At 63.7% G+C, this 55,016-nt stretch carries 55 protein-coding genes (2 of these 55 cut by a window edge); 25 read left to right on the top strand and 30 right to left on the bottom strand.

Annotation, left to right across the window (positions count from 1 at the left end):
• Nucleotides 1-616 carry the 5' portion of a LysR substrate-binding domain-containing protein gene (locus FJ964_RS05025; RefSeq protein ID WP_140549332.1) on the bottom strand. The gene continues 302 nt to the left of window position 1, outside the view, so 616 of the gene's 918 nt are visible here — the first part of the coding sequence; its start codon is at nucleotides 614-616; its stop codon lies beyond the left edge, outside the window.
• Nucleotides 617-732: 116 nt separating this feature from the next.
• Here FJ964_RS05025 and FJ964_RS05020 point away from each other — a divergent pair, with 116 nt between their 5' ends.
• Nucleotides 733-1,623 (top strand): fatty acid desaturase family protein, encoded by an 891-nt coding sequence (locus FJ964_RS05020; protein WP_140549331.1) that lies wholly within the window; start codon nucleotides 733-735, stop codon nucleotides 1,621-1,623.
• 9 nt (nucleotides 1,624-1,632) lie between these two features.
• Here FJ964_RS05020 and FJ964_RS05015 read toward each other — a convergent pair whose 3' ends face one another.
• The 3 genes from FJ964_RS05015 to FJ964_RS05005 form a co-directional block, all read right to left on the bottom strand.
• The gene (locus tag FJ964_RS05015) at nucleotides 1,633-3,774 is read right to left on the bottom strand and encodes an EAL domain-containing protein (protein ID WP_140549330.1); all 2,142 of its coding nucleotides are present in this window, start codon (nucleotides 3,772-3,774) and stop codon (nucleotides 1,633-1,635) included.
• A gap of 65 nt (nucleotides 3,775-3,839) precedes the next feature.
• Entirely contained in the window at nucleotides 3,840-4,472 is a 633-nt protein-coding gene (locus FJ964_RS05010; RefSeq protein ID WP_140549329.1) for an HD family hydrolase, read from the bottom strand.
• Entirely contained in the window at nucleotides 4,472-5,332 is an 861-nt protein-coding gene (locus FJ964_RS05005; protein WP_140549328.1) for a folate-binding protein YgfZ, read from the bottom strand. The genes FJ964_RS05010 and FJ964_RS05005 overlap by 1 nt, the downstream gene beginning before the upstream one ends.
• An 82-nt stretch (nucleotides 5,333-5,414) precedes the next feature.
• On the opposite strand from FJ964_RS05005, the gene FJ964_RS05000 reads away from it, so the two are divergent.
• Complete coding sequence (locus FJ964_RS05000) at nucleotides 5,415-6,746, top strand: dihydroorotase (RefSeq protein ID WP_140549327.1); 1,332 nt, start codon at nucleotides 5,415-5,417, stop codon at nucleotides 6,744-6,746.
• Nucleotides 6,747-6,781: 35 nt separating this feature from the next.
• On the opposite strand, the gene FJ964_RS04995 is transcribed toward FJ964_RS05000, so the two are convergent.
• The 4 genes from FJ964_RS04995 to FJ964_RS04980 all read right to left on the bottom strand — a co-directional run bounded on the left by FJ964_RS04995 (nucleotide 6,782) and on the right by FJ964_RS04980 (nucleotide 9,150).
• Entirely contained in the window at nucleotides 6,782-7,567 is a 786-nt protein-coding gene (locus FJ964_RS04995) for a hypothetical protein (RefSeq protein ID WP_181172360.1), read from the bottom strand.
• Nucleotides 7,568-7,634: 67 nt separating this feature from the next.
• Entirely contained in the window at nucleotides 7,635-7,892 is a 258-nt protein-coding gene (locus tag FJ964_RS04990) for a hypothetical protein (RefSeq protein WP_008874920.1), read from the bottom strand.
• A gap of 386 nt (nucleotides 7,893-8,278) precedes the next feature.
• Entirely contained in the window at nucleotides 8,279-8,653 is a 375-nt protein-coding gene (locus tag FJ964_RS04985; RefSeq protein WP_140549326.1) for a TIGR02301 family protein, read from the bottom strand.
• A 62-nt stretch (nucleotides 8,654-8,715) separates the two neighbouring features.
• On the bottom strand, nucleotides 8,716-9,150 hold the full coding sequence (locus tag FJ964_RS04980) for an NUDIX domain-containing protein (RefSeq protein ID WP_140549325.1): 435 nt from the start codon (nucleotides 9,148-9,150) through the stop codon (nucleotides 8,716-8,718).
• Nucleotides 9,151-9,272: 122 nt separating this feature from the next.
• Here FJ964_RS04980 and FJ964_RS04975 point away from each other — a divergent pair, with 122 nt between their 5' ends.
• The gene (locus FJ964_RS04975) at nucleotides 9,273-10,049 is read left to right on the top strand and encodes an SOS response-associated peptidase (RefSeq protein WP_140549324.1); all 777 of its coding nucleotides are present in this window, start codon (nucleotides 9,273-9,275) and stop codon (nucleotides 10,047-10,049) included.
• 65 nt (nucleotides 10,050-10,114) lie between these two features.
• Here FJ964_RS04975 and FJ964_RS04970 read toward each other — a convergent pair whose 3' ends face one another.
• Nucleotides 10,115-10,270 (bottom strand): hypothetical protein, encoded by a 156-nt coding sequence (locus FJ964_RS04970; protein ID WP_140549323.1) that lies wholly within the window; start codon nucleotides 10,268-10,270, stop codon nucleotides 10,115-10,117.
• A gap of 416 nt (nucleotides 10,271-10,686) precedes the next feature.
• On the opposite strand from FJ964_RS04970, the gene cysS reads away from it, so the two are divergent.
• The 8 genes from cysS (at nucleotide 10,687) to rarD (ending at nucleotide 17,872) form a co-directional block, all read left to right on the top strand.
• Nucleotides 10,687-12,135, top strand: a complete 1,449-nt coding sequence (cysS, locus tag FJ964_RS04965) for a cysteine--tRNA ligase (RefSeq protein WP_140549322.1) — start codon at nucleotides 10,687-10,689, stop codon at nucleotides 12,133-12,135.
• Between the two features lie 256 nt (nucleotides 12,136-12,391).
• Entirely contained in the window at nucleotides 12,392-12,748 is a 357-nt protein-coding gene (locus FJ964_RS04955; protein WP_140549400.1) for an endonuclease domain-containing protein, read from the top strand.
• On the top strand, nucleotides 12,745-13,131 hold the full coding sequence (locus tag FJ964_RS04950) for a VOC family protein (RefSeq protein WP_140549321.1): 387 nt from the start codon (nucleotides 12,745-12,747) through the stop codon (nucleotides 13,129-13,131). Before FJ964_RS04955 ends, FJ964_RS04950 begins: the two co-directional genes overlap by 4 nt.
• Before the next feature lie 6 nt (nucleotides 13,132-13,137).
• The gene (locus FJ964_RS04945; protein WP_140549320.1) at nucleotides 13,138-13,629 is read left to right on the top strand and encodes a GFA family protein; all 492 of its coding nucleotides are present in this window, start codon (nucleotides 13,138-13,140) and stop codon (nucleotides 13,627-13,629) included.
• The gene (locus FJ964_RS04940; protein WP_140549319.1) at nucleotides 13,626-14,102 is read left to right on the top strand and encodes a GFA family protein; all 477 of its coding nucleotides are present in this window, start codon (nucleotides 13,626-13,628) and stop codon (nucleotides 14,100-14,102) included. The genes FJ964_RS04945 and FJ964_RS04940 overlap by 4 nt, the downstream gene beginning before the upstream one ends.
• Nucleotides 14,099-15,058: a prolyl aminopeptidase gene (gene pip, locus FJ964_RS04935; protein WP_140549318.1), complete on the top strand. Its 960-nt coding sequence runs from the start codon at nucleotides 14,099-14,101 to the stop codon at nucleotides 15,056-15,058. Before FJ964_RS04940 ends, pip begins: the two co-directional genes overlap by 4 nt.
• A 187-nt stretch (nucleotides 15,059-15,245) precedes the next feature.
• Nucleotides 15,246-16,862: a citramalate synthase gene (gene cimA / locus FJ964_RS04925; RefSeq protein WP_140549316.1), complete on the top strand. Its 1,617-nt coding sequence runs from the start codon at nucleotides 15,246-15,248 to the stop codon at nucleotides 16,860-16,862.
• An 83-nt stretch (nucleotides 16,863-16,945) separates the two neighbouring features.
• Entirely contained in the window at nucleotides 16,946-17,872 is a 927-nt protein-coding gene (gene rarD / locus FJ964_RS04920) for an EamA family transporter RarD (RefSeq protein WP_140549315.1), read from the top strand.
• Here the strand turns inward: rarD and FJ964_RS04915 are convergent.
• Both FJ964_RS04915 and FJ964_RS04910 read right to left on the bottom strand, forming a co-directional pair.
• A complete protein-coding gene (locus FJ964_RS04915; protein WP_140549314.1) occupies nucleotides 17,850-18,848 on the bottom strand; it encodes a transporter in 999 nt (332 codons plus the stop codon). The genes rarD and FJ964_RS04915 overlap by 23 nt on opposite strands.
• Nucleotides 18,849-19,146: 298 nt before the next feature.
• A complete protein-coding gene (locus FJ964_RS04910) occupies nucleotides 19,147-19,758 on the bottom strand; it encodes a TIGR00730 family Rossman fold protein (protein WP_140549313.1) in 612 nt (203 codons plus the stop codon).
• Nucleotides 19,759-19,886: 128 nt separating this feature from the next.
• Here FJ964_RS04910 and FJ964_RS04905 point away from each other — a divergent pair, with 128 nt between their 5' ends.
• From FJ964_RS04905 to FJ964_RS04885, 5 genes are all read left to right on the top strand, one after another.
• Entirely contained in the window at nucleotides 19,887-21,266 is a 1,380-nt protein-coding gene (locus FJ964_RS04905; protein WP_140549312.1) for a LysM peptidoglycan-binding domain-containing protein, read from the top strand.
• Nucleotides 21,267-21,376: 110 nt separating this feature from the next.
• Nucleotides 21,377-21,724 carry a metalloregulator ArsR/SmtB family transcription factor gene (locus FJ964_RS04900; protein WP_140549311.1) on the top strand — a complete coding sequence of 116 codons (348 nt, stop codon included), beginning with the start codon at nucleotides 21,377-21,379 and terminating at the stop codon, nucleotides 21,722-21,724.
• A gap of 25 nt (nucleotides 21,725-21,749) precedes the next feature.
• Nucleotides 21,750-23,633 carry an ABC transporter ATP-binding protein/permease gene (locus tag FJ964_RS04895; RefSeq protein ID WP_140549310.1) on the top strand — a complete coding sequence of 628 codons (1,884 nt, stop codon included), beginning with the start codon at nucleotides 21,750-21,752 and terminating at the stop codon, nucleotides 23,631-23,633.
• Between the two features lie 175 nt (nucleotides 23,634-23,808).
• The gene (locus FJ964_RS04890; protein ID WP_140549309.1) at nucleotides 23,809-24,507 is read left to right on the top strand and encodes a phosphatidylserine decarboxylase; all 699 of its coding nucleotides are present in this window, start codon (nucleotides 23,809-23,811) and stop codon (nucleotides 24,505-24,507) included.
• Between the two features lie 3 nt (nucleotides 24,508-24,510).
• Nucleotides 24,511-25,329, top strand: a complete 819-nt coding sequence (locus FJ964_RS04885) for a phosphatidylcholine/phosphatidylserine synthase (RefSeq protein WP_140549308.1) — start codon at nucleotides 24,511-24,513, stop codon at nucleotides 25,327-25,329.
• Nucleotides 25,330-25,456: 127 nt separating this feature from the next.
• Here the strand turns inward: FJ964_RS04885 and FJ964_RS04880 are convergent, their stop codons facing one another.
• Complete coding sequence (locus FJ964_RS04880; RefSeq protein WP_140549307.1) at nucleotides 25,457-27,679, bottom strand: AMP-binding protein; 2,223 nt, start codon at nucleotides 27,677-27,679, stop codon at nucleotides 25,457-25,459.
• Nucleotides 27,680-27,814: 135 nt separating this feature from the next.
• Nucleotides 27,815-28,222 (bottom strand): 4-oxalocrotonate tautomerase family protein, encoded by a 408-nt coding sequence (locus tag FJ964_RS04875; protein ID WP_140549306.1) that lies wholly within the window; start codon nucleotides 28,220-28,222, stop codon nucleotides 27,815-27,817.
• A 113-nt stretch (nucleotides 28,223-28,335) separates the two neighbouring features.
• On the opposite strand from FJ964_RS04875, the gene FJ964_RS04870 reads away from it, so the two are divergent.
• Nucleotides 28,336-29,199: a LysR substrate-binding domain-containing protein gene (locus FJ964_RS04870; protein WP_140549305.1), complete on the top strand. Its 864-nt coding sequence runs from the start codon at nucleotides 28,336-28,338 to the stop codon at nucleotides 29,197-29,199.
• Between the two features lie 169 nt (nucleotides 29,200-29,368).
• Here FJ964_RS04870 and FJ964_RS04865 read toward each other — a convergent pair whose 3' ends face one another.
• Both FJ964_RS04865 and FJ964_RS04860 read right to left on the bottom strand, forming a co-directional pair.
• Nucleotides 29,369-30,271 carry a DMT family transporter gene (locus FJ964_RS04865; RefSeq protein WP_140549304.1) on the bottom strand — a complete coding sequence of 301 codons (903 nt, stop codon included), beginning with the start codon at nucleotides 30,269-30,271 and terminating at the stop codon, nucleotides 29,369-29,371.
• 54 nt (nucleotides 30,272-30,325) lie between these two features.
• Nucleotides 30,326-31,213, bottom strand: a complete 888-nt coding sequence (locus tag FJ964_RS04860; protein WP_140549303.1) for a DMT family transporter — start codon at nucleotides 31,211-31,213, stop codon at nucleotides 30,326-30,328.
• A gap of 323 nt (nucleotides 31,214-31,536) precedes the next feature.
• Between FJ964_RS04860 and FJ964_RS04855 the strand changes: the two genes are divergently transcribed.
• Together FJ964_RS04855 and FJ964_RS04850 are read left to right on the top strand one after the other, a co-directional pair.
• On the top strand, nucleotides 31,537-32,118 hold the full coding sequence (locus FJ964_RS04855) for a VOC family protein (protein ID WP_140549302.1): 582 nt from the start codon (nucleotides 31,537-31,539) through the stop codon (nucleotides 32,116-32,118).
• Between the two features lie 26 nt (nucleotides 32,119-32,144).
• Nucleotides 32,145-33,032 (top strand): glutathione S-transferase family protein, encoded by an 888-nt coding sequence (locus tag FJ964_RS04850; protein ID WP_140549301.1) that lies wholly within the window; start codon nucleotides 32,145-32,147, stop codon nucleotides 33,030-33,032.
• A 166-nt stretch (nucleotides 33,033-33,198) separates the two neighbouring features.
• Here FJ964_RS04850 and FJ964_RS04845 read toward each other — a convergent pair whose 3' ends face one another.
• Nucleotides 33,199-34,710 (bottom strand): peptidase S10, encoded by a 1,512-nt coding sequence (locus FJ964_RS04845; protein WP_140549300.1) that lies wholly within the window; start codon nucleotides 34,708-34,710, stop codon nucleotides 33,199-33,201.
• Nucleotides 34,711-35,224: 514 nt separating this feature from the next.
• On the opposite strand from FJ964_RS04845, the gene FJ964_RS04840 reads away from it, so the two are divergent.
• A complete protein-coding gene (locus FJ964_RS04840; RefSeq protein ID WP_140549299.1) occupies nucleotides 35,225-35,731 on the top strand; it encodes an OsmC family protein in 507 nt (168 codons plus the stop codon).
• Between the two features lie 14 nt (nucleotides 35,732-35,745).
• Here the strand turns inward: FJ964_RS04840 and FJ964_RS04835 are convergent, their stop codons facing one another.
• From FJ964_RS04835 to rpsF, 13 genes are all read right to left on the bottom strand, one after another.
• A complete protein-coding gene (locus FJ964_RS04835; RefSeq protein ID WP_140549298.1) occupies nucleotides 35,746-35,964 on the bottom strand; it encodes a hypothetical protein in 219 nt (72 codons plus the stop codon).
• 147 nt (nucleotides 35,965-36,111) lie between these two features.
• Nucleotides 36,112-36,747, bottom strand: coding sequence for a hypothetical protein (locus FJ964_RS04830; protein ID WP_140549297.1), 636 nt, complete (start codon nucleotides 36,745-36,747; stop codon nucleotides 36,112-36,114).
• A gap of 83 nt (nucleotides 36,748-36,830) precedes the next feature.
• On the bottom strand, nucleotides 36,831-37,586 hold the full coding sequence (locus tag FJ964_RS04825) for an SDR family NAD(P)-dependent oxidoreductase (RefSeq protein ID WP_140549296.1): 756 nt from the start codon (nucleotides 37,584-37,586) through the stop codon (nucleotides 36,831-36,833).
• Nucleotides 37,587-37,634: 48 nt separating this feature from the next.
• Nucleotides 37,635-39,104, bottom strand: a complete 1,470-nt coding sequence (purF, locus tag FJ964_RS04820; protein ID WP_140520658.1) for an amidophosphoribosyltransferase — start codon at nucleotides 39,102-39,104, stop codon at nucleotides 37,635-37,637.
• Between the two features lie 121 nt (nucleotides 39,105-39,225).
• Complete coding sequence (locus FJ964_RS04815) at nucleotides 39,226-39,897, bottom strand: CvpA family protein (protein ID WP_140494478.1); 672 nt, start codon at nucleotides 39,895-39,897, stop codon at nucleotides 39,226-39,228.
• A 43-nt stretch (nucleotides 39,898-39,940) separates the two neighbouring features.
• Entirely contained in the window at nucleotides 39,941-41,344 is a 1,404-nt protein-coding gene (gene radA, locus FJ964_RS04810; RefSeq protein WP_140549295.1) for a DNA repair protein RadA, read from the bottom strand.
• A 98-nt stretch (nucleotides 41,345-41,442) separates the two neighbouring features.
• Entirely contained in the window at nucleotides 41,443-42,933 is a 1,491-nt protein-coding gene (locus tag FJ964_RS04805; RefSeq protein ID WP_140549294.1) for a replicative DNA helicase, read from the bottom strand.
• Nucleotides 42,934-43,143: 210 nt separating this feature from the next.
• The gene (locus FJ964_RS04800; RefSeq protein WP_140549293.1) at nucleotides 43,144-44,130 is read right to left on the bottom strand and encodes a small ribosomal subunit Rsm22 family protein; all 987 of its coding nucleotides are present in this window, start codon (nucleotides 44,128-44,130) and stop codon (nucleotides 43,144-43,146) included.
• A gap of 3 nt (nucleotides 44,131-44,133) precedes the next feature.
• Entirely contained in the window at nucleotides 44,134-44,457 is a 324-nt protein-coding gene (locus FJ964_RS04795; RefSeq protein ID WP_140549292.1) for a YnfA family protein, read from the bottom strand.
• 84 nt (nucleotides 44,458-44,541) lie between these two features.
• Nucleotides 44,542-45,834 carry a cyclopropane-fatty-acyl-phospholipid synthase family protein gene (locus FJ964_RS04790; RefSeq protein ID WP_140549291.1) on the bottom strand — a complete coding sequence of 431 codons (1,293 nt, stop codon included), beginning with the start codon at nucleotides 45,832-45,834 and terminating at the stop codon, nucleotides 44,542-44,544.
• A 200-nt stretch (nucleotides 45,835-46,034) separates the two neighbouring features.
• Nucleotides 46,035-46,619, bottom strand: coding sequence for a 50S ribosomal protein L9 (gene rplI, locus FJ964_RS04785; protein WP_140549290.1), 585 nt, complete (start codon nucleotides 46,617-46,619; stop codon nucleotides 46,035-46,037).
• Between the two features lie 212 nt (nucleotides 46,620-46,831).
• On the bottom strand, nucleotides 46,832-47,080 hold the full coding sequence (gene rpsR, locus FJ964_RS04780; RefSeq protein ID WP_006203718.1) for a 30S ribosomal protein S18: 249 nt from the start codon (nucleotides 47,078-47,080) through the stop codon (nucleotides 46,832-46,834).
• Nucleotides 47,080-47,574, bottom strand: coding sequence for a 30S ribosomal protein S6 (gene rpsF, locus FJ964_RS04775; RefSeq protein ID WP_140494463.1), 495 nt, complete (start codon nucleotides 47,572-47,574; stop codon nucleotides 47,080-47,082). The genes rpsR and rpsF overlap by 1 nt, the downstream gene beginning before the upstream one ends.
• Nucleotides 47,575-48,023: 449 nt before the next feature.
• On the opposite strand from rpsF, the gene FJ964_RS04770 reads away from it, so the two are divergent.
• Nucleotides 48,024-49,733, top strand: a complete 1,710-nt coding sequence (locus tag FJ964_RS04770) for a pilus assembly protein (RefSeq protein WP_140549289.1) — start codon at nucleotides 48,024-48,026, stop codon at nucleotides 49,731-49,733.
• Between the two features lie 43 nt (nucleotides 49,734-49,776).
• Here the strand turns inward: FJ964_RS04770 and FJ964_RS04765 are convergent, their stop codons facing one another.
• Complete coding sequence (locus FJ964_RS04765) at nucleotides 49,777-51,705, bottom strand: LTA synthase family protein (RefSeq protein WP_224713241.1); 1,929 nt, start codon at nucleotides 51,703-51,705, stop codon at nucleotides 49,777-49,779.
• 276 nt (nucleotides 51,706-51,981) lie between these two features.
• Here FJ964_RS04765 and fabD point away from each other — a divergent pair, with 276 nt between their 5' ends.
• The 4 genes from fabD to fabF form a co-directional block, all read left to right on the top strand.
• Entirely contained in the window at nucleotides 51,982-52,923 is a 942-nt protein-coding gene (gene fabD / locus FJ964_RS04760) for an ACP S-malonyltransferase (RefSeq protein ID WP_140549288.1), read from the top strand.
• Nucleotides 52,924-53,054: 131 nt separating this feature from the next.
• Nucleotides 53,055-53,792 carry a 3-oxoacyl-[acyl-carrier-protein] reductase gene (gene fabG / locus FJ964_RS04755; protein WP_140549287.1) on the top strand — a complete coding sequence of 246 codons (738 nt, stop codon included), beginning with the start codon at nucleotides 53,055-53,057 and terminating at the stop codon, nucleotides 53,790-53,792.
• A gap of 269 nt (nucleotides 53,793-54,061) precedes the next feature.
• Nucleotides 54,062-54,298 (top strand): acyl carrier protein, encoded by a 237-nt coding sequence (locus FJ964_RS04750; protein WP_006203723.1) that lies wholly within the window; start codon nucleotides 54,062-54,064, stop codon nucleotides 54,296-54,298.
• Nucleotides 54,299-54,332: 34 nt separating this feature from the next.
• Nucleotides 54,333-55,016: the 5' portion of a beta-ketoacyl-ACP synthase II gene (gene fabF, locus FJ964_RS04745; RefSeq protein WP_140494455.1), read on the top strand. 579 nt of this gene lie beyond the right edge of the window; 684 of the gene's 1,263 nt are visible here — the first part of the coding sequence; its start codon is at nucleotides 54,333-54,335; its stop codon lies beyond the right edge, outside the window.

Below are 55,016 nucleotides of genomic sequence, written 5' to 3'. Positions count from 1 at the left end.
ACCAGCTGCGCCATGAGGGAAAGGAAGCGCCGGTCGGTCCCCAGTCGGTGTGGATCAGGGGCAGCCCGGCGAGCGGACCGCCATCCGGCTCCAGCACGCTGGCAAGCTTTGGTGCGCAGACGGGATAAACCGCGTCCTGGACAATGTCCTCGGTCGGGTGCTCACGATAGTGCGGACCGTAGGAGAGCCTGACGTCGATCAGGTCGCGGTCGAACGACACCGGGTCGTCATCGCCCCTGAGAGATATGTCGACGGCACCGTGGATGGCGATGAAACCGGCAAGGCGCTCGGAAAGCCAGCCCATGGCCATGGACGGAGGGACCGAGACGACGAGCCGTGGGCGGAACGCATCGCCTGCAAGCTGGCGCGAGACGCTGCCGATTTCCTGGAAGGCCATGGTCAATCGGGGCAGCATCTCGACGCCAGCCTCGGTCAGGACGACACGCCGGTTGGCGCGGTGGAACAGCTTGCGGCCAATTTGCTCCTCGACGATGCGGATGAGCTGGCTGACTGCGGCGGCGGAGACCGAAAGCTCTTCCGCCGCAGCGGCGAAGCTGCCGGTGCGCGCCGCCGCCTCGAAGGCCTGAAGACCTCGCAACGATGGAAGTGCGACCATGGCGGTGACCCAAAAGGATAAGTTCAGCTTATCTATATTGCAGAAATCCTCGTTGTTAGAAAAGTTTCTTGCTGGGGTATGCTGATCGAATGAATTCAATCGGCCGGAATGCCCCTATGGATCATCGCGACGTGATCGCCTCGCTGACGAATGAGGAGCGCAGCCGGCTAACCGGCAAGTCGGATGGGCCCGGCCTCGTTCAGCTCGCTTTCCACCTTGGCGCGATCTTTCTCCTCGGATCGCTGATCGCCGCCAAGGTGCCGTTCTGGCCGCTGTTGATGCTGCCGCAAGGCATGCTGATCGTGTTCCTGTTCACGCTGCTGCATGAGACGGTGCATCGCACGGCTTTCGAAAGGCAATGGCTGAACGACGCAGTCGCGCGTGTCTGCAGCCTGGCGATCGCGCTGCCGGCCGACTGGTTCCGCTATTTCCATTTCGCCCATCACCGTTTCACACAGGATCCCGAACGCGATCCGGAGCTGGCTTTCCCGAAGCCGGAAACCTGGCGGCAGTACCTGGTCCACGTTTCCGGGCTTCCAGTGTGGTTGGGGCATCTGAAGACGCTCTACGCCAATGCAATGGGACGTTGCCAGGACAACTACGTTCCCCCGAAGGGGCGTCCGAAGGTACGCGCCGAGGCGCGCGCCATGATTGCCTTCTATGCCGTCGTGCTGATGCTCGCGCTGTGGTTCAAGGCAACGGTGCTGCTCCATGTCTGGATATTTCCCGCGCTGCTCGGCCAGCCGTTCTTGCGGCTCTACCTGTTGGCCGAGCATGGCCGCTGCCCCTTCGTCGCCAACATGCTGGAGAATACCAGGACGACGCTGACCAACTGGGCTGTGCGCAAGCTTGCCTGGAACATGCCCTTCCATGCCGAGCATCACGCCTATCCGGGCGTGCCCTTCCACCGGTTGCCGGAGTTTCACGCGCTGATCGAGCGGCATCTGAAGGTAGTCGAGCCGGGTTATGTCAGCTTCCACGAAAAATACATCGAGACGCTGCGCTGATCTATGCCGTCAGCCGGTCTGGCTGCGCACCGCGCTCGATTTCAACAGGTGCCGAATCTCCGCAGCGTTTGACGGCACGCCAATCAGATAGCCTTGCGCCTCGACGCAGCCGTTTCGGCGCAGCATGTCGAGCTGTGCTTCGGTTTCTACGCCTTCGGCGGTGACCGTGATCCCCAGTTCGGTGCCCAGCCCGATGATCGTGCGCACGATTGCCGCGGTGTCGCGATTGCCGATATCGGAAATGAAGGAACGGTCGATCTTGATCTTGTCGACGGGAAAGCGCCTGAGATAGCCGAGTGAGGAATAGCCGGTGCCAAAGTCGTCGAGCGCGATGCGGATGCCGAGTTCGCGCAGTTGTCGCAGTCTCCTCAGGACGTCTTTGCTCTCGTCCATCAGGACGGTTTCGGTGATCTCCAGTTCCAGTCGTCCAGCCGGCACGCCTGAGAAGGCCAGGGCAGAGATGACGCTGCGAGCAAAGCCGCCGCTTTTGAGCTGCACGGCGGAGACATTGACCGCAACGCGCAGGCCAGGCGGCCAGGCTGCCGCTGTCGCACAGGCCTTCCTCAGCGCCCATTCGCCAAGCGGCACGATCAGCCCGGTTTCCTCGGCGACCGGAATGAACTCATCCGGCGCCACCGTGCCGCGCGAGGGCGAGTGCCAGCGCATCAGGGCCTCGGCGCCGACGATCTCGCCCGAAGCTATGGCCATGATCGGTTGGAAATCGAGATCGAATTCGCGGCTCGGCAGCGCCGTCTCGAGATCGGCCTCAAGCGCCCGGCGCGCGCGCACCGTGGCATCCATGCCGGGCTCGAAGAAACGGTACAAATTGCGCCCTTCGCTTTTTGCCCGGTAGAGCGCCATGTCGGCGTTTGTCAGCAATGTATCGGCGTCCCTGCCATCGCCGGGAGAAAGCGCGATGCCAAGGCTGACGCCGACATGCATGTCCCGGCTCTTGTCATGAAACGGTTTGGCGATGGCCTCGACAATGCGTTTTGCCAGTTTTTCCGCGCTGGCCAGTCCCTCGACGTTGAACTGGACGATGACGAATTCGTCACCGCCAAAACGGGCAACGATATCCGCGTCGTTGTCCACGCAGCGCAGCAGTCTTGCGGCCACGCCTTTCAGCAGCCGGTCGCCGGCCGGGTGTCCCCACGTGTCGTTGACGGCCTTGAAGCGGTCGAGGTCGAGGGAGAAGATTGCCAGCGGTCCCGCCGCCGCATCCTCCAGTGCCCGGTCGAGCCGGTCGCGAAACATCGAGCGATTGGGCAGCCCAGTCAGCACGTCGTGATGCGCAAGATGGGTCATGCGCTCCTCGGCAAGCCTGCTCTCGGTCACGTCGTCGAAAGTGGCGACCCAGCCGCCGCCGCTCATCGGCCGGCGGGCGATCATCAGCGTTCGTCCGTCGGCGAGCCGGCGGGGCGTCGACCGCGTCTGGCCGGCCAGCAGGCGAGCCTCGGTCCTCGAAACTTCGTCCTCGACATCTATGGGCGCATAGACGCCAAGGCGCACCAGCCGTTCGAGGAGCTCGCGGTGAGTCATGCCGAGCGGCAGATCCGCCTCGGTCACACGATAAAGCTCCAGGATGCGCTGGTTGCGCACGATCAGCCTGCCGCCGGCGTCATACATCAGCAGGCCCTGCGACATGTTCGCGAGCGCCGCGTCGAAGCGGCGATGCTGTTCCTTGAGATCCTGTTCGGCGCGCCGTTGCTCGGTGATGTCTTCGTAGATCGAAACCCAGCCGCCCGATGCCAATGGCCGGTGCGAGATGCTGATGATGCGTCCATCAGAGAGCGCCTCCTCGTAGGACGAGGGTTTCGCTCCATCGATATAGGGCTTGCGGATGGCGTAAAGTTCTTCGGCGCTTTGCGAGGCGATGCCGACATCGACGCTGTGCCGCAGGATGTCGATGAAATGGATGCCCGGCCGCGCTACGTTGGCGTCGAGGCAGAAGATGTTGATATAGTTGCCGTTGCAGATGATCATGCGCTCGTCGGCGTCGAACATGCAAAGGCCATGCGACATGTTCTCGATGGCCGCCGAAAAGCGTTCGTTTTGTTTGCGCAGTTCGTCTTCCATTTGACGGGGACGATCCACGCCTTCGGCCCCCTGTTCAGGGACGGCCGAACCATCCTTGGCGTCAGCGACGGGCATAAGGCTTGCCTGCGGCTCGTGATCGAACACCGCAGTGTCAGCCGTTCCGGTTAATTTAGCGTTTTCTACCCTACCGCTGCTGTAATCTTGCGCCGCGACTTCTCGATAGCGGAAAAACGCTTCAGGAAGGCATTCTGTGCCCAGGTTACCGAGCGCGGCGTGAAATCGAAGCGCTCGGCACTGAAGCCGCGCGGCCGGCCGAAGAACTGGGTCGCCTCCGCGGTCGAAAAACCGGCGAGCAGCGTTGCCTCGAAATAGGCGGCGATCTGGTCCGCGCGCTTGATCTCCTTGCGCAGGCCGGCGCCTGGTTCCGGCGGCAGCGAGAAGCGCAGATGGATGGCGCGTTGCAAGCGCAGTTCACAGTCCTTGTAGCTGCCGCCCATCACCGATTTGAACGGCGAGATCATGTCGCCGATGACATATTCGGGCGCATCGTGCAGCAATGCCATAAGCCGGGCGTCCGCCGGCGCCTCGGGCATCAGGTCGCAAAACAGCGCCTCCACCAGCAGCGAATGCTGCGCGACCGAGAAGGCGTGCTCGCCGCGGGTCTGGCCGTTCCAGCGCGCGACGCGGGCGAGCCCATGGGCGATGTCCGATATCTCGATGTCGAGGGGCGAGGGGTCGAGCAAGTCCAGCCGGCGGCCGGACAGCATGCGCTGCCAGGCACGTGGCGGCGCACCGATGCGGTCGGCCGCCATCAGGCCTCCTCCGTGCCGACGGCTTCCTGGGGAAAGCTGAATTTGGCGAAAGGTGGAATGGCCACCGTAACCGGCACGTCTCCCGCCAGGATCGGCTGACCCGCGTCGAGCGCTGCCTTGATCCTGTCGATACGGGCGATGCCGAGGCCGATCGTGCCGGCGTTCGAGCCGAGCGTCCCCACCGATCGCCCGTCGACGGTCAATTCGACGCCGGCATCAGGCAAGGCCCGTTCGGCCCTGACGATCAGCACCCGCCGCCTTGCGGTGCCACGATGCTGCATGCGCGAGACGACCTCCTGGCCGACATAGCAGCCCTTCCTGAAACCGACGCCACCGGTCTCGTCGAGCAGCACGTCATGCGGGAAGGCGTCGCCGAGCTGGTAGTCGGTGCCGCTCTCGGCAATGCCATGCGCGATGCGCAAGGTCTGCCATGCGGCGCCGTCGTCAGTCTCTTGAGCGCTGCCATAGGAGCGGGTGACGCTTTCATCGCGAAAGCGCCGGTCGGCCAGCACGGTTGAATCCTTTTGTGAGGGAGCTGACTCATTTCCCCAGGCAATTGAGACAAGCGTCTGTTCGGATTTGGCAATCTCGACCTTGGCGCGCAACCTGTACAGCATCAGGCGGCGTACGAAATCGTCAGCGATGTCGGCGCGGCATTCGAGGCGGAACGCGTTTTCACCAGCCCGTGAGATCAGGAAGTCAAACAGGATCTTGCCTTGCGGCGTCAAAAGCGCGCCGGGTTTAGCCTCGCCGGCGCCGAGCGCGTCGAGATCGGTGGTCAGGATGTTCTGCAGGAAGTGTTCGGCATCAGGGCCGGAGATGGAGATGAGCGCGCGGTCTTTCAGCAGGGCAAAGGGCATGGGGCGGATAAAAGCCTGATCTTGCAAAACGGTTGGCCATTACGTAAGCCGCTGACACTCCCCCCGCAAGAGATCGATCAGCATGGCCAACACCTACGACCTCATCCTGACAGGCGGCATGGTGGTCAACCATGCCGGCGAGGGGCAACGCGATGTCGGCGTGAAAAATGGGCGCATCGCCGCCATAGGCGATCTGCACCAGGCCTCCGCCAGCGAGACGATCGACTGCCGGGGCCTGCATATCCTTCCGGGCGTCGTCGACAGCCAGGTGCATTTCCGCGAACCGGGGCTGGAACACAAGGAGGACCTGGAGACCGGATCGCGGGCGGCGGTGCTCGGTGGCGTCACAGCCGTGTTCGAAATGCCCAACACCAATCCGTTGACCACCAGCGAAGAAACGCTTGCCGACAAGGTCCGGCGCGGCACCGGCCGTATGCACTGCGACTTCGCCTTCTGGGTCGGCGGCACGCGCGAGAACGCCAGGGATGTCGCCGAACTCGAGCGCCTGCCGGGCGCTGCCGGGATCAAGGTTTTCATGGGCTCGTCCACCGGCGACCTGCTGGTCGAGGACGATGAAGGCGTCGCCTCGATCCTCAGGAACACCCGCCGCCGCGCCGCCTTTCATTCGGAAGACGAGTTCCGGCTGCGCGAACGCCTTGGCGAGCGCATCGAGGGCGATCCTTCATCGCATCCGGTCTGGCGCGACGAGATCGCCGCCTTGCGCTGCACCGAGCGGCTGGTGCGCGTCGCGCGCGCCGTCCGTGCCCGCATCCACGTCCTGCACATCTCCACGGCCGAGGAGATACTGTTCCTCGAGCAGCACAAGGATGTCGCCACCTGCGAGGCGACACCGCACCATCTGACACTGTCGGCGGACGACTACAAACGGCTCGGCACGCTCATCCAGATGAACCCGCCCGTCCGTGCCCCGCGCCATCGCGACGGCGTCTGGCACGGCATCGCCCAAGGCATTGTCGACGTACTCGGTTCCGACCATGCCCCGCACACATTGGCCGAAAAAGCAAAACCATATCCGGCATCGCCCTCGGGCATGACCGGGGTGCAGACGCTGGTGCCGATCATGCTCGACCACGTCAACGCCGGCAGGCTGACCTTGCAGCGCTTCGTCGATCTTTCAAGCCACGGCCCGCAGCGCATCTTCGGCATGGCCAGGAAAGGCCGTATCGCCGCCGGCTATGATGCCGATTTCACAATTGTCGACATGAAGCGGCGCGAGACCATCACCAATGCACAAGCCGGCTCGAAGGCCGGCTGGACGCCTTATGACGGCAAGGAAGTCACTGGCTGGCCGGTCGGCACTGTCATTCGAGGCCAGCGCATCATGTGGGAGGGCGAGATCGTGACGCCGGGCCAGGGCAGGGCAGTGGAGTTCTCCGAGGCGTTGCCCGCATAGCCATTTCAGATCGTTGGATTCGCCAGCCCGACGTTTCAATCCCCGGCGACGAAAAACGTCCATTGACCGGCGGGCGTGATGCCGACGCGGTAGAAGATGTAGGCGCCGAACTGCTTCATGTCGTCGAAGTCGCTCGCGGTGACGATCTTGAACAGCTCGACCCGTTGCCTGGCGTCGAGCTTGTCCAGGGGAAGGGCAAAGAAATACGGCCAGACATAGAGCTCTTGTGGCGTCCCGGCATCGACATGGACATAGCCGGCATTGAGCACCTCCTCCAGTATGGCGAGAATCTCCTGGCCATCCTGGTCGCCGGAGAGCCCCTTGAGGAAGGTAATGGCGTCGCCATCTATGTCGGTCAGCGATATCTGGGTCATGCCGTCGCCCTTGCCGATCAAAGGCCTCAGTCTTTCGATGTCGCCGCTCTCGCAGGCTTCGATGATCAGGTCATGCATGCGCCGCACCGGTTCAGGCAGCTTGCCGAGGTCGTAGACGACCTCCGGCGTGGGCGCGTCGGGATCGACGCGCGGCCTGTTGGTGGCGCCGTCGCCGTTCGGCGGGGTGACCGGTTCGGCCTTGTCCGGGGCGGTTGGCTGGCTGGTCGAAGATGGCGTTCCGACCGGATCGGGTATCGGCACGGTGCTTCCCGGCGACGACGCGTCATCGTCTTGGACCGGCGAGGGGAGTTCTTCGCGCTTGATCTCGCTCAGCGCATAAGCGGGACTGCTTGTCAGGCACGCAACCAAGGGAATCGCGGCACTGCACGCGGCGAAACAGATGCAAAGGACCAAGCCGTGCGGCTTGCCTGACATAGAAAAGTTCACTGCCCGTCTCCCTGCTTCCGGGCATGATGCCCGAGCGGCATTTGCCGTCAAAGAACCGGACGTCGGTTCAGTGCCGCAGCCGTTCGGGTTCGAAGGCGCCAGCAATCACCTTTTCACGCATGCGGTCGAGCAGGGCAAGGGCCGATGTCTCGCCGTTGGCGCGCAGCATTTCGCCGAACGCGGTTTCAAGCGCTGCTTCGGCGATGATCTCGGGTTCTATGCCTGCCGAAAGACCTTCGGCCCAGGCCTCGCTGTGGCTCTCCACCGCGGTCAGGCGCTTTTCTTCCCTGACCAGCGCGTCGATGTCGTTGACACCATGTTCCATAAGCGATGTCCACCCTTGCAAGCAGCGATCCGTCGATGGATCAGGCTTGATCTGTTCCGTTTACACGCAGCCGCAAATAAGTCTTTGTAAATACGACATTTTTTTGATCGTTCTTTACAGGGGGCCGGTTGCGCTTGCGAAGCTGCATTCAATCCTGCTCAAACTTAGCCGATTAGGCGTGCCTGCGGGGTGAAAACCTTCAGTTTGAGTTAATTCCACATCCGCGCGCTAACGTTTCATTAACGCTGTTGCATAAGCGCAACAAAAGGATTGCACCAGGACAGTTCTCGACACAAGCTGGATATGCCCCTAGCCGCCGGCAATGGACCGGATATCTGTTGATGAAGGCCGGATGCGCTCTTGTGAGGGCACTTTGGCGACATGCGCTAGTTGCCGTAACGCGAGGCGATGTCGCGCGACAGGGTCTCGCCTTCCTTCATGTAGCGTCCGATGGCTTCGGTCGCCGACGCGGTGCATTGCGTGTAGGTGCCGCCGAATGAGCGGTAGCCGCGATTGAAGCTGGCGATGAAGCGGGCGCGCCGTTCCGGATCCGGGTTTTCCGATTCGAGCAGCCTCTGCATCTCGCCGCGCCACTGGTCACCCTTTTCGCCGCACAGATTGCGCAGGAAATGCAGCGATCCCAAGACCTCCGCCAGCCGCATCAGCCCCGGTTCGAAGGGTGCCTCGGCGCTGAACGCCGGCCGTGCCGCCACGGTGCTGACGGCGAGGCATGTCGCGAGAAGGAGAAGAAGGCAACGCATAAGTCAATCTGGCCAAACAATTTGCCGCCTGCAAGGCGATTGTGCCGGGCGAATTCCGGATTTCAGGGTCGCCCAGGGTTTTGCGACGCCCGTCCGAGCAGTTCCTCGGCGACCGCGAGCACCGAACCGGCAAGCGGCAGATCGGCCATTTCGGCCAGCGTGTAGAAGGCGGCGGTCTCGGCGTCGTCGCTGGCCACGGCCTCGCCGCCGGCATGGGCCGCACCGAACACCGTCAGCTGGTAATCGACCGCATGGCCGTCGAGCGTGCCGTCGATGAGAATTTCGCGCAGCCGCCGGTAGCTTTCGGCCTGCAATTGCGTCTCCTCCAGCAGTTCGCGCCGTGCCGCCTGTTCCAGCGTCTCACCGGCTTCGACCTTGCCGCCCGGGAATGCATAGAGCCCTTGCGAGGGTTGTCGCGCCCGCTTGACCAGAAGTACGGCGTCGCCGCGCACAACGGCGACCGAGACCGCGGGAATGACTTTTCGCACTTCGTCCATGGATTTCCGATGACCCTGATTGCGGCAGCCTGTTGTGGACCGGCCGACGCCAGACAGCTTTAACGGTTGCAGTGCTGCTGTTCCATCGCCACTTTCGAAACCGGACATCAGGACCAATAGACATGTGCGGACGTTTTGCCTTGACCGCGACACCGGACCAGACAGCCGCTTTCCTCGGCCTGGCGGAGGTGGAGCAGTTTCCTGCGCGCTACAATATAGCGCCGACGCAGCCGGTGCTGATGGCGATCTCAGGCCCGCCGCGGGCGCCGGGTTCCAACCTGCCTGACCGCCGGCCGATGCTGGTGCGCTGGGGCCTGATCCCCGCCTGGGTAAAGGATGTCAGCGAATTTCCGCTGCTGTTCAACGCACGCTCCGAAGGCGTAATCGAAAAGGCCTCGTTCAAAGCTGCCATGCGCCATCGCCGGGCGCTGGTGCCGGCATCCGGCTTTTACGAATGGCGTCAGGCGCGGCCCGGAGAGGCGGGCGGCAGGAAGGGGCAGCCTTACTGGATCAGGCCGCGGCATGGCGGGTTGGTCGCCTTTGCCGGGCTGGTTGAAACCTATGCCGAACCGGGCGGCTCGGAAATGGACACCGGCGCCATTCTGACGGTCGAGGCCAATTCCGACATCGCGCATATCCATGACCGCATGCCCGTGGTGATCGCACCTGAAGACTTCGCCCGCTGGCTCGATTGCCGCGGGCTTGAGCCGCGCGATGTTGCCGACCTGTTGCGGCCGGCGCAGCGCGACTTCTTCGAAGCGATTCCGGTCTCCGACCTCGTCAACAAGGTCGCCAACACCGGGCCGGAGATTCAGGAGAAGGGGGAGATCGGGCCCGAGCCCGAGAAGGTCAAGCGCCGGAAACCCGACGCGGACGACAGTCAGATGACGCTGTTTTAGCAGAAACTCTGTTCGAGGTGCGGTTTGGCGCCTCGTTCGGACCCTTGGGCCGATCGCGCACTGCTTCAGGCGGCGCGGGGCGATACGATTTTCTGCACCGGCTTTTTCTTCTTCGCGGTGTGGAGAAGGGCGGCGACGATCGCGGCCGGGCCGATTGCGCGATAATGGCTTGCCAGCGCCGGTTGCTTGGCGCGGTTGGCTTCCTGCTTGCTTCGAGGCATGTGTCTCTTCCCAGATAACGTTTCCGTGTCTGCGTTTGGCGGCCGAATCCGACCAAATCGTGACGCAGGTTGATCTAGCCGGCGTATGTTTCATGACTGTGCCGACATGTTTAATAAAATGTTTCAGTGGCTGATTCCGTGTGATCGGGCGACGCATTTGCCAGTTCTGGCGTCGTTTTTCTCGGGATGAGCGACTTGACGGCAACACTGGCCAAGGCGATAAAGCCGCCTATGAAAACGTCTTTCGCCATTTGTGGCATTTGCATTATTGGCTAGCTTCGCGCTGGTCCGGACGTTTTCGCCTCATCTTCCCCTAGATTGGACAAACGCCCCGGCCAGCAGGCTGGAGTCCGTTTTGCGCCTCGGCGCGGAGCTGGCTTCATCCAGGCAAAAGTTCTGAACCGGAAAGGCATGGAATGTCTGACGCATCGAAGGGCCTGCGCCTCTACAACACGCTGACGCGCGCGAAGCAGGATTTCGTCCCGATCGACGCGCTGAACGTGCGCATGTATGTCTGCGGTCCGACCGTCTACGACTTCGCCCATATCGGCAATGCCAGGCCGGTGATCGTCTTCGACGTGCTGTTCCGGCTGCTACGCCATCTCTATGGCGAGACGCATGTCACCTATGTGCGCAACATCACGGATGTCGACGACAAGATCAACGCACGCGCACTGCGCGATTTCGGCAGCGAGATATCAGCCGGCAGACTGTCGCTTAACGAGGCGATAAGGCGGGTGACGGAGAAGACCGCGGGCCAATTCCACAAGGACGTCGCGACGCTCGGCTGCCTGGAGCCGACAGTCGAGCCGCGCGCTACCGAGTTCGTCGAGCCCCGCGCCGACGGCAAGGCAGACATGATCACCTTGATTCAAAACCTGATCAAACGCGGCCATGCCTATGTTGCCGCAGGCGAAGTGCTGTTCGACACCGCTTCGATGCCCGACTACGGCCAGTTGTCGAAGCGAAATCTCGACGAGCAGCAGGCCGGTGCTCGCGTTGCAGTCGACGCGCACAAGAGGAATCCTGGCGACTTCGTGCTGTGGAAGTTGTCGTCCCCGGAGGAGCCGGGCTGGCAGAGCCCATGGGGCAGGGGCCGGCCGGGCTGGCACATCGAATGCTCGGCCATGTCCGCCGCCTATCTTGGCGAGGTCTTCGATATCCATGGCGGCGGTCTCGACCTGATCTTCCCGCACCACGAGAACGAGATCGCCCAGTCACGCTGCGCGCACGGCACCGATGTGATGGCCAATATCTGGATGCACAACGGCTTCCTGCAGGTCGAAGGGCAGAAGATGTCGAAGAGCCTCGGCAATTTCTACTCGATCAACGAGTTGCTGGAGACCGAAACGTTCGGCGGCCGCAAATGGCCCGGCGAGGTGCTGCGGCTGGCGATGCTGATGACGCATTATCGCGAACCGATCGACTTTTCCGTGCGCAAGCTCGAGGAAGCGGAGAACACGCTGCGCAAGTGGAAACGCGCGGCCGATCTGGCGCCGGCGGTCGGGCAATTGCCGGCCGAGGTCGTGCAGGCGTTGTCGGATGATCTCGCCACCTACGCCGCCTTCCAGGTTTTGACCCAGTTGGCCGGCGAGGCGGTCGACTTCGGCGGCGATGGCGAAAACGCCGCAGCGGCCTCGCTGAAGGGTGCGCTTGCCTTCCTGGGTTTCGATGTCGGGGCGGCCAAGGTCGATGAAGCCACGGTCGCCAAGGCGATCGCCGAACGCCTGACGCTTATCGCGGCGAAAAACTGGAAAGAAGCCGACCGCGTGCGCGATGAACTTCTGGCGCAAGGCGTGCAACTGAAGGATGGCAAGGACCCGATCACCGGCGAGCGCATCACCACGTGGGAGGTGAAGCGGTGAGGGTGGCTGCTCACACGGTAGGAATTGAGAGGGTAGCGCGAGGCGCCCCCCTCTGTCCTGCCGGACATCTCCCCCTCAAGGGGGGAGATCGGCCGTCACCTCGGCTTTCGCCAATCGCCGACGTTGAAGGCTGGGTGCAGTCGGCGAAGCTGCTGATCTCCCCCCTTGAGGGGGAGATGTCCGGCAGGACAGAGGGGGGCGCCTCGCCGTGACCCATCATCCTGTATCTCCCCTCAATCGTGGCAACGCGCGCAAGATGCGAAAAGCTATGACCGATGCGGAACTGAAGCTTTGGAATGAGATACGCGCACACCGCCTCATGGGGCTGGCGTTTCGACGCCAAATGCCCATTGCAGGCTATATCGTCGACTTTGCTTGTCCCAACAAAAAGCTGATTGTTGAGCTGGATGGCTCCCAGCACGCTTCGCATGAGGTTTCGGCATCTGACGCAGCAAGAACGGCCAAGCTGGAAGCACTCGGCTGGACCATCCTGCGCTTCTGGAACGATGACGTCATCCGCGATATCGACAATGTCTGCCAGCACATCGTGATTTCGGCCGGCCTGGCCATCGCAGATGTGCCGGAGGAAGCACGGGAGGAGTTCGTTCCATGATCGACCATCTCGGCATCGACGTTGCCGATTTCGACGCTTCGAAGGCTTTCTATGACAAGGCGATGGCGCCGCTTGGCGCCTCGCTGCTCTATATGGTGCCGCTGGAATACACAGGCGGCGCCAAGGTCGGTGGCTACGGCCGCGATCGGCCGGTGTTCTGGCACCAGGAAGGCAAGGAGGGGCAAAAGGCCCGCCAGCACGTCGCCTTCACCGCGCGCAGCCGCGCCGAGGTTGATGCTTTCCATGCCGCCGCTCTTGCCGCCGGCGGCAAGGACAATGGCGGGCCGGGCCTGCGCCCGCACTATCATGCGAACTACTATGGCGCCTTCGTCTTCGATCCCGACGGCAACAATGTCGAGGCCGTCTGCCATGATGCGGAGTGACCTGCCATGAGCCTAGACAACCGGCCGATCTACACCGGCGGCTGCCAGTGCGGCGCCGTACGCTTTCGCGTCGAGGGCGCACTCGGCGATGCCTCGGTCTGCCATTGCCGCATGTGCCAGAAGGCGAGCGGCAATTTCTACCTTCCGCTGGTCTCGGTGCGCGGCGCCAAGGTGGATTGGACGCGCGGCGAGCCCAAGCGCTTCCGCTCGTCGAACGCTGCCTGGCGCGGCTTCTGCGCCGAATGCGGAACGCCGCTGACCTTCGAGGCGCCGGACGGCATGGCGCTGGCGATTGCCGCCTTCGACGATCCGGCTGATATCGCGCCGACCATCCAGTGGGGCACGGAGGCAAAGCTGCCTTACGTCGATTCCATTCCAGAATTGCCGGGCGAGGATACGATGGCGGACATGGGTTCGGCTCCCTATCTGGCCGAGCTTGTCTCCTACCAGCATCCCGACCATGACACCGAGCAATGGCCGCCGGAGAAAACACCATGAGCGAAACCGTTCGAACCGGCGGCTGCCAGTGCGGCGCCGTGCGCTTCCGCATCAAGGGCAAGCTTGGACGCCCGTCCATCTGCCACTGCCGCATGTGCCAGAAACAGTTCGGTTCCTTTTTCGGCGCCCTGGTGACGGCGCCGAAGGACGGCGTCGAATGGACCCGTGAGGAGCCGAGCTATTTCCAGTCCTCGGTCAACATCGATCGCGGTTTCTGCGCCCGCTGCGGCACGCCGCTGACCTACCGCCAGCCTGGCGGCCTGGAGATCGCCATCGGCGCTTTCGACGATCGCTCCGACCTGGCGCCGCAGATCCAGGTCAATTATGCCGCGCGGCTGCCTTGGGTGGAGACGATCTTCGATCAGCCCGTCCACCAGGATCCAGACTATTACGCAAGGCAGGAGCAGATCGTCTCCTTCCAGCATCCCGACCATGAAACAACGGACTGGCCGTCCAAAGGTTTGCAACTATGAACTCTGAACTGCGCACGCTTTATCCCGAGATCGAAGCCTTCGAGAGCGGTATGCTCGACGTCGGCGACGGCCACCAGGTCTATTGGGAACGCTCCGGCACCAAAGGCGCCAAGCCGGCAGTGTTCCTGCATGGCGGGCCGGGCGGCACCATCTCGCCAAAGCATCGGCGGCTGTTCGATCCCGATCTCTACGACGTCATCCTGTTCGACCAGCGCGGTTGCGGCAAGTCGACGCCGAATGCCTCGCTGGAGGCCAACACCACGTGGCACCTGGTCGCGGACATCGAGCGCCTGCGCGAAATGGCCGGCTTCGACAAATGGCTGGTCTTCGGCGGTTCCTGGGGTTCGACGCTGGCGCTCGCCTATGCCGAGACGCACCCGCAACGCGTCAGTGAGCTCGTTGTGCGCGGCATCTACACGCTGACCCGTCCCGAGCTCGAATGGTACTATCAGTTCGGCGTCTCCGAGATGTTTCCCGACAAGTGGGAGCGCTTCCTGGCGCCGATCCCCGAGGCCGAGCGCGGCGACATGATGGCGGCCTATCGCAAGCGGCTGGTGGGCTCTGATCGAAACGCGCAGATCGAGGCGGCCCGCGCCTGGAGCCTGTGGGAGGGCGAGACGATCACGCTTTTGCCCGAGCCGGAGACCAGCGGACCGTTTGGTGAGGACGACTACGCCATCGCCTTCGCCCGCATCGAGAACCACTACTTCGTCCATGCCGGCTGGCTGGACGAGGGGCAGTTACTGCGCGATGCCTGGAAGTTGAAAGACATCCCCGGCACCATCGTCCACGGCCGCTACGACATGCCGTGCCCGGCACGCTACGCCTGGGCGCTGCACAAGGCCTGGCCAAAGGCGGACTTTCACCTGATCGAGGGCGCCGGCCATGCCTATTCCGAGCCGGGCATATTGGACCGGCTGATCCGGGCTACGGATGGGTTTGTGGGGAAAAACTGATGTCGGCGCTCACCCCCCTCTGGTCTGCCGGCCATATCCCCCTGAAGGGGGGAGATCGGCTGTCACCCGGGGTTTCGCAAATTTTCGGCGCCGCAGGTGGTGGCGGGGCATTCGAACTGCCGATCTCCCCCCTTGAGGGGGAGATGGCCGGCTGGCCAGAGGGGGGCGTTCAAGCGCCCACAGGACGATGAAAAAACAACGCCTCTACCTCTTCGACACCACGCTTCGCGATGGCCAGCAGACGCCCGGCATCGACTTCTCGGTCGAGGACAAGATTGCGATTGCAAACCTGCTCGACGAGTTCGGCCTCGACTATGTTGAAGGCGGTTACCCCGGCGCCAATCCGACCGACACGGCCTTCTTCAGGGAAAAGCGTACCGCGCAGGCAAAGTTCGTCGCCTTCGGCATGACCAAGCGGGCGGGTGTGTCGGCCTCCAACGATCCCGGGCTTGCCGCACTCGTCCAGTCGCGGTCGGACGCCATCTGCTTCGTCGCCAAGAGCTGGGACTATCATGTCCGTGTGGCGCTCGGCTGCACCAACGAGGAGAATCTGGAGTCCATCAAGGCTTCGGTGGAAGCCACCATTGCCGCGGGGAAAGAGGCGATGGTCGATTGCGAGCATTTCTTCGACGGGTTCAAGGCCAATCCGGACTATGCGCTGGCGTGCGCCAAGACCGCCTATGATGCCGGCGCGCGCTGGGTGGTGCTTTGCGACACCAATGGCGGCACGCAGCCCTCGGAAGTACGCACTGTCGTGGAAAGCGTCGTCGCCGCGGGCATTCCCGGCGACCGTCTCGGCATCCATGCCCATGACGACACCGGCCAGGCGGTGGCGAATTCGCTGGCCGCGGTCGAGGCAGGCGTGCGCCAGATCCAGGGCACGCTGAACGGCATTGGCGAGCGCTGCGGCAACGCCAATCTGATCTCCATCGTGCCGACGCTGGCGCTGAAGCCGGCCTTCGCCGACCGTTTCGAGACGGGGATTTCCGCCGAGGCGCTGACTGGCATTTCGCGCCTGTCGCGCGCCTTCGACGAACTCTTGAACCGCGCTCCGGAGGCGCAGGCGCCCTATGTCGGCGCTTCCGCCTTCGCCACCAAGGCAGGCATCCACGCTTCGGCGCTCGCTAAGGAACCTGCGACCTACGAGCATGTGCCGCCGGAAGCGGTTGGCAACCGCCGCCGCGTCATGGTCTCCGACCAGGGCGGCAAGGCCAATTTCCTGGCCGAGCTGAAGCGGCGCGGCATCGATGTGCCGAAGGACGACCACCGGCTCGACGCATTGATAGCGGTGGTCAAGGAGCGCGAGGCCTCCGGCTACGCCTATGAGGGCGCCGACGCCTCCTTCGAGCTCCTGGCGCGCAAGATGCTGCACGGCTTGCCCGAGTTCTTCCACGTCACCTCGTTCCGTTGCATGATCGAACGCCGCTTCGATGCCAATGGCCAGTTGAAGACGGTTTCGGAAGCGGTGGTCAAGGTGCTGGTCGAGGGCCAGGAGAAGATGTCGGTGGCCGAGGGGCACGGCCCCGTCAATGCGCTCGACATCGCGCTGCGCAAGGATCTTGGCAAATACCAGGGGGAAATCGCCGATCTGGAACTCGCCGACTTCAAGGTGCGTATCCTCAATGGCGGCACCGAGGCGATCACTCGCGTCCTGATCGAATCGCATGATACGACCGGTGCCCGCTGGTGGACGGTTGGTGTTTCCGAAAACATCATCGACGCCTCGTTCCAGGCGCTGATGGATTCCATCATCTACAAGCTGATGAAGAACCGGGACATGGCGGGCTTGGTGGCGGCGGAGTAAGTTTGAACCATCAGCGAAAGTCCATTGATCCATCAGAACTTTGCGATGGTCTTGCCAAGGTTACTGGGCCATAGCGTTGGGCCATGGCCGCTGAAGCAACTACCCAGGACACAGTTTCAAAAGCCCGCCGCGGCTTCCTGCTGGCGCTGGGTGCCTATTTCTTGTGGGGGCTGCTGCCTTTCTACATGAAAGCGGTTGCGCACCTGCCGCTTGCCGAGGTGATCGCCCACCGCATCGTCTGGTCGGTGCCGATCGCCGCCGCGGTTCTGGTCTGGGCCGGCCGCACGGCGGATTTCAAGGCGGCAATCCGTTCGCCCCGCACCATCGCCATGGCGGCGCTCACGGCGGCGCTGATCTCGGTCAATTGGGGGGTCTACGTCTGGGCGATCGCCGTCGACCGTACCGTCGAGACCGCCCTTGGCTATTACATCAATCCCCTGGTCAGCGTCGTGGTCGGCGCCCTGCTGCTCGGCGAGCGGCTCGACCGGCTGCAGATCGCGGCCGTGGTGCTTGCGGCGATCGCGGTTGCCGTGCTGACGATCGAGGCTGGCAAGTTGCCATGGGTATCGCTGGCGCTGGCCTTTTCCTTCGCCGCCTACGGCTTTTTCCGCAAGACGCTGCCGATCGGCCCCAGCCAGGGTTTTCTGCTCGAAGTGCTTCTGTTGTCGGTGCCGGCCTTGGGTTATATCGCTTGGCTGATCGCCACCGGACAGGACCATTTCGTTTCCGGCAACGGCGTCGATACGGCGTTGCTGGCCGGTTGCGGACCGGTGACTGCGGTGCCGCTGCTGCTGTTCGCATTCGGCGCCAGGCTTTTGCGCCTCTCCACCATCGGCATCATGCAGTATATTGCACCGACCATTGTGTTCCTGATTGCCGTGCTGATCTTCAAAGAGCCGTTCGACACCACCCAGGCTGTCGCCTTTGCCCTGATCTGGGCGGCGCTGGCCATGTATTCCTGGTCGATGCTGGCGGCGGCGCGCAGGGCTACATCTGCCCGAGCCGCCTGACGAAGAGATAGGTCGCTCCAGCGATCAACATCGAAACCGCGGTCACCACCCAGAAGCCTATGGGCGTGTTGACCAGCGGCAAGCCGCCGACATTCATGCCGAACAGGCCCGAGATGATCGTCATTGGCAACAGAACCGCGGTCATCACCGACAGCACGTAGAGCAGCCGGTTCGACTGCGTCGTCAGCTTGGCCATCAGCTCGTCCTGCAACAGCCTGGCGCGCGCCTGCAACTGCTCGCCATCATAGTGCAGCGTCTGCGCGCGGTGTGAAAGTCGTGCTGCCATGTCGTTGATCGAATCGGGCAGGTCGTTGCGGTGCGAATGGTCGAGATGGCGAAACAGATTGGTCAGCGTCGCCATCTGTCGGTGGATCACCACCAGGTGCCGGCGTGCATCGACGAGTGCCTGCCGCTCATTGTGCCATGCGTCGCAGACGATGCGGTCCTCGATGCCGTCGAGACTGTCGGCAAGTGCAGCGAGTTCCACCGCCATGCCGTCGAACGACTGGCCCACGACCGCCTCGATCAGCTCGGCCGGCGAGCGAAACTTGCGCGAGCCGTTCTCGATCGCCTTGCGGATATTGTCGACCGACTGCAAGGGCTGCTTGCGGGCGCCGATCAGCATGGTGTCGTTGAGGGCGAAACGAAAATGGCCGAGCCCGCCGGCTTCCACCGAATAGTCGTGGCGCAGATCCGGCAGGTCGCCGTAGAGCCAGTCATCCTCGAGGTCGATGTGACAGCCATGGCTGGCGGACAGGAAGGCTTCGCGCACAGGCGCCGGCAAGGCCTGTTCTGCGGCGATCTCGTGGCGTGCCCGCATGTCGGAAAGCTGGTAGCTGCGCCACGTCCATTGCGCGCCGGCGGCATCCTTGGTGCGCAGGCCGTCGGCGGTGAAATGATAGATGAAGAACAGCCCATGCTCGTCTGGCAGGTAGGGCGACAGGTCGGTGCCTTCCGGGGCGAGAGCAGTATCCATGGGTGCAGTGCCGGATGCATATTTCGAGCATGGCACCGCGTGACAGCGCCTGATCCCTACACTTAGCACGGGCGGAGCGGTTTCGTGTGACGGTTCCTTGACAGCCGATCACAGCCTCTCGAGCGGCCGCATCAATGCGTCCGCGCCTTTCGCCGCCACCGCATTGATTGCGGGACTTAGCGCTTCGAGCGCAAGACCTCGATGATCTCGCCTGGAGTAGGGGAGTAGGGGAGTAGGGGAGTAGGGGAGTAGGGGCCTGTCTTCCCTTACTGCCTTATTGCCTTACTGCTCTATTCCTTTACATCTTGTCTATCACCGACTGCACGCCCTCCGTCGGGGCATCGACCGAGGAGCCTGCCACCATGATGGCGGCGACGATTGCCTCGGGGTCAGTGACGACCAGCGGCTTGACGCGCTGTGCGGTGTGAATGAAGCCTTCGGTTGTCATATGGTCGATGAGCGCCAGCATCGGATCCCAGAATCCCCTGACGTTGGCGAAGACGATCGGCTTGCGGTGGTGGCCGAGCTGCGCCCAGGTCATGATCTCCACGATCTCCTCGACTGTGCCGATGCCGCCCGGCAGCGCCACAAAGGCGTCGGATTTCTCGAACATCTTATGTTTGCGCTCGTGCATGTTTTCGGTGATCACGAGCTCGTCGAGCCGGTCTAGCGCGGTTTCGGTTGCTTCCCTGTTGATCAGGAAGCGGGGAATGATACCGGTGACCTTACCGCCGGCCTTGAGCGCGCCTTCAGCGACGGCGCCCATGATGCCCTTGGTGCCGCCGCCATAGATTAGCCTGAGGCCGGAGCGCGCAAGCGATCGCCCGAGCAGGTGACCAGCCTTGGCATAGGTTTCATCGCGGCCCGGAGACGAGCCGCAATAGACGCAGACGGATCGAATCGTATTCATGCCGATGATTGGTGATTGGGTCTGAAAGCGCGGTCAAGCCCTAAGGGCCGAGAAGTCCGGGCTTTTTCTTGTCGGTGATGGTAAAACAGGCTAGACCGGCGTTAGGTGGCTAAGGGGCAGGGAAGTAGATGGCGATCAATCCGTTGAAGGCGTTTCTGTTCGCGGCGGGTGGGACCGTCGCGGTCGCGGGAACCGCCTATGTGTCGGGCGCGCTCGACCCGTATTTCAATCGCACGCCGCCGGCGGGCGTCGCGGCGCAGGCTCCGCCTGTGGCGCCGAAGCCTGCCAATCCGGCCACGGAAGCGCGGCTGCCGCAGGCCGCGGTACCGGCCGCTCCCACCTCGGAGGCAACCGCGCCTGCCGTCGCGGGTCCGATCGCCCCGACCTTCGACGTGGTGCGCGTCGAAGGCGATGGTTCGATCGTCGTCGCCGGCAGTGCCGCGCCCAATTCAAAGGTCGAGATCCTCAACGGTTCGACCGTGATCGGCTCGACGGTCGCCGGTCCGGATGGCGCCTTCGTCATCGTGCTCGATGATCCGCTGAAGCCCGGTGACTATACGATTGCCTTGCGCTCCACCGCCGGCGATGTCGTGACCGCTTCGGCCCAGACGGCCGTCGTCTCCATTCCCGCCAATGCGAGCGGCCAGGTGCTGGCCATGGTCGAGGAACCGGGCAAGCCGGCCGAACTGCTGACCGTGCCCCAGCCGCAGACAACACCGGAAGCGCCTGCAGCCGCGGCTCCGGCGCCAGGCGCGTCCGCCGCCGTCGAAGCAACGCCTGCTCCTGCGGCGCCGACAACGCCGCCCGCGGCATCCGTGGCCGAACCCAAGATCGTCGTCGAAGCGGTCGAGATTGACGGCAGCAAGATCTTTGTCGCCGGCCTCGCCGACCCGGGCCGCAAGGTGCGCGCCTATGCCAACGACATCCTGCTTGGCGAGGCGCAGACATCGCCGGATGGCCATTTCCTGGTTGAGGCGAGGCGCGACGTACCGGTCGGCAGTTACACCATCCGTGTCGATGGCCTCGATGCCGACGGGGTGAAGGTAGTGGCCCGCGCCGCCGTGCCGTTCGAGCGCGAACCGGGCGAGGCGGTCGCCGCCGTGGCGCCTGCTGGATCCAAGGCGGCCGATGCAAAGCCTGCTGAACCGTTGGCTGCCGCTGAAGCGCCCGCCGCTGTCGCGCCCAACCCGGCGGAACCGGCTCCGGCCGATGCAGCGGCCACGCCGCCTTCCGATGTGGCCGAGACCGTTTCACCTAAGCTCGAACATGCCGATGGCGCCGTGATCATCCGCCGTCACGACACGCTGTGGCGGATTTCGCGGCGCGTTTACGGTTACGGCATGCGCTACTCGACGATCTATCTCGCCAACCAGGACCAGATCCGCAATCCCGACCGCATCTGGCCGGGACAGGTGTTCAAGGTCCCGCCACGGTCGAAGGAAGGTGAGGCCGCCGACCTCAAGGCGATGGGTGACCAGATGACGACGAATTCGGCGAAGACGGAGTAGGCAAGCGTCAACGGGACGGCTGCAAGCCGATCCTTCGCAGCCCTTCGCCTGCAATCTCCCCATCCGGCCAGCTTGCCTCGTCACTGTTCATCGTCTATCGCCGATGAACGATGACCGAATCCCTGCCTGACCCGGACCGCGCGACGAGCGCGCCAACCTCTTGCACCACCGACAGCCACTCCATCGCTGCCCGCCTCGCCGCGCTCTCGCACCCCGCGCGCATCGAGATCCTGAAACGCCTGTCTGCCAGCGGTTTCTGCTGCTGTCGCGACGTCGTCGATCATCTCGATCTCGCCCAGTCGACCGTCTCGCAGCATCTGAAGATCCTGGTCGAGGCGGGGCTGGTGCGCTTCGCGCCTGACCGCCAGCGCTCGCGTTACGAGGTGGACCAAGCCGCGCTTGCCGGCGTGTCGGCTTCGCTGAGCGCGCTCGTCGTTTCCTGTTCGACCAGCCGCTGACCCTCTCACCCAAAAGGCAAGAAAAGTGGCCGAAAAAACCGTCTCCGCCGATTCCCCGACCTTCAAGACGCTGCTTAACCTCTGGCCCTATATGTGGCCGGCGGATCGTGCCGATCTGCGGGCGCGGGTCACCTGGGCGACAATTCTGCTGGTGGTTGCCAAGCTGACATTGGTCGCGGGACCCTATTTCTTCAAATGGGCGACCGACGCCTTGGCCGGCGGCGGCAAATCGACGCCGCCGCTGCCCGCCTTCCTGCTCGCCCCGGTCATGTTGGTTGTCGCATACAATGTCGTTCGGCTCGTGCAACTCGGCTTCAACCAGTTGCGCGACGCGCTGTTTGCCCGCGTCGGCCAGTACGCGGTGCGCCAGCTTGCCTTCCGCACCTTCGTCCACATGCACCAGTTGTCCCTGCGCTTCCATCTCGAGCGGCGCACCGGCGGCCTGTCGCGCATCATCGAGCGCGGCACCAAGGGCATCGAGACGATCGTGCGCTTCATCATGCTCAACACGGCGCCGACCATCCTCGAATTCGCGCTGACCACGGGCATCTTCGCCTACACCTATGGCTGGAAATACGTAGCCGTGGTGGCGGTCACCGTCTGGCTCTATGTCTGGTTCACGGTTCGCGCCAGCGACTGGCGCATTTCGATCCGCCGCGACATGAACGACAGCGACACCGACGCCAACACCAAGGCGATCGACTCTCTGCTCAATTTCGAGACGGTTAAATATTTCAACAACGAGGCCATGGAGGCCGAGCGCTTCGATCGCTCCATGGCGCGCTACGAGATGTCGGCGACGAGGATCTGGACGTCGCTCGGCTGGCTGAATTTCGGCCAGGGCGTCATCTACGGGCTGGGCACGGTCATCGTCATGTGCATGTCCGCGCTCGAGGTGCAGGGCGGCACGCAGACCGTCGGTGATTTCGTCTTCATCAACGCCATGCTGATGCAGCTCTCGGTGCCGCTCAATTTCATCGGTTTCATCTACCGCGAGATTCGCCAGGGCCTCACGGATATCGAGCAGATGTTCGACCTGCTCGACGTGCCGCAGGAGATCGTCGACAAGCCCGGTGCCAGGCCGCTCGCGATCGAGGCCGGCAAGGTCGAATTCCGCGACGTGCATTTCTCCTACGACCCGAACCGCAAGATCCTGAAAGGCGTCAGCTTCGAGGTGCCGGCCGGCAAGACGGTCGCCATCGTCGGCCCTTCGGGCGCGGGCAAGTCGACCATCTCGCGGCTGCTGTTCCGCTTCTACGACATCCAGTCGGGCCAGGTGCTGATCGACGGCCAGGATGTCAGGGAGGTGACGCAGGAGAGCCTGCGCGCGGCGATCGGCATGGTGCCGCAGGACACAGTCCTGTTCAACGACACCATCGCCTACAACATCCGCTACGGCCGTATCGGCGCCAGCGAGGAGGAGGTGCGCAAGGCGGCGGAACTCGCCCAGATCGGCCCCTTCATCGAGCGGCTGCCCGAAGGCTACCGCTCGATGGTCGGCGAGCGCGGTCTGAAGCTTTCCGGCGGCGAGAAGCAGCGCGTGGCGATTGCCCGCACCATCCTCAAGGCGCCGCCGATCCTGATGCTCGACGAGGCGACCTCGGCGCTGGACAGCCATACCGAACAGGAGATCCAGGCTGCCCTCGACCTGGTCAGCCGGGGCCGCACCACCATCGTCATCGCCCACCGGCTGTCGACGGTGATCACGGCGGACGAAATCATCGTCCTCAAGGACGGCCAGATCGCCGAACGCGGCACCCATGCCGACCTGATGCGCAAGCACGGGCTTTACGCCTCGATGTGGGACCGCCAGCGCGAGGCGACCGAAGCCGAGGAGCGTCTGCGCATTGCCCGCGAAAGCGACGAACTGGGCATAGTGGTGCGCAGGCGCACATCGGAGCTGTCTTAGCGGCCGCTTTCCTTCTCCCTCGTGGAAGAAGGTGGATCGGCGCATGGCGCCGAGACGGCTGAAGGGTACTGGCGCCGTATTTGCCAAGCTGGAACACCCCTCCCCATTGTCGCGTTGCGGGCGGAGGGTGTTTCGGTTATTGAGGCCGGACCTGAAACAGGGACTGCCCCATCCCATGAGCCTTGTCGATACGGTCAAGAACGCGTTCGTACCGATCCATCGCGAGGGCTATCCGTTCATCGCCGCCTTCGGCGCGGGCACGCTTTTCCTCGGCTATTTCTCCTCGATCCTGTTCTGGATCGGGCTCATCCTCACCGCCTGGTGCGCTTATTTCTTCCGCGATCCCGAGCGGGTGACGCCGGTCGACGACCGTCTGGTGGTGAGCCCCGCCGACGGCGTCATTTCGGCGGTCGGCCCGGCCGTGCCGCCGCGCGAGCTTGGCCTCGGCAGTGGCGAAATGACCCGCATATCGGTGTTCATGAACGTCTTTTCCTGCCACGTGAACCGCGCTCCGGTGCGCGGCAAGATTTCCCGTATCGAGCATCGGCCCGGAAAATTCCTCAACGCCGAACTCGACAAGGCGAGTACCGAGAACGAGCGCAACGGGCTGGTCATCGACAGCCCCAACGGCACCGTCGCGGCGGTGCAGATCGCCGGTCTCGTGGCGCGGCGCATCGTCTGCTGGGCCGAGACCGGCGGCTCGATCGCCATAGGCGAACGCTTCGGCCTGATCCGCTTCGGCTCGCGCGTCGACGTCTTCCTGCCGGAAGCGGCGACGCCGCGCGTGGCCGTCGGCCAGACGGCGGTCGCCGGCGAAACGGTGCTGGCGGAATTCGGCGGTGTCGCCGCCACGCCTCTCGTGCGGATCTCCTGACCGGTGGGCGCGCCGTTCAAGAAATTCGAGGCGCATGCCAGCGGCGGCCCGCGCATCCGCGAAATCCCGATGCGCATGGTGCTGCCCAATCTGGTTACGGTGCTCGCCATCTGCGCCGGCCTGTCCGGCATCCGCTTCGCCTTCGAGAACCGCTTCGAGCCCGCGGTCGTCATGGTGCTGCTTGCCGCTTTCCTCGACGGCATAGACGGCCGTCTGGCGCGAATGCTGAAGGCGACATCGAAATTCGGCGCGCAGATGGATTCGCTGGCCGACATCGTGAATTTCGGCGTGGCGCCCGCGCTGGTGCTTTACGCTTTCCTGCTCGACCGCGCCGGATCGCCGGGCTGGATTGCCGCCCTTTTGTTCACCATCGCCTGCGGTATGCGGCTCGCCCGCTTCAATGTTCTTGACGAGGAAAAGGCCGAGCGGCCGGCGTGGCAGACCGAATATTTCGTTGGCGTGCCGGCGCCGGCGGGCGCCGTGCTGGTGATGCTGCCGCTCTATCTGTATTTCCTGCGGCTCGGGCTGGAGCCCAGCCGCCCGGCCGCCTTCATCGCCACCGGCTTCACCATACTGGTCGCCTTCCTGCTGGTCAGCCGTTTGCCGGTCTATTCGGGAAAGAGCGTCAAGGTGCCGGGTGACAAGGTGTTGCCGGTCATCCTGGGTGTCGTGTTCTACATTCTGCTCTTGATGACCTATCCCTGGTACACGCTGACGGCCTCCGTCGCCGGTTATCTCCTCTTCCTGCCCTTCAGCGTGCGTGCCTATTCGAAGCGCGCCCGGCTGGAAGGCGAGCAGGTGCCGCCTTCGGATATCGGATAGCGCTGTTTTCTCTCCTTTGCGGCCGCGATGTCGCCGAAGCCGACAGAGGAGTCGCGGCGCATTGAGCGCCAACGCTTTCCGCCCAAGCGTGCGATTTATGCGAGACGACCCCTTCAGGTCGTTTCGCTTACGCCGCCGCACTCAGCCCCAGACGATCGATGGCCAGTTTGCGGGTCGACACATAGTCGGTCTTGCCCGAGCCCAGCGCCGGGATCTCTTCCACCTTGACGATGTCGTTGGGCACCATCAGTTCGGCGGCCCCGGCTTTCTTGCCGAATTGGCGCAGTTCTTCGGCACTTGCATCGTCGGCGGTGGTGACCAGCACGATGCGCTCGCCGCGTCTTTTGTCGGGCACCGACACGGCGGCATGGCGCTCTTCCGGCCACAGCGACTGCACAAGCATCTCGACCGCACCCAGCGACACCATCTCGCCGGCGATCTTGGCGAAACGCTTGGCCCGGCCGCGAATGGTGACGAAGCCCTCGCGGTCGACCGAGACGATGTCGCCGGTGTCGTGCCAGCCGTCGAGTCGCTGCAATTCGCCCGGCCGGTCGGCGGTCATGTAGCCCATCATCATATTCGGACCGTCGAGCCACAGACGGCCGGCGCCCTCGATCCCTTCGACGGGTTCGAGCTTCATGCGGATGGCCGGCAGCAGCCGCCCGACGGTGCCGTCGCGGCTATGGATTGCGGTGTTGACGGCGACCACGGGCGCGGCCTCGGTCAGCCCAAAGCCTTCGATGATCTCGGCCTGGAAACGCTCGCGATAGGTGCGGCGGGTTTCCGGCTTCACCGCTTCGGCGCCGGCGACGACGAAGCGCAGGCTGGAAAAATCGCCGTCCTTGGCGGTGCGTGCGTAATTGGCGAGGAAAGTGTCGGTGCCGAACATGACCGTCGGCTTCACCTTACGGGCGATCTCGGGAATGATCTTGTAGTGGAGAGGCGAGGGGTAGAGGAAGAGTTTCACCCCTGTAAGCAGCGGCAGGATGGTGCCGCCCGTCAGCCCGAAGGAGTGGAACACCGGCAACACGTTGAGGAGGATATCGGCCGGCGAGATGGTGATGCGAGCTTCCGCCTGCATGGCATTGGCGTAGAGGTTCTTGTGCGACAGCACCACCGCCTTCGGCGTGCCTTCCGAACCGGAGGTGAACAGGATCACCGCGGGTTTGGCCGCGTCCTGGCGCTGCAGCGGCCAGCGCCACAGCAAGGCGGCGGCAAGCTTCTCCAGCGCCGTCAGGCCGGCGCGTGTATCCTCCAGCCAGAGAAACTTCGCGCCGCCCTTTTCGACCGCCGCGACGATATCGCCGAGCTCGGCCTTCTCGATGAAGGCGCGGGACGAGACGACCGTGCGGATCACCGCCGTGCGGATGGCGGCGGTGACGCTGGCCGGACCCGCGGTGTAGTTGATCATCGCGGCCACCCGACCGGCCGAGAGCAGCCCGACGAAGGACAGCACCACGCCATTGGCGTTGGGCAGGAGCAGGCCGACCGCTTCGCCGGGCGCCGTCACCGCCTCGAAACGCCTGCCCAGCACACGCGCGCCGATAAACAGTTTTCGATAGCTGAGCGCCCCCGAGACGACGTCCTCGATGATCGGATGCGATGCGCCGACCCTGGTTGCGGCGTCACGCATGGCCAGGAACAGGCCGCGATCGAGATCGGCGGCTGCGAAGCGGGCCTCTGCGAAGCGGTCGAACAGCGCGTTGGTGTTCGAGGCCTGGTCGGGAATGCGCGCCACCAGCTCGGCGATGGTCATTGGTTCCAATGCGCTGATCGACAGGCGCGGGAACCAGCGCCGTGGCGCGATGCTGGCCGGCGTCAACGAGACCGGAAGGTCGCGGGCGCCGCCGACGAAGATCGGCACGATGCGGGCGTCGGCCTGCATGGCGATGCGCGTGACAGCGCGAAACAGCCGGAACGACTTGACGTCGGGCTCGACCGCGTCCGGCAGGTAGACGGCAAGCCGGCCCTTGCCCTTCAGCACGCGCACCAGCCTGCGGCTGACGAAGACGTGCTCGGCGTTGAAGGCAATGGTGCGGCCAAGCTCGCGCCACGGCTCCAGCCATGGCGCCTTGGCCGAGGCTCCATCGAGTATGTGCAGCGTGTCGTCAGGCAGCAGCGACAGCATCAGCGCCGGTTCGAAGTGCGACTGATGTGAAATGACATAGATGACTGGCGCCGCCGCGTCGCGCGCGATCGCGATGCGGCTGTCGCTGATCCGGTAGGCGAGCTTGAACGGCACGTAGAGCAGCGCCTGGGCAAAGCGCAGGCCGAGGCGGAACTTTTCCACCACGCCGATCAGCAGCCAGGCCACGACCAGACCCGCAAGCAGCGCCAGTGTCAGGATCATGCCGCGTCTCTCCCAACGTTCCTTGCACCTCGGCTCTGCGGCCGCTTCGGCAAGAACCTAGACGATGTGCGGGCAAGGTCAATGAGGAAGGCCTCTTGCCGCCTCTCGCGAAGGGACGGGCAAAAGCGGCATCCTTTACGCCGTCTTCAGTCTCCCGCTGATGAAGCGGAATTCCTGCGTTTTGCCGCCATAACCGTAGGCGGCGGCCGGCACTTCATGGACGAAGGCGTAGCTTTCTTCGTGCACGGACCCGAGCAGGCGCCCGAAGGCGGCGAAGATCGCCTTGAGATAGGCTTCCAGCTCGAGCTTGGTGTTGGTGCCGTCGACCACCTTGATGTCGAGCCAGAACGTATTGGTCCCATGCTCGGCCAGCGATGTGCCGCCGGCGAACCAGTGCTGCGGATCGAGATAGGAGACGGCAACCGCCGTTATGGTCGGATCCTTGCGAAGGTGTGTTGCGGTGAGTTCGGTCGCCTCCTTGGCGATCCTGGCGGACAGCGCGGCGTCGGGCTTCCCGGTGACGCTGATGTTGATGATGGGCATTGTCCTTCTCCTTGGTTCGGGCGGCCTCTGCCAGCCGATGACGCAACCATGCCACCAGCCATGAGTCATGAAAATCGAATTGTTTTTAAATAATAGTTCGATAATATCGAATTATGAAATCGCTCGATCCCGACCTCCTGAGGACATTCCTCGCCTTCGCCGACGGCGGCTCGCTGGCGCAGGCGGCTTCTGTTGTCGGCCGTTCACCGTCGGCGGTGACGGCGCAGATGCAGCGGTTGGAAGAGGCCGTCGGCGAACCGCTCCTGGCGCCGCAGGGCAGGGGTCGCGGCCTGACGCCGACCGGTGAGGAGCTTGTCGGCTACGCCCGGCGTATCCTTGCAGCGCATCGTGAAGCCTGGCTCGGCCTGAAGGGCGCGAAGGCCGACGGACGCATCGCGATCGGCACGACGCAGGATTTCGCCGACAGTGGCTTGCCCGATCTGCTGCGTGCCTTCGCCGAAAGCCATCCACGCGTCAGGATCGAGCTGCGCGTCGGCCGCTCCGCCGAACTGGCGCAAGCCCTTCAGGGCGGTAGCCTGGATCTGGCGATCGTCATGCGGCAGGCGGCGACGCCGGACGAAATCGGCGTGCTGCGCGAGCCGATGGTGTGGCTGTGTTCGCAAAAAGGGCTGGCCGCGCGACAGGACGAATTGCCGCTTGCGCTGCTCGATCCGCATTGTGGCTTCCGCGAAGCGGCAATCTCGGCGCTCGATGCGGCCGGCCGGCGCTATCGCATCGCGGCCGGCAGCGCGAGCCTGGCCGGCCTGCGCACGGCGGTCAATGCCGGCATTGCGCTGACGCTGCGCACCGCGCGCTTTGCCCATTCCGGGATTGTCGAAGCACCCCACATATTTGACCTGCCGCCCGTGCCCGTTGCCGAATTCGCCATCCGGCTGCGCGCCGATGCCGAGAACCCGGCGCGGGATCTGGCCGCACTGCTCGGCGCCGGCCTGGCACTGCCAGGACTTTTTGGCTGACAGCGGTCTGTTTTCCGGCGCGGGGCCAAAGAAAAAGCCGACCTTACGGTCGGCTTGGAGTAGGACGGACCGAGGGGTTTGGGGGGACTCGGGGGGTGGTCCGTCGGCTCAACAATGCCTGAACCGGATGATGGTTCCGTGACTGCGCAAATTTTTTTGGGCTCGGCTTTCACAACGGACCTGGCGCTTGTTGCTGCTTTGCCGACAGCCAGTCGCGGCCGGCATGGGCGAACACCGCGCAAAGCACGATCGCGCCGCCGATCATGCTGGCCACGGGCGGTATCTCGGCCAGGAACAGAAAGGCAAACAGGATGGCGAACGGCACTTCGGCAGAGCCGAGCAGGCCGGATTCAGCCGCCGGGATGAGCCTCGCGCCTTCCGTCCACAGGATCGAGGAGAGTGCGAAGCTCGAGCCGAACGCGACGAGCAGCACGGCGTCTCTTGCCGAGACGGCAAGCGGGTCGGTGACGAACCAGCCAAGTATGAACAACAGCAGGGCCGAGACCGCACCTGCCCAGACCGCCGGCGTGTCGCGGAAGGCGCGCACCATGATCATGTAGAGCGCGCTGCCGATCGTCATCAGCAGCGCCAGCCCGTCTCCGAACAGATTGCCGGTGCCGAAGCTCGACCAGACCATGACCGCGACGCCGCCAAGCGAGACCGCGGCGGCTAACATCGTCTGCAGGCGGAAGGGCTCGCGCACCAGCAGGAAGGCGAGCAGCGCGGCAATGAAAGGCGACGTCGCGTAGATGACCGTGACATTGGCGACGAAGGTGAATTTAAAGGCGGAGATGAAGGCGATGCTGGCCAGCGCGCCTTCCACCGCCAGCAGCCAGCCGCGCCAGCCGAGCCGCAGCGTTTCGCGGTTGCCGGAGCGGTGGCGGCGCCACAGCACATAGAGGCTGATCAGGATGAAGCCGACGAAGCCGCGCCAGCAGGTGATGGTCAGCGGATCGGCATGGATCGATTTGGTCAGCACACCGGTCAGCCCGAACACCGCCGCCGACGACGACACCAGGATGATGCCAAGTGTCCGTTCTGCGGTGTCGGTGGCGGCTGCTACGTCGGTCATGAAAGCCAATCTACGTGGTTCTGTCCTGACATCGTAGTGTCAGCAGTCTGGCCATCACAGCCGTTTGCGGAAATGCTCGGCGCCCACGATCAGCAGCCCTGCGGCAATGATGAGAGCCGCGCCGAAGAACACTTCGCGGCGCGGCACGTCGCCCCAGATGGCGAAGCCGAGCGCGAAGGCCCACAACAGCGAGGTGTATTCCAGCGGCGCGATGATCGAGGCCGGCGTCCGTTTCATGCCTTCGAAGAGAAGATATTGCGCCAAGCCGCCGAGCGCGCCGACGCTGGCAAGCAGAAGCAGTTCGCTCCAGTCGGGCGTCTGCCACCAGAGCAGCGCCGGCACCGCCGAGAATATCAGGAAATAGAAATTGTTGAGCAGGAGCTGGATCATCGAGCGCTCGGCAAGTGCTGTCTTGCGCAACAGCACGATGGCGATGCCCCACAGGAAAGCGGCGGCCAGAACCAGCAGCACCGGCACGGACAGGCCGAGATGGGCAGGATCGCAGGCGACGAAGACGCCGGCGAAGCCGATCGCCACCGCCAGCCAGCGCAGCATGGGCACTTTTTCGCCAAGCATCACCACGGAAAGCACGGTGACGATGATCGGGGCCGCATAATAGACGGTAGTCAGTTCGGCGAGCTGCAGGCTGCGCGCCGCATTGTAGTAGCAGAGCCAGGCCGCCAGGGTGAAGACGCTGCGCAACAGCATCGGCCACACGATCGGCGACCGCGCCGTCTCCGCATAGAGATGCCGCCCGCCGATCGCCGCGCAGGCGGTCAGGATGGTGATGCTGCGGAAAAACAGGATCTGCCAGACGCTCATGCCGGCGACCAGCAGCTTGATCGAAGCGTCCTGCGTCGAAAAAAGCAAATAGGCGGCGCCGGTCAGGAGGATACCTGCGAGAACCCTTTCGCGTGTTTCGAGAATGGCGACGTCGGCCATGCGGCAAGCGGCCTTGTGTGAAAACGGCTCCGGCCCCTGTCGGCTCCGCTCTCGCCAGCTATAGGGGCGAAACCTTGCAAGGCGCTGCTCCAGCGCCATGCTTGCGTTGGGGCAGGGTGACTCCTGATGCCACTTCTGGCGCGTCGCGGCTGATTGGTTTAGCATCGTCTCACAAAGCCGGCGCGCAAGGCTCGGCGGGCCAGGGAAACGGTGCGGATCAGGAAGCCAGCGCTCGCATAAGAGACGCCATTCGCATCATGGCAGCGGGCCCTGACAGCCGGCAGTTACGGACATCGAGACGCCGAGATCGGGGGAAGAACGCAATGCAGAAACTGCAATCGCAAGGCGTACATCACATCACGCTGGTCGGCGCCGGTCGCCAGACATCGATCGATTTCTGGGAAGGCGTGCTGGGCATGCCTTTCATTTTCGAGCAGCCCAACCTCGACAAGGCAACTGAAAGCCATCTCTATTTCGATCCCGGCGACGGGCGGCTGATCACCATCTTTACCGACGAGACCCGTACGCCGGTAAAGCGACGCACCCCGACCGACACCGGCTGCGTCCACCACATCGCCTTTGCCGTGTCGCGCGTCACCTTCCTGCAGGCGGTCGCCCGGCTTGACGAGCGCGCCATCAAGCACAGCGGCGTCAAGGACCGCGGTTTCATGGATTCGATCTATTTCGAGGATCCGCTCGGCCTGCTGATCGAACTTGCTTCCTACCGTTTCGAGCCGCCGGCCGGCTTTGGCCATGCCGACGTGCTGATGGAAGCGCACAAGCTCCGCGTCGCGCGTGGCGACTACAACATCGCCGAGGCGCATCTGGCCGACGCCATCCAGGCGCTGGTCGAGCGCTCGCGCGCGACATTGTCGGCCGACAGGACGCCGCGCAATCCATATTGATTTTTGAACAAGCAAGGGAGGAACACATGGCAAAGACAGCGACGAAGGGTGCGAGGAAGCCGGCGGCCAAGGCCACACCAAAAGCCAGGGCGAAACCAGCAGCAAAAGCTTCAACCAAGCCGGCGCCAAAAATATCGGCAAAGCCTTCGGCCAAGCCGGCGTCAAAAGCAGCAACCGCCGGCAAGACCGCGTCCAGGACCAAGGGGAAATCGGCGAAGAAACCCGCCCTGATGATCAGCATGCTGAAGCCGAGCGTCAACAACATGACGGTTCGGGTGTTTGCCCGCGCCGCCGGGCTGGACCATGCCGAGGCCGACGCCTGGGGCAGCACGCGTTCGCCCGAATTCATGGCGCGTAACCCGGCCCATCTAACCCCGATGATCGAGGACAAAGGCCTGCCGCGGGGGGTGCTTTGGGAGAGCTGCGCCATCATGCAGTATCTCGCCAACAAGCACGGGCTGGAGAAATTCTACCCCAAGGCGCCTGCCAAGCGGGCGATGATCGACAGCGCCATGTTCTACCTGATCGGCACGCTCTATCCCTATGTGGCGCGCGCCACCTATCCGGCGCTCGGTTTCCCGCAATATGCCGGCGAGGTCGGCCACAGCGACGCTCATCCCGACATGAAGTCGGAGGCGCAGAAGGCGGCGATCGCCGCCATCTCCGAACCGCTGGAGGTGTTCCACTCCTTCTTCAGGGACGGCAAGCCCTTCATTGGAGGCAAGAACCCGTCTATCGCCGACATCCGCCTGGCGGCGACACTCGAATTTCTCGCCGTCATCGACTATGCCCTGCCCGAATGGGCCAGCGACTACATGGCCGCGATGGAGAAGAAGCTCGGCGAGGCCTATGCAGGCCCGGCCAGCGACGTGCGCGGCTATATTGCCCATGTGAAGTCACAGCCCCGGGTGTGAGATCGCTTCGGCGCCGCAGGCCGGTTGAAGTCAGCCGGCAGCTAGGATGAGCTCCGCTCCGCGGAGTTCCTTCCCGCCTCCTTTGTCTGGCAGGAAAGAGGAGGGTCTGTCCGCCAGCGTATCGCGGATGCTCGTCGCACCGCGCTTCCGGCGTATCCCGTGGCGCTTACTGCGTCGCTTGGTAAAGCTCCGCCGCCGCTGCCTTGAGCGCCCGCCTTCCGTCCGGCCTGAAATACATCATGTGTCCTCCGTCCAGCACATCGACGCGGATGGGCTTTGCACCGGCGAGCGTCGGTATCTGGTTCACCAGATAGCGAGATGCCAGATAGGGCGTGACGAGATCGGTGTAGCCGTTGACGATGACGACGCCGAGCGCGGGATTGAGCGAGCGCGCCCGCTGCAGATCGTTCATCACGCCGGCATAGCCCTGCCGCGATGTGCCGTAGTCCCAATTGCGGCTGATCTCGCCATTGAGCAGCCGGTAGCTGACATCGGTGTGGTAGTTCAATTCGTCGCGGGCATAGCCGACAAAAGCCGAGGTCAATGCCGGAACGCTGCGGTCGAGCACGGGATCGGGTCCGGCGGTGCGAGCGCTTTCAGGAGCGATGTCGGCCGTGCCGATCATGGCATCATAGGGGCTGAGCACCTTGCCTTTCGCGCGGGCAAACTCCCTCGCGAAAAGGCTGGTCGGGATACGCGCGAAGTTCCGCTGCACGAGATCGAGCGGCAGGCCGGTGATCTCGGCCACCCGCTGGCTCGCCAGCCGCCCGCCTTGCTCCAGCCCGCTGGTCAGCGCCGTGAGGTAGTCGCCAAGCGCATAGCGCTCGACCGCGGCCAACTGCGCCCGCAGCGCCTCGCCCGTAACGCCGTCGGCACTGAGCCGCGCCGACGCCAGCGAGGGGAGTTCGAGGGCCCAGTGCAGCGGCTCGAATTCGTCAGGTTGCACCAGCATGAATTCCAGCGCCGGCGAGATCAGCACGATGCCGCTCGGGCTAAGGCCGATATCCTCCTGCAGCGTTCTGGCCAGCAGTGCCGCGCGAAACCCGCCATAGCTTTCCCCGGCAAGGAAAAGCGGCGAGCCGCTGCGGCCGTTCTGCGCCAGATAGAGCCGGATGAAGGCGCCGATCGAGCTGGCGTCCTGGTTGACGCCCCAGAAATCGTGGGTGTTCTGCCCAGGAGCCTCGCGGCTGTAGCCGGTGCCGACCGGATCGACAAAGACGAGGTCGGTCATGTCGAGCCAACTGTCCGGATTGTCGATGATCTTTTGCGGCGGCGGCAGGAATTCGCCGTCGGCTCCGGTCGTGATGATGCGCGGACCGAGTGCACCGAGATGCAGATAGGCGGAGGCCGCCCCGGGGCCGCCATTGAAGACGAAGGTAATGGGGCGTGGTGCCGTTTTTGCCGCGTCGGCCGGTGGCCGCAGCGTGTAGGCGACATAAAAGATCTCCGCCGTGACGTCGGCCTTGCCCGAAAGCAGCGACAGCGTGCCGGCCTTGGCCTGATAGTCCAGCTTGCGTCCGGCAACCGTGATGGAATGGCTGGTGACCTGCGGCGTCGGCAGCAGCGACAGCACACCGCCGGTCGGCGCCGGCCTCTCCGGCGTTTCAGCCAGGACAGGCTGTGCGAAGGCAGCGAGCATCAGCAGGATGAGAGAGATCAGTTTCAACTTGAACGGCATGACGCCTCCGCGAGAACGCTTGTCGCATAGCTATGGCCGATGCGATCGAAGTCAAAGGAAAGGCTTGTCCGGCTGAGACGGATCGCCTGCCATCAGGACAACGAATCCGGGTCAGCGGGTTCCGTGCAAGCCTTCTCGGTGCGCTATTGAGAGAGCATTGAATGAATAAACCCGCCTGTGCGGCGGGTCCCTGGCGCAACTCAGCACCATAACGAGATATGTACCATAGCTGCCTTCACCCCGTCAAGAAAAAATTCCTATCAGGAGAAACCGCCGGCACAACCCGACTGCCCATCGCCAGCCCTCGTTGACCCGAGACGGTCATCGGAAAACGATGGCACTCGCCAGGGATCAAACGGTTTTGAGGCCTCGTCCCTCAATCTCCATTTGGGATAGTGGTTGCGCGCCTGTGTCCCAACGCGATGATAATGTTTGCTTTCCGGTGTGATCGGGTCAAATCTCGGTCGGTTGGCGCATGCCAGCGCCAGAAACAATCGTCGAAAGGGGCAGCGAAATGGACGCCACCGCACTGAAGGCCATGCAGGCGCCGCTGAAAGAGACCTATCGCGACGATGCTTCGCGCGCGCTCATCACGCTCAGGGCCAGAGGCAGTCTCGATGACCAGTCGATCGCCTGCAAGGTCGAGACGGGCAGGGCTATCGCGATTGCCGGCTTGCATCCGGCAACCGGCGGCTCGGGGCTCGAGCTTTGCTCGGGCGACATGCTGCTGGAGGCACTGGTGGCCTGCGCCGGCGTGACGCTCAAGGCGGTGGCGACGGCGCTCGAATTCAAACTCGGCGCCGCCACGGTCGAGGCCGAAGGCGACCTTGATTTTCGCGGCACGCTTGGCGTCGCCAAGGACGCGCCGGTCGGTTTTCGGGCAATCAGGCTGAACTTCAGTCTCGACACCGATGAGCCGCAGGAGCGCATCGATTCCTTGCTGAAACTGACCGAACGCTACTGCGTGGTGTTCCAGACCATCAACCAGAAGCCGGAGCTGACGGTCAGCGCAAGGCGCTGACGCAGCAGCGCGCCCTACTGCGCTGACGGTTCCTCCGCGTCGCCCTCGTCGGTGAAGGGTGAGGCGCTCGGCACGCATTGCAGCGACCAGCCGGTCGGGGCCGGCTGCTTCTGGTATTCGGTGATGGCGGCGGTGCATTGTTCGCGCTTGTCGAACGTGCTGGGCAACACGACCATGCCGCCTTGCGGGCCGGCGATTACCAGGTACCAGACCAACGCTACGCTCGAAGCCATGGGAATTTCCTTGCTCTGCCCAGCCGGGCTTGTTGTGGGAACCGATACGATCCTATCAACTCCGCGGAAATGACGAAAGCATGACCGCGACGCAGCTTTCCGCCGCCACATCACAGCCGCGTGATGTGGCGGGCAGGCCGGTTCCGGTCAATTCGTTGCGAAACAATAGAACAGGCCGTCGCCGCCGGTGCCTTTCAACGCCTCCTGGCCGCAGCCGCCGCGCGAGGCGTGCGAAGAGTTCCAGGATTTGGCGGCAGCCGAATCATCGAGCCCGGTGCGGTCGTGGTGACCCATCATGGCAGCGCCTTCCGCGCCGCTCATGGTCCAGTCACCGCAGGTCTGGTCGGCGATCTTGGTGCCATCGGGCTTCGAGCCGGTCAGGATATCGTGCCGGTTGGGCGTATCGCCGCGGCCGTTGACCATCTCGCCTTTTTCGTTGAGCGCCGTCTGCTTGGAGATGCCGTTGGCTTCACCGTGCAGCGAGGCGACGTCGTCGGCTATCTTGACGCCCTTGGCATTAACCCATGGCCCTTTGCCGATGCGGTCGCGCGCATCCTCGGTGCTGGTCGACAGGTAGGCGGCCCAGGTCTTGCCGGTGACGCCGGCTGCTTCCGCCAGCGAGGCGCAATGCGCGTCCGCGCCCTTCAGGCCGCCGAGGTCTGCCCCTTTGCCCGAGCCGACGCTGGTGACGAAGAAACTCATCTTGGCATCTTGTGACAAGGCCGTGCCTGCGGCCAAGGCGGAGATAATGGCGGTGGCGGCGATGAGAATAAGTCTGCGCATGTCGGTCCTCCGGGGTTTGAGCTTCGAATATACATTCGAGGAACGCCGCCCGGAGCCGAATTCTTCCGATAAAAAGGATGCGGCTATTCCGGCTGCCGGTAGGCGACAAAACGGTTGTGCTTGGCCTGGAAGATCAATCCCGTCTCTTTCAGGTCGGGGCTTGCCAGCGGCACGATGCGTTTGGCGATCTCGGAAGGATGCGGCAGCGTTTGCGGGTCCTCGCCGGGCACGGCTTGCGCGCGCATCGCGGTGCGGGTGGCGCCGGGGTCGGCCGCGTTGACCCTGAGCGGCAGGCTCTGCGTCTCATGCGCCCAGGAGCGCATCATCGTCTCGACCGCCGCCTTGGAAGCCGCGTAGGGCGCCCAGAAGGCGCGCGCCGAGTGAGCGGCATTGGACGAAAGAATGATGGCTCGGCCGGCGTCGGAGAGCCGCAGCAGCGGGTCGACCGAGCGGATCAGCCGCCAGGTCGAGGTGACGTTGATGGTCATCACCTTCTCGAAGGTTTTGGCCTCGACATGACCGATCGGCGAGATCACGCCGAGCACGCCCGCATTGGCGACGAGAATGTCGAGCTTGCCCCAGCGCTCGTGGATGGCGCCGCCCAGGCGGTCGATGCCGGCCATGTCGGCAAGGTCGAGCGGCACCAGCGTCGCTTCGCCCTTGCCGGTTTTGGCGCGCTCGGCCTTGATCTGGTCGTCGAGTTCCTCCAGTCCGCCCACGGTGCGCGCCACGGCAATGACGTGGGCGCCGGCGGCGGCCAGTTCCCTGGCGATGAAGTAGCCGATGCCCCGCGAGGCGCCGGTAACGACTGCAACGCGGCCGGAAAGGTCTAGGGTCATGCGATGGATTCCGGAAATATGGCTATGGCAACTGGCGGTGCGGCAATCCTACGCCCCGCTCGTCGCCAGCAGCGACAGCGTGCGCACATTGTCGTGGCCTTCGAAATCGAGCAGGCGGGTCGGATACTGGCCGGTGAAGCAGGCGTCGCAGAATTGCGGTTGCTCGTTGTCGCGATTGGCCTCGCCGACGGCGCGGTAAAGCCCGTCGATCGACAGGAAACCGAGCGAATCGACGCGGATGAATTCGGCCATCTCCTCAATCGACATGCGTGATGCCAAAAGCTTCGATTTTTCCGGCGTATCGACGCCGTAGAAGCAGGAGGCGCTGGTCGGCGGCGAGGCGATGCGCATGTGCACTTCCTTGGCGCCCGCATCGCGCACCATCTGCACGATCTTCTGGCTGGTCGTGCCGCGCACGATGGAATCGTCGACCAGCACGACGCGCTTGCCCTCGATCATGCGGCGGTTGGCGTTGTGCTTGAGCTTGACGCCCATATGGCGGATGGAATCGCCTGGCTGGATGAAGGTGCGGCCGACATAGTGGTTGCGGATGATGCCGAGCTCGAAGGGAATGCCCGCGGCTTGCGAAAAGCCGATTGCCGCCGGCGTGCCGGAATCCGGCACCGGCACGACGATGTCGGCCTCGACCGGATTTTCCTGCGCGAGTTCCGCGCCGATGCGCTTGCGCACCTCGTAGACGTTGCGGCCTTCGACCGAAGAATCCGGGCGTGCGAAATAGACATATTCGAAGATGCAGAAGCGGGTCTTCTGCGGCTCGAACGGGAACAGGCTTTCGATGCCCTTGGAGGTAACAACGACCATTTCGCCGGGCTTCAAATCGCGCACGAAACGCGCGCCGATAATGTCGAGAGCGCAGGTTTCGGAGGCCAGGATCCAGGCGCCGTCGAGGTCGCCCAGCACCAGTGGACGGATGCCGAGCGGGTCACGGCAGCCGATCATCTTCTTGGCCGTCATCGCCACCAGCGAGAAGGCGCCCTCGACTTGGCGCACCGCATCGATGAAGCGCGAGTTCAAATCGCGCTCCTTGCTGGTGGCGACGAGGTGCAGAAGCGTCTCGGTGTCGGAGGTCGAGGAGAAGATCGCGCCCTGCTTCTGCAGCGCGCGTTGCACGGTCATGGCGTTGGTCAGATTGCCGTTATGGGCCACGGCGAAGCCGCCATCGGCCAGTTCGGCGAAGAAAGGCTGGATGTTGCGCATGCCGGCGCCACCGGTGGTGGCATAGCGCGTGTGGCCGATGGCGCGATTGCCTTGCAGGCTGTCGATGACGCGTTGCTTGGTGAAGGTGTCGCCGATCAGGCCGACATGGCGTTCGACATGGAACTGGGTGCCGTCGTAGGAGACGATGCCGGCCGCTTCCTGGCCGCGATGCTGCAGCGCGTGCAGACCGAGCGTGACGATGGCCGCCGCGTCCTGCCGGCCGAAAATGCCGAACACGCCGCATTCGTCGTGGAAGTGATCGTCAGCTTCCGCGGAAAGCACGTCGTCTGCGTCTGCCATAGGGCTCAAGCTCCGCTAAAATCGCCATATAAGGCGATAGCGCCGTGAAAGCAACGCGTCCGGCGATGGTTCACGATCATCGTCAGTCCTGGGCGCCTGTTCGGCGGCGCCCGATCACTCATCAGTTCGCCGGCGCAGCCGGGGCCGGATTGGCCGGTGCGTTGTCCGCGGGAGGCGTTCCGGCATCGCTGTCGTCAGGCGCCGGCGCATTGGCATCGTCCCCTCCCGCCGGAGCATCCGTGGCCGGTGCATCCGGTGCGGCGGGCGTTTCGGCGGCCGGCTGATTCGGATTGAGCTTCTTGAGGATGGCGTTTTCCGGATCCTCGGGCAGCAGGCTTTCGAGCTTGGCGCCGATCTGTTCCAGCAGCGGCCGCGACTTGGCCTCCGTGACCCAGGCCGGAGCCTTGGCGCCGGCCAGCCAATTGAAGAACAGCAGGGCCACGGCGACCACCAGAATGCCGCGGGCGGCGCCATAGAGGAAGCCGAGCGTGCGGTCGAGCGCGCCGATGCGGGAATCGATGATCCAGTCGGCGAGTTTCATGGTGATGACGCTGACGACGATCAAAGCGATGATGAAGACGACACCGGCGGAGGCCGCCATGGCGATCTTTTCATTGTCGATGTAGGGCTTCAGATAGGGCAGGACGGGCTTGTAGAAAAAGAATGCCGCCGCGGCCGCCGCCGCCCAGGATACGATGGACAGGACCTCGCGTGAAAAGCCGCGAACCATGGCGAGCATCGCCGAGACCAGGGTGAAGCCGACGAGAATTCCGTCAAGCAGCGTTATCGGCATCTTTGTCGCCCCACTCCCTGTCGCTCACCATCAGGTGAACCCGTCATTCTTCGTCGTTGGCGCGGCTGCGCCGTGAGCCGGCTATGCGCGCCACGAGGTCGGCGAGCTCGGTGGGCTGGAAAGCGCCGGCCCCGATTCCTCCGGCAAGTTCCTCGCTGCCCAAGGGCAAAACCGCGCTTCCGAAACCCAGCTTTTCGGCCTCCTTGAGACGCTGCTGCGCATGCGCAACCGGCCTCACGGCGCCAGAAAGGCTGATTTCGCCGAAATAGACGCAATCGGCGGGAAGGGCAAGACCGGTGAGCGAGGAAACCAGTGCGGCCGCCACCGCCACATCGGCCGCGGGCTCGGAAATGCGGTAGCCGCCGGCTACGTTCAGATAGACGTCTTGTTGGCCGAAGCGCACACCGCAATGCGCCTCGAGCACCGCCAGGATCATCGACAGCCGGGCGCCGTCCCAGCCAACGACGGCGCGACGCGGCGTGCCGAGCGAGGAGGGCGCGACCAGCGCCTGGATTTCGACCAGCACCGGCCTTGTGCCTTCCATGCCGGCGAAAACCGCCGCTCCCGGTGATTTCGCATGGCGCTCGCCGAGGAAAAGCTCGGACGGATTGGCAACCTCGCGCAGGCCCTTGTCCGACATTTCGAAGACGCCGATCTCATCGGTCGGGCCGAAACGGTTCTTGACGGTGCGCAGGATACGGTAGTGATGGCCGCCTTCGCCCTCGAAATAGAGCACGGCGTCGACCATGTGCTCGACGACGCGCGGGCCGGCGATCTGGCCTTCCTTGGTGACATGGCCGACGAGCACGATCGCAGCACCCGTGGATTTCGCATAGCGGATCATCGCTTGGGCGGCGGCACGCACCTGGGTGACGGTGCCGGGCGCTGAATCGGCAAGGTCGGTCCACAGCGTCTGGATGGAATCGAGGATCACCAGGTCCGGCCGCTTGCCATCGGCGATCGTGGCAAGGATATCCTCGACATTGGTCTCGGCCGCCAGTTCCACGGGCGTCGAGGCGACGCCGAGGCGCTGCGCGCGCAGCCTGATCTGGGCGACCGCCTCTTCACCCGAGACATAGACGATGCGGTGGCCTCGAGAGGCAAGGGCGGCCGCAGCCTGGGTGAGCAGCGTCGACTTGCCGATACCAGGATCCCCGCCGACCAGCAGCGCCGAGCCGCGCACGAAGCCGCCGCCGGTGGCGCGGTCGAGTTCGCCGATGCCCGACACGATGCGCGGCGCGTCCTCGATATCGCCGGAAAGCGTGGTCAGCACCACCGCGCGGCCCTTGCGGGCGTTGCGCGTATTGGCCGGCCCGGAACCGATGCCGCCGGACGTGCCTTCCTCCACCAGCGTGTTCCATTCGCCGCAGGCATCGCATTTGCCGGCCCAGCGCTGATGCACCGATCCGCAGTTCTGGCAGATGAACTGGACGCGGGATTTAGCCATGAAGGTGCGTCGTCCGCCAATTGCAGAAGGCAAGCACCCTACGGCCGCGCCGTAGAGCGCTTTGACCCAATGACTTTCTTGCGGTCGCGAACAAGCTTCTACTCAAACCTTTCCGCGATATGATGTTCCTCCGCCAGATCCGAGAAGCGGGTGAATTCGCCGTGGAAGGCGAGCGTGACCGTGCCCGTCGGTCCGTGACGCTGCTTGGCCACGATTACCTCGGCCTTGCCGCGCATCTCGTTCATCTCGTTTTCCCACTTGATGTACTCGTCGGTGCCGAGCTTCGGCTCGCGGTTCTTGAGGTAATATTCCTCGCGATAGACGAAGATCACGACGTCGGCGTCCTGCTCGATCGAGCCGGATTCGCGCAAGTCCGAGAGCTGCGGGCGCTTGTCGTCGCGGCTTTCGACCTGACGCGAGAGCTGCGACAGCGCGATGATCGGCACCGCGAGCTCCTTGGCCAGTGCCTTGAGGCCGGTGGTGATCTCGGTGATTTCCTGCACGCGGTTCTGCGAGGCCCTGGCGCTGGAGCCCTGCATCAGCTGGATATAGTCGATGACGATGAGATCGAGGCCGCGCTGGCGCTTCAGGCGCCGGGCGCGGGCCGAGAGCTGGGCGATCGAGATGCCGCCGGTCTGGTCGATGAACAGCGGGATCTTCTGCATGGTCTGCGAACAGGCGACCAGTTTTTCGAAGTCCATTTCGGTGATCTCGCCGCGGCGGATCTTCGAGGAGGAGATTTCCGTCTGTTCGGAGATGATACGGGTCGCGAGCTGTTCCGACGACATTTCGAGCGAGAAGAAGCCGACGACACCGCCATTCGCCGCCTTGAACGACCCGTCGGCCTGCTGCGCCGGCACATAGGCCTCGGCGACGTTGAAAGCGATGTTGGTGGCGAGCGACGTCTTGCCCATGCCCGGACGGCCGGCAAGGACGATCAGATCCGACGATTGCAGGCCGCCCATGCGGCGGTCGAGGTCGCGCATGCCGGTGGCCAGCCCCGACAGGTGCCCGTCGCGCATATAGGCGGCATTGGCCATATCGACCGCGGTCTTGACCGCATCGGTGAAGCTCTCGAAGCCGCCGTCATAGCGCCCGGTTTCGGCCAGCTCGAACAGGCGTCGTTCGGCATCCTCGATCTGCTCGGACGGCGACATGTCGACCGGCGCGTCATAGGCGATGTTGACCATGTCCTCGCCGACGGTGATCAGGGCGCGGCGCGTCGCAAGGTCATAGATGGCGCGGCCGTAATCCGTGGCATTGACGACCGTGACGGCTTCGACCGCCAGCCGCACGACATATTGCGCCACCGTCATGTCGCCGACCTTCTCGTCGGCCGGCAGGAAGGTCTTCAGCGTGATCGGCGTCGCCACCTTGCCCATGCGAATCAGCTCGGCCGCGACCTCGAAGATCTTGCGATGCAGGGGTTCGTAGAAGTGGCTGGCCTTCAGGAAGTCGGAGACGCGATAGAAGGCATCGTTGTTGACGAGGATCGCGCCGAGCAGCGCCTGTTCCGCCTCGATGTTGTTCGGCGCCTCGCGATAGAGCGGTTGCTCCGCTACGCCGAATTTCCGCGCTGCCTCTGCCATGATGTCCCCGATTTCGATCCCGGTCTCTCGATATCAGAATCGGAAAATTGAGTGCTGACTTATCTGCAACAGTTATCACCCAAGCAGATTTGATGCCCACTGTTCACAGAAACAAAAAACCGTCCACAGGACAGTATTCCCGTGCCCTGATTCCAGTTGACTCGACAAGGTGGTGATTCTACGCGATGGCTTGGAACAAAGCAAGAACAATCATCGCGCAACCCGCAGGACTGTATCGAGCACATCGCCCCAGTCCGACCGCCGCGCCGCCTTGAACAATTCACCGTCACGCTTGCTGAAAAGCGTCTCGCCGGCACTGCCGTCCGGCCGGCAAAGCTTGAGCGCCACCTTGCCCGAGCCGGTCTTCGGTGGCGCGATCACCCGCGCCGCGCGGACCGGCGCCGGCTGCCTCGAAGCCGCGACATAGATGAACTTCTCGTCCTCCCATGGCACTTCGGCGTCCTTGGCCAGCCGGTGCAGGCGCGAGCGGGCGACGCGCCGCGAAAAATGACACCAGTCGGGCGGGATGAGCGGGCAGGGGGCTTCGTGCGGGCAAGGTGCCAGCACATGCGCGCCCGCTTCCATCAGTTGCCGGCGAACCGCGAGAACACGCTGCCAGCCCGCCGGCGTGCCCGGCTCCACGATCAGCAGCGTGTCCGTCGTGAGCTGCCACAGCCGATCGACCATTTTCGGCAGGGATGCCGGTGCGATCTCGTCCAGCACATAGGCGCAGGTGACCAGATCCGCAGGCTGCAAACCGTCAAGGTCGATGGTCACATCGCCTGCCCGCCAGGCGATCCGGGCAGCGATCGCGTTGGCGGCAAGCGTCTCGCCGACCTTGCGCACCGCAGCACTGGCTTCCAGCAAAACCGCCTGTTGGAGATCGGGCCACTGGTCTGCCGTGGCCCAAAGTACGGTTCCCGGGCCGGCGCCGACGTCGAGCAGGGTTTCCGGTGCGAATTCCGGCCGGGCCTGGTTCACTGCGTCGAGGCTGGCGCGGACGGCGGCATAGGTCGCCGGCAGCCGCGTCGCCAGATAGGCCTTGACAGCAATATCCTGCGCCATATGCAGGCGACCGTCGCGCGTCTCGGCGCGATAGCGATCCGACAGGGTTTTCGCCGCCTGCCTGAGCACCGGCAGCGGCACGTTTTCGAGGGCACGGTCGACGGCCTGTCGAAGCGGGGCAGGCAGTTCCACGGCTCATGCTCCTCGTGGTGCGAGCAGGATGACAGAGGCACCCAGTATGCAGAGCGCCGCCCCCGCAAGGTCCCACCGGTCGGGACGCACGCTTTCCACCAGCCAAAGCCAGACGAGCGACGCCGCGATGTAGATGCCTCCATAGGCGGCATAGGCGCGGCCGGCCGCGCTGGTGTCGACCAGGGCCAGAAGCCAGGCGAACACAAGCAACGAAACGAAACCTGGCAGCAGCCACAGCGGCGACTTCTCCAGCCGCCACCACGCCCACACCGAAAAACAGCCGCCGATCTCGGCGAGCGCCGCGGCTGCATAGAGGACATAGGTCATGAAAAAGGCCCCGCGACGATCACGAGGCCTTTTTCACGGCAGGAGCCGGGAATGGCAAGCGCCAATGCCGCAAGCGGCCTGTTCTTACTCCGCCACCTTGCGGCGCCGGGCGGGCTTGGCGGGCTTTTCGACCGGAGCCGCTTCGCGATGGCCCATGTCGCGCATTTCGAGCGCCTTTTCACATTTGACCATATAGTCGCGCGCCATCGGCAGCGTGTCGTTCTTCCTGGCAAGCTGGATCTGGAAGATGACCAGGTCCTGCCAGCGGAAGGCGGCTTCCGAGGCTGCCAAATAGAATTCCCACATGCGGCAGAAGCGCTCGTCATAGATCGCCTTGGCCTTGTCGCGGTTGGCGGCGAAGCGCTGGCCCCAATGCTTCAACGTGTCGGCATAGTGGAGCCGCAGGATTTCGATGTCCGTGACGACGAGGCCTGACTTCTCGATCGCCGGCATGACTTCGGAAAGCGCGGGAATGTAGCCGCCCGGGAAAATGTATTTTCGGATGAAGGCGCTGGTCGCCCACGGCACGCCGGAGCGGCCGATCGTGTGCAGGAGCATGACGCCGTCAGGCTTCAGCAACGTCGCGCTTTTGTCGAAGAAGGTGCGGTAATGGTTGACCCCGACATGTTCGAACATGCCGACCGAAACGATGCGGTCGAAGCGTTCGTTGAGTTCGCGGTAATCCTTCAGCTCGAAATGGACGTGGTTTTCCAGGCCCTGGGCATGCGCCCGGTCGGTGGCGACGCCGTGCTGCTCGGTCGACAGTGTCACGCCCTGTACGTCGACGTCGAAGGCCTTGGCGAGGTAGAGGCCTAGCCCGCCCCAGCCGGAGCCGATGTCGAGCACCGTCTGCCCGGCCTTCAGCCTGAGCTTGGCGGCGATGTGGCGTTTCTTGGCTGCCTGCGCCTCGTCCAGCGTCATGTCGGGCTGCTCGAAATAGGCGCAGGAATACTGCATGTCCTCATCGAGGAAGAGCCGGTAAAGGTCGCCCGACAGATCATAGTGGCGCTGCACGTTGCGGCGCGAACGCGACGCGGTGTTGATCTGCTGCAGGCGGCGGAAGGCGTGGCGCAGGCCTTCGATGGCTTTCGACCACGTCGCGTCGATGCCGCCGCTGCCCATGTTCTGGAAAGCGATGCGCATCAGGCCAAGGACGCCGCCCTCGAGGATGTCGAGTTCGCCATCCATGTAGGCTTCCGGCACGGCCAGCATCGGATCGAAGGTGATGGCGCGCTCGGCGTGCCTGGTCTTGATGTGCAGGTGCACCGGCTCGCCGCTGCCGTCACCGAACACGAATGTTGTGCCCTTGGGACCGGTCACCTTGAGATTGCCTGTGCGCACCAGGCGGTCGAGAACGCGTTTCAACAGAATATTCATGACCCAAATGTCCCCTCTCGGTCAGACAGGCTGTCCTACTCTGCATCAATATATAGGGTTTCGAAAAGTTCCTTTTGGCACAAAAATGCCCAGGTGACGAACCCGGGCATTGGTCCAGTTTGACTGGAGCTGCCAGTTTGACTGGAGTTGACTGAAGCCGAAGCCGAATGCGGCGCGCCGGCAGGCGCGCCGCGCCGATATCAGGCGTTCTCTTCGCCGCCCTCGAACTCGGCGTTCGGGTCGAAGAAGTTCTCCGGCCGGGCATTGTCGTTGATGTCGTCGCCATAGATGGCCTCGGCGGTGGTCAGCGTCTCGCCCTTGGCCTGACGCTCGGCTTCGTCGGCCGTGCGGGCGATGTTGAGCGTGATGGTGACCTCGACTTCGGGATGCAGCGCGATCGCCACATTGGTCAGGCCAATGGTCTTGATCGGCTGGTTGAGCTGGATCTGGTTGCGGTTGACCGAAAAGCCTTCCGCCGTCAGCAGGTCGGCGATGTCGCGCGTCGACACCGAGCCGTAGAGCTGGCCGGTCTCGCCGGCCGAGCGAACGGCGATGAAGCTCTTGCCGTCGAGCTGTTCGGCCACCTGCGAGGCTTCGGATTTCCGCTCGAGGTTGCGGGCCTCGAGTTGAGCGCGCTGGCCTTCGAACTTCTTCTTGTTGGCTTCGTTGGCGCGCAGCGCCTTGCCCTGCGGCAACAGGAAATTGCGGGCAAAGCCGTCCTTGACCTTGACGGTCTCGCCCATCTGGCCGAGGCGGGAAACGCGTTCGAGAAGAATGACTTCCATGGTTTTGTTCCTTTCGTTGGGCACCAATCGAGGGATCGGTGCCGAATTCTCTGGAACAGGTCAGGAAGCAAAAGGGCGTTGCCGCCGGTGTCGCTGTCCTGCCTGTCGCGGCAGTTAGAGGCTTTTCACCTCAACTCGGGATTTGATGTGCAATCCAGCGGCGCCCGTCGCCGTGGAAGAGAAGCGGGGGGCGGAGCCGCCCGCGTCAAGGATTAACGAACCACGTAGGGCAGCAGGCCGAGGAAGCGGGCGCGCTTGATTGCCTTGGCGAGCTCGCGCTGCTTCTTCTGGCTGACGGCGGTGATGCGCGACGGCACGATCTTGCCGCGCTCGGAAATGTAGCGCTGCAGGAGACGCACGTCCTTGTAGTCGATCTTGGGCGCGTTGGCGCCCGAGAACGGGCAGGTCTTGCGGCGGCGATGGAACGGGCGCCGGGTCGGGATCTGGTTGATGTCGACCATTATTCTGCACCCCCTTCAAAGCCTTCGCGCGGACGGCGCGGACCACGATCGCCACCGGCGTCGCCGCCGAAGCTGCGTGGCGGACGATCGCCGCGATCACGGTCGCCGAACGAGCGCGGACCACGGTCGCCGCGGTCACGGTCGCCGAAGCCGCCGCGTTCCGAGCGCTCTTCGCGCTTCTGCATCATGGCGGAGGGACCTTCCTCATGCGCATCGACCTTGATGGTCAGAAAACGCAGCACGTCCTCGGACAGGCCCATCTGGCGCTCCATTTCGTTGAGCGCTGCCGGCGGGCAGTCAAGATCCATCAGCGTGTAGTATGCCTTCCGGTTCTTGTTGACCCGGTAGGTGAGGGACTTCAGTCCCCAGTTCTCGACCCGGCCGACGGACCCGCCATTGGCGGAGATGACGCCCTTGTACTGTTCGACAAGCGCATCGACCTGCTGCTGCGAGAGGTCCTGCCGGGCAAGAAACACATGTTCGTAAAGAGCCATTATGTCTTTTCGCCTTTCTTCGTTTCTCTCCCGGTTCCCGGCGGCAAAAGCCTCTGCAACTTCTCTGACCCGCCAGGAGCGGGGAAGAAAGGAGCATGACGAGACGGTCGAGAGCGGAGACACGGGAGGCGGAAGCGCTTCTGGCTTCACGCGAAGGTTTCGAAAACCTCCGGCCCTCCGTTCAGCCCCCAGCTGGGACCGGCAGATTGGCGGCGTCTATATAGCAATCCACATGGAAGGCAAGAGCAAGCGGCAATCCCGGATGTCGCAGGGCCGGAAAAACCGGCATGTGCGGCGACGGGACGTCATGGTTCCCGGAAACCAGACCTTAACCACCATGACAGGTTGTATGGGGTTGCGGCCCCGGCATCAACCGCCGATTCATCATGTCTGGCGCAAAAAGCGGCATCCCGCTGTCAGCAACGGGCTAGGCATTTCCGGGGGTAAGGATGCTTCTCAAGAAATTCTGGCGCTCGAAAAGCGGCAATTTCGCGCTTTTGCTCGGGATCGGCTTGCCGGCCATCCTGTCGGCGGTGGCCTTCGCAACCGATGTCTCCACCATCATGCGGGCCAAGAGCAACCTGCAGAATGCGCTCGACGCGGCAAATCTCGCCTCCTCGCATCTCGGCGATCTGGACATCACCCGCACCGACGCCTTCAACCGCTATTTCCAGGCCAACGTAGCCGGACATGGCGAACTCACAAATGCGCAGGCGACGCTGACCGTCGACAGGGGCGTCAATTTCGTCAAGACGAAGGCGGTGGCCTCGGCGGACGTCGATTTGAACTTCGCCTTCCTGTTCGGCCAGAGCAGGCACATCGTGGTCGATGCCTCGGCGGTCGAATCGAACAACCAGCTCGAAGTCGTGCTGGTGCTGGACAACACCGGCTCGATGGCCGGCGCCAAAATTGCTGCCCTGAAGACAGCGACGGACAATCTGCTCAAATATCTGGAAGCGGCGCAATCACCGACGCGCAAGGTCCGCGTGGCGCTGGTTCCCTTCGTCACGGCTGTCAATGTCAATGGCGACGGGTTCGACCCGTCCTGGATCGATATGGACGGCAAGTCATCCACCAATGGAATCAATTTCCCCATCATCAACGGCAAGCGTCCCAATCACATGGCGCTGTTCAGGCAGTTGATGAAAGATCCGGCCTCTGCCGCCAGGTTGACGGGGTGGAAGGACGACAAGGGGGAGGATACGGGTTGGAAAGGCTGCGTCGAGGCGCGCCCTGGTGCCCTTAATATCGCCGATACGCCGCCCGATCCACGTTACCCCGACACTCTGTTCGTGCCGTATTTCGCGCCGGACAGTCCGGGAAAGGGCACGAGACCTTCCAGCGGCTATTCAAACGATGCCTATCACTACAACAATTCCTTTATCGACGACGCCCCCGATGAGACCAAACTAGCTCAGAATGGCGGACTGAATATTCTCGGAATAGATCTGAGCGGCTTGCTTGGAAGTGCTGCCGGCGTTTTGAGGGGTGATCTTGAAACGGTCGCCAAATATGTGGCGCCGCAGAACACCGCCATTGCCACCGCGGTCACAAACGATCCAAACGCTTTGCAACTGACGGTAGGGCCAAACCGGTCCTGTCCCTCGCCAATCGTCCCCTTGACGGAAGACTTTACAAAGCTTCGCCAGGCGGCCGCCAAGATGCTTGCATGGGCGGGGTCCGGCACCAATGTTTCCGAGGGCCTGGCCTGGGGCCAGCGGGTGTTGTCGCCGAGTGCGCCCTATGTTGAGGGGACGCCTTGGAAGACGCCCGGGGTGAGCAAGATCGTCATGTTGCTCACCGACGGGGAGAATGTCGTCTACGGCGCCAGCAACGAGACGACCAAGTCCGACTATACGTCCTATGGTTTTCTTGCCGGCTCAGCCTATGGCGCTGCCGGTCGGCTTGGATCGGACAATCAGACGACCGCCGCGCGCAATGTCGACGGATGGACCAAAAGCGTCTGCACGCAGCTGAAGAACCAGGGCGCCGAAATCTACACGATGGTGCTGCAATCCGACACCGCCGCCAACCGCACGCTTTACAGCGCTTGCGCCTCGGATCCCAGCGACTATTACGCGGTCAACGATCCAAACAAATTGCCGAACGTGTTCCAGCAGATCGCCAACAAATTCTCGAAATTGCAACTGACGAATTGAACGCTCGACCCGCTGGGCGGCATCCAGAAGGATGCCGCGAATCTCAGCTCATATGGGCGACGACCTTGTCCACCGTTTCGGGGAAGAAGTCGGGCGCCGCGTGGCGTTTGCCGAACATCATGTCGTATTGCAGCAGCCGGAAATCGCGGATCGCCGGGTCGATTTCCTTCTGCCGCGCCCAGTCCGGCGTGGCTTCTCCCGCCGGCGTCAACAGCAGATTGCGGTCGACCACGCGGTAGCGTTCGCGCATCTCTCCCAGGAAGCCGGTGTAGTAGGGGTGGGTGATGCCGGCCGTTTTCAGGATGTGATAGGGCAGGAAGGCGGGGCTGACGGCGCCCATGTCCTTGGCCGGGCCGGTGCGGTTCGACCAGATGATCAGCGGCGTCTGATGATGCTCCAGCGCCGCCTCGGCGGAAGCCTCCTTGCGCGGCGCGACATTGTCCTTCATGAACCCGGTCTCGACATAGACCGGCCCAAGTGGCGGCAGATGGTCGCCGAAGAAGGCGATGACGGTGGGGCGAGAGCGTTTCTTTGCCCATTCGACCAGGCGTCCGAGACCGCGGTCCGCGTCCGCCGAGCCCTCGGTGTAACTCAGCAGCGATTCACGCGCCCATTGGCTGATCGGCGCCTGCACGGTGTGGGTCGGGTTGTAATAGCGGTTCGGCTCGTAAGGGCCGTGGTTCTGCAGGCTGACGGCAAAGAAGAACACCGGGGCATCGCTGGCATCGGCCTCGCTGATGATCTCGTCCGTCATCGCCGCGTCGGATGCCAGCGGCCCGCGCTTTTGCATCGGCGGCAGCGTCTCTTCCGATCTGAAGTCGTCGAAGCCGAAATCGGCATAGACCGCGCCGCGGTTCCAGAACCAGTTGGTGCCCGGATGGATGGCGCGCGCCTTGTAGCCCTCCCTCTTCAGGAAAGTCGCCAGCGACGGCGTCGGCGTGCGCACATATTGCTGGTAGGGGATGCTGCCGGCCGGCAGGAAGGCGTTGGAGAAGCCGGTCAGTGCCTCGAACTCGATATTGGCGGTCATGCCGCCGAATTCGGGTGAGAACATGGAGCCCGAACGCAGCGCCCGCACGTTGGGGATCGGATCGGGCGTGATGGTGACCCCGGGCAGCTTGGTCGGATCCCAGAAGGATTCGCTCATGACGACGATGATGTCGGGCTTTTCCTGGGGCACAGAGGCGGTCACCTGCGGCCTGTCGATGGCCGCGATCGTCTTTTCCGAATAGCCTGGCGGCGCCGAGACATGCGCCATCGGCACGTTGAGCGCGAAGGCGAGCGCAAAGCCGTTGGAGGCGTAATTTTCCTTCTGGTCCCACATGATCGGGATGATCTGCAGCCGGTCCCGGGTCCAGGAGAAGGTGGCATAGTCCATGATCGAGACGAAGAAGGCGAGCAGCGGCACCGCCAGCGTCAGCCGGGCGAGACGGCCCTTGCGACTGAGTATCGGCACCTTTCGACGCCAGACCCGCCAGCCATAGATGAGCAGCGACAGGCCGGCGACGATGCCGACAACCATGGCAAGGGCGGTCATCGGGCGGTCACGCACCAGAAGCGGCAGCAGCGCCACGATCTGGCGGGAGTAGAGGAAATCGGTCGGGTAGAGGGGATCGCCGAGATAATGCGATTTCTGATGACCGATGAAAGCCAGCGAGAGCGTCAGCGGCGCGACGATCATCAGGCTTTGATAGCTGCGGCCGAAAACGGCATCGAGGCCGATCAGAACCAGGGCGAACACCACGATCGTGGTCCAGCCCGGCTTGAGCGGCTGCAGGAAGAAGGAAACCGTGCCGCCGAAGTCGCCGCGCACGATCAATTCGATGGCGAACACCAGGACGGCTGCGATCAGCAGGCTGGTCAGCCCATAGCGTATGGTCGGCCACTTCCGTCCCGGCAGGTAGCCGGTGGAAGGATCGTCTTCCAGAAACTGTGGCGCGGCTTTGCCTGCGCCTTTCGAAATCCTAGCCACTTTAACTTCCCCACCCAGCGACAGACCCGTCACTCGATTGTCATGGAATTGTCACGCAAAGCTAGCGCCTGTGGCGGAAATAAGAAGAGCCAGCAAACGATTCGTGAGCGGTTTTCATCAGGAGTGATCGCCAAAAAGCCTTTTGGAACAGGCACTCGGCCCACAAAGCTGCCGAGCGGCCGGGCCGAACCGGGCTTGACTTGGCAGGCCGCGTTGCGTCACAGGCAGGAAAATTCGTGTATCAGGCAAGCAGAACCGAGCTTTGGGAGCCCACACATGGCCGTTGCATTCACCTTCCCGGGACAAGGCAGCCAGGCTGTCGGCATGGGCAAGGACCTCGCCGATGCCTTCCCCGAGGCGCGTAGGGTTTTTAGCGAAGTCGACGACGCGCTCGGCGAAAACCTGTCGAAGCTGATCTGGGAAGGGCCGGAAGAGACGCTGACGCTGACCGCCAACGCGCAGCCGGCGCTGATGGCTGTATCGTTGGCCGCGATCAGGGCCTTGGAAGGACGCGGTTTCTCGCTGAAGGACAAGGTCGCCTACGTCGCCGGCCATTCGCTGGGCGAGTATTCGGCGCTCGCCGCCGCCGGCTTCGTCTCGGTTGCCGATGCCGCCAGGCTGCTGCGCATCCGCGGCAATGCCATGCAAGCGGCGGTGCCGGCCGGCGAAGGCGCCATGGCGGCGATCATCGGGCTGGAGCAGGCCGATGTCGAAGCCGCCTGCGCCGAGGCTGCCAAAGGCTCGGTCTGCCAGATCGCCAACGACAATGGCGGTGGCCAGCTGGTGATTTCCGGCGCCAGGGCGGCGGTCGAACTCGCCGCCAAACTATGCACCGAGAAGGGCGCCAAGCGGGCGCTGATGCTGCAGGTCTCCGCGCCCTTCCATTCGGCGCTGATGGCGCCTGCCGCCGAGATCATGCGGGAAGCGCTGGCTGGCGTAACAAAGAACGCGCCTGTCGTGCCGCTCGTCTCCAATGTCACGGTCACTCCGACCAGCGATCCCGACGTCATTGCGCGCCGTCTGTTCGAACAGGTGATCGGCCGCGTGCGCTGGCGCGAGACGGTGGAGTGGTTCGGCGCGAACGGCGTCACCACGCTCTATGAAGTCGGCGCGGGAAAAGTGCTTTCAGGGCTGGCCCGGCGCATAAACCGCGACATCGCCACGCGATCGGTCGGAACCGCGGCGGAGGTCGAGGCCGCATTGGCGGCGCTCGGGTGAAGCGCCGCGTGTGAATTGATGGCGCGGCTTGTATCGCTGAAGATATTCCGTTGATGATGGCAATCGGACACCGGCACGACGTATACAGATAAGGTTGCTCGCTGAGCTTCCGAAACCAAAGAGGAAAACACATGTTCGAACTGACCGGCCGCAAGGCACTTGTCACCGGCGCGTCGGGAGGCATCGGCGAGGCGATCGCCAGGGTGTTGCATGCGCAGGGCGCCGTCGTCGGCCTGCACGGCACGCGCATCGAGAAACTGGAGGCGCTGGCCGCCGAACTTGGCGACCGGGTGAAGCTGTTTCCGGCCGACCTGTCGAACCGCGACGAGGTCAAGGCGCTCGGCCAGAAAGCGGAGGCCGATCTCGAGGGCGTCGACATCCTGGTCAACAATGCCGGCATCACCAAGGACGGACTGTTCGTGCGCATGTCGGACGCCGACTGGGACAGCGTGCTCGAAGTCAACCTGACGGCCGTGTTCAGGCTGACGCGTGAGTTGACCCATCCGATGATGCGCCGTCGCCACGGCCGCATCATCAACATTACCTCGGTGGTCGGCGTCACCGGCAATCCCGGCCAGACCAACTACTGCGCCTCCAAGGCCGGCATGATCGGCTTTTCCAAATCGCTGGCGCAGGAGATCGCCACCCGCAGCATAACCGTCAACTGTGTCGCCCCGGGCTTCATCGAATCGGCGATGACCGACAAGCTCAACGACAAGCAGAAGGAGGCGATCATGGCCGCGATCCCGACGCGCCGCATGGGCACCAGCGCCGAAGTGGCGTCCGCCGTCGCCTATCTTGCCTCCAACGAGGCCGGCTACGTCACCGGTCAAACCATCCATGTGAACGGCGGTATGGCGATGATCTGATCGGGTCGGCCAAAGCATGCATTTCGGGCCGGGCCCGGGCATTCGCGGTGGCTTTGAGACGGCGACAGGCAACGCCTGGGCGGGCTGTGAAAAGCGACCATTTCGGCTTGGACGCCCACGATTTTTCGTGTAATGCGGCCCGCAACCCGGCGGTTCGGGCAAAAACCGGTCTGCGGCCATTGCGTTTCCGGCGGGACCATCTTTCAGCTTGATTAGCGGCATTCCGCCCGCTAACGAAGACAGACAACCAAAAGACGAGGATGCCCCAAATGAGTGACACCGCAGAGCGCGTCAAGAAGATTGTCATCGAGCACCTGGGCGTCGATGCCGACAAGGTGACGGAGCAGGCGAGCTTCATCGATGATCTGGGCGCCGACAGTCTCGACACGGTCGAACTCGTCATGGCGTTCGAAGAAGAATTCGGCGTCGAGATCCCCGACGACGCGGCTGAAACCATCCTGACGGTGGGCGATGCCGTGAAGTACATCGACAAGGCTTCGGCCTGACGCTTTCCGCAGTCATCACCGGGGAGGACCTGCGATGAGGCGTGTCGTCGTCACGGGCCTTGGGTTGCTGTCGCCGTTCGGCATGGGCTTCGAGCACAGCTGGAAGGAACTTCTGACCGGCCGCAGCGCCGCCAAGCGCATCACCGAGTTCGAGGTGGAGGATCTTGCCTGCAAGATCGCCCATGTCGTTCCGCGCGGTGACGGCAGCAACGCAACCTTCAATCCCGAGGCGGTGCTCGAGCCGAAGGAACTGCGCAAGATCGGCGACTTCATCCTGTACGGGATCGCAGCCGCCGACGAGGCGCTGAAGGATTCCGGCTGGCAGCCGAAGACCCATGCCGAGCAGTGCGCCACCGGCGTTCTGATCGGTTCGGGCATTGGCGGCATCGAAGGCATCGCCGAGAACGCGATGATCCTGAAGGAGCGCGGCCCGCGCCGCATCAGCCCCTTCTTCATCCCCGGCCAGATCATCAATCTCGTCTCCGGCCAGGTTTCGATCCGGCATGGGCTGAAAGGCCCCAATCATGCCGTCGTCACCGCTTGCTCGACCGGCGCGCATGCGATCGGCGACGCAGCCCGGCTGATCATCTGGGGCGATGCCGACGTCATGGTCGCCGGCGGCGCCGAAGCGCCGGTGACGCGACTGTCGATCGCTGGCTTCGCTGCCTGCCGCGCGCTCTCGACCGAGCGCAACGACGCGCCGCAAACGGCGTCGCGG

The organism is Mesorhizobium sp. B2-3-2, assembly GCF_006442295.1.
Classification (GTDB): domain Bacteria; phylum Pseudomonadota; class Alphaproteobacteria; order Rhizobiales; family Rhizobiaceae; genus Mesorhizobium.
The sequence above is the reverse complement of the archived record's forward strand: the minus strand, read 5'-3'. Positions and strand labels throughout refer to the sequence as shown.

What these genes read in the sequence shown, in the direction of transcription:
- FJ964_RS04835 (WP_140549298.1), bottom strand. Translation starts at nt 35,964, where the DNA reads ATGGCTTCGAGCGTAGCGTTGGTCTGGTACCTGGTAATCGCCGGCCCG.
- FJ964_RS04900 (WP_140549311.1), top strand. Translation starts at nt 21,377, where the DNA reads ATGACCGAATCCCTGCCTGACCCGGACCGCGCGACGAGCGCGCCAACC.
- FJ964_RS04905 (WP_140549312.1), top strand. Translation starts at nt 19,887, where the DNA reads ATGGCGATCAATCCGTTGAAGGCGTTTCTGTTCGCGGCGGGTGGGACC.
- rpsF (WP_140494463.1), bottom strand. Translation starts at nt 47,574, where the DNA reads ATGGCTCTTTACGAACATGTGTTTCTTGCCCGGCAGGACCTCTCGCAG.
- rpsR (WP_006203718.1), bottom strand. Translation starts at nt 47,080, where the DNA reads ATGGTCGACATCAACCAGATCCCGACCCGGCGCCCGTTCCATCGCCGC.
- FJ964_RS04975 (WP_140549324.1), top strand. Translation starts at nt 9,273, where the DNA reads ATGTGCGGACGTTTTGCCTTGACCGCGACACCGGACCAGACAGCCGCT.
- FJ964_RS04850 (WP_140549301.1), top strand. Translation starts at nt 32,145, where the DNA reads ATGGCAAAGACAGCGACGAAGGGTGCGAGGAAGCCGGCGGCCAAGGCC.
- FJ964_RS05010 (WP_140549329.1), bottom strand. Translation starts at nt 4,472, where the DNA reads ATGGCGGCCGACCGCATCGGTGCGCCGCCACGTGCCTGGCAGCGCATG.
- FJ964_RS04890 (WP_140549309.1), top strand. Translation starts at nt 23,809, where the DNA reads ATGAGCCTTGTCGATACGGTCAAGAACGCGTTCGTACCGATCCATCGC.
- FJ964_RS04840 (WP_140549299.1), top strand. Translation starts at nt 35,225, where the DNA reads ATGGACGCCACCGCACTGAAGGCCATGCAGGCGCCGCTGAAAGAGACC.
- FJ964_RS04955 (WP_140549400.1), top strand. Translation starts at nt 12,392, where the DNA reads ATGCGAAAAGCTATGACCGATGCGGAACTGAAGCTTTGGAATGAGATA.
- FJ964_RS04880 (WP_140549307.1), bottom strand. Translation starts at nt 27,679, where the DNA reads ATGATCCTGACACTGGCGCTGCTTGCGGGTCTGGTCGTGGCCTGGCTG.
- FJ964_RS04980 (WP_140549325.1), bottom strand. Translation starts at nt 9,150, where the DNA reads ATGGACGAAGTGCGAAAAGTCATTCCCGCGGTCTCGGTCGCCGTTGTG.
- FJ964_RS04805 (WP_140549294.1), bottom strand. Translation starts at nt 42,933, where the DNA reads ATGGCAGAGGCAGCGCGGAAATTCGGCGTAGCGGAGCAACCGCTCTAT.
- FJ964_RS04870 (WP_140549305.1), top strand. Translation starts at nt 28,336, where the DNA reads ATGAAATCGCTCGATCCCGACCTCCTGAGGACATTCCTCGCCTTCGCC.
- FJ964_RS04825 (WP_140549296.1), bottom strand. Translation starts at nt 37,586, where the DNA reads ATGACCCTAGACCTTTCCGGCCGCGTTGCAGTCGTTACCGGCGCCTCG.
- FJ964_RS05005 (WP_140549328.1), bottom strand. Translation starts at nt 5,332, where the DNA reads ATGCCCTTTGCCCTGCTGAAAGACCGCGCGCTCATCTCCATCTCCGGC.
- cysS (WP_140549322.1), top strand. Translation starts at nt 10,687, where the DNA reads ATGTCTGACGCATCGAAGGGCCTGCGCCTCTACAACACGCTGACGCGC.
- FJ964_RS04940 (WP_140549319.1), top strand. Translation starts at nt 13,626, where the DNA reads ATGAGCGAAACCGTTCGAACCGGCGGCTGCCAGTGCGGCGCCGTGCGC.
- FJ964_RS04945 (WP_140549320.1), top strand. Translation starts at nt 13,138, where the DNA reads ATGAGCCTAGACAACCGGCCGATCTACACCGGCGGCTGCCAGTGCGGC.
- fabG (WP_140549287.1), top strand. Translation starts at nt 53,055, where the DNA reads ATGTTCGAACTGACCGGCCGCAAGGCACTTGTCACCGGCGCGTCGGGA.
- FJ964_RS04770 (WP_140549289.1), top strand. Translation starts at nt 48,024, where the DNA reads ATGCTTCTCAAGAAATTCTGGCGCTCGAAAAGCGGCAATTTCGCGCTT.
- FJ964_RS04860 (WP_140549303.1), bottom strand. Translation starts at nt 31,213, where the DNA reads ATGGCCGACGTCGCCATTCTCGAAACACGCGAAAGGGTTCTCGCAGGT.
- rplI (WP_140549290.1), bottom strand. Translation starts at nt 46,619, where the DNA reads ATGGAAGTCATTCTTCTCGAACGCGTTTCCCGCCTCGGCCAGATGGGC.
- FJ964_RS04910 (WP_140549313.1), bottom strand. Translation starts at nt 19,758, where the DNA reads ATGAATACGATTCGATCCGTCTGCGTCTATTGCGGCTCGTCTCCGGGC.
- fabD (WP_140549288.1), top strand. Translation starts at nt 51,982, where the DNA reads ATGGCCGTTGCATTCACCTTCCCGGGACAAGGCAGCCAGGCTGTCGGC.
- FJ964_RS04855 (WP_140549302.1), top strand. Translation starts at nt 31,537, where the DNA reads ATGCAGAAACTGCAATCGCAAGGCGTACATCACATCACGCTGGTCGGC.
- FJ964_RS04830 (WP_140549297.1), bottom strand. Translation starts at nt 36,747, where the DNA reads ATGCGCAGACTTATTCTCATCGCCGCCACCGCCATTATCTCCGCCTTG.
- FJ964_RS04915 (WP_140549314.1), bottom strand. Translation starts at nt 18,848, where the DNA reads ATGGATACTGCTCTCGCCCCGGAAGGCACCGACCTGTCGCCCTACCTG.
- FJ964_RS04790 (WP_140549291.1), bottom strand. Translation starts at nt 45,834, where the DNA reads ATGAATATTCTGTTGAAACGCGTTCTCGACCGCCTGGTGCGCACAGGC.
- FJ964_RS04985 (WP_140549326.1), bottom strand. Translation starts at nt 8,653, where the DNA reads ATGCGTTGCCTTCTTCTCCTTCTCGCGACATGCCTCGCCGTCAGCACC.
- FJ964_RS04990 (WP_008874920.1), bottom strand. Translation starts at nt 7,892, where the DNA reads ATGGAACATGGTGTCAACGACATCGACGCGCTGGTCAGGGAAGAAAAG.
- FJ964_RS04815 (WP_140494478.1), bottom strand. Translation starts at nt 39,897, where the DNA reads ATGCCGATAACGCTGCTTGACGGAATTCTCGTCGGCTTCACCCTGGTC.
- FJ964_RS04845 (WP_140549300.1), bottom strand. Translation starts at nt 34,710, where the DNA reads ATGCCGTTCAAGTTGAAACTGATCTCTCTCATCCTGCTGATGCTCGCT.
- purF (WP_140520658.1), bottom strand. Translation starts at nt 39,104, where the DNA reads ATGGCAGACGCAGACGACGTGCTTTCCGCGGAAGCTGACGATCACTTC.
- FJ964_RS04750 (WP_006203723.1), top strand. Translation starts at nt 54,062, where the DNA reads ATGAGTGACACCGCAGAGCGCGTCAAGAAGATTGTCATCGAGCACCTG.
- pip (WP_140549318.1), top strand. Translation starts at nt 14,099, where the DNA reads ATGAACTCTGAACTGCGCACGCTTTATCCCGAGATCGAAGCCTTCGAG.
- FJ964_RS04875 (WP_140549306.1), bottom strand. Translation starts at nt 28,222, where the DNA reads ATGCCCATCATCAACATCAGCGTCACCGGGAAGCCCGACGCCGCGCTG.
- rarD (WP_140549315.1), top strand. Translation starts at nt 16,946, where the DNA reads ATGGCCGCTGAAGCAACTACCCAGGACACAGTTTCAAAAGCCCGCCGC.
- radA (WP_140549295.1), bottom strand. Translation starts at nt 41,344, where the DNA reads ATGGCTAAATCCCGCGTCCAGTTCATCTGCCAGAACTGCGGATCGGTG.
- FJ964_RS04970 (WP_140549323.1), bottom strand. Translation starts at nt 10,270, where the DNA reads ATGCCTCGAAGCAAGCAGGAAGCCAACCGCGCCAAGCAACCGGCGCTG.
- FJ964_RS05015 (WP_140549330.1), bottom strand. Translation starts at nt 3,774, where the DNA reads ATGCCCGTCGCTGACGCCAAGGATGGTTCGGCCGTCCCTGAACAGGGG.
- FJ964_RS04950 (WP_140549321.1), top strand. Translation starts at nt 12,745, where the DNA reads ATGATCGACCATCTCGGCATCGACGTTGCCGATTTCGACGCTTCGAAG.
- FJ964_RS05020 (WP_140549331.1), top strand. Translation starts at nt 733, where the DNA reads ATGGATCATCGCGACGTGATCGCCTCGCTGACGAATGAGGAGCGCAGC.
- FJ964_RS04795 (WP_140549292.1), bottom strand. Translation starts at nt 44,457, where the DNA reads ATGACCTATGTCCTCTATGCAGCCGCGGCGCTCGCCGAGATCGGCGGC.
- cimA (WP_140549316.1), top strand. Translation starts at nt 15,246, where the DNA reads ATGAAAAAACAACGCCTCTACCTCTTCGACACCACGCTTCGCGATGGC.
- FJ964_RS05000 (WP_140549327.1), top strand. Translation starts at nt 5,415, where the DNA reads ATGGCCAACACCTACGACCTCATCCTGACAGGCGGCATGGTGGTCAAC.
- FJ964_RS04865 (WP_140549304.1), bottom strand. Translation starts at nt 30,271, where the DNA reads ATGACCGACGTAGCAGCCGCCACCGACACCGCAGAACGGACACTTGGC.